The following is a 56853-nucleotide window of genomic DNA, read 5'->3' on the forward strand; positions in this document are numbered from 1 at the left end:
CGGCAGCGCAACGCCCGGCTGCGCCGCCGCCCGCGCCGCCCCCGCCGCCGGTGAAGGAGCCGACGCCGCCCCCGCCGCCGCCGGCCGCCGAGATCGACCCGCTCGAGTCGCTCGAGGCTGAAATGGCGCGGCTTCTGGGCCGTCCGGAGAAGGAATAAGCAAAAAGGGCGTCGCCTTGTCAGCGACGCCCTTTTTCATTGCTTCAACGAAAACCGCAGATCAGTCGTCCCGATAGACCTTTTCCCGCCGCTCGTGGCGCTCCTGAGCCTCGATCGACAGCGTCGCAATCGGCCGGGCGTCGAGGCGCTTGAGCGAGATTGGCTCGCCCGTCTCCTCGCAATAGCCGTAGGTGCCGTCCTCGAGACGCATCAGCGCCGCGTCGATCTTGGCGATCAGCTTGCGCTGCCGGTCACGGGCCCTAAGCTCGATGGCGCGGTCCGTCTCCGACGACGCGCGATCGGCGAGGTCGGGATGGTTTTCGTTTTCATTCTGCAGGGCGGCCAGCGTTTCGCGGCTTTCATGCAGAATGTCCTCCTTCCACGACAGCAGCTTGCGACGGAAGTATTCGCGCTGCCTATCGTTCATGAAGGGTTCGTCTTCGGACGGTTTGTAAGTCTCTTCCAAATCCACCGTCATTGCCGCGAATCCCCCGTAAGGCCATAGGCGGAGCCTATATAGACGCGCCGGTTGACACTTACAATCGCTGACGCCCGTGTTGCCATTTTCACCCGCATACCGTGCAGAATCATAACCTTGCAAATGGGTCGGAAAAGGCGCGCCCGCGCGCTCAACCCATCGCCTTGCGCAGATTTTCGTCGATCTTGTCGAGGAAGCCGGTGGTCGAAAGCCACTTCTGGTTGCAGCCGACGAGCAGCGCCAGGTCCTTGGTCATGAAGCCGGCCTCGACTGTCGCCACGCAGACCTCCTCGAGCGTGCGGGCGAAGCGGGCGAGTTCCTCGTTGCCGTCGAGTTTGGCGCGATGGGCGAGGCCCCGCGTCCAGGCGAAGATCGAGGCGATGGAGTTCGTCGAGGTCTCGTGACCCTTCTGGTGCTCGCGGTAGTGCCGCGTCACCGTGCCGTGCGCGGCCTCCGCCTCCACCGTCTTGCCGTCGGGCGTCATCAGCACGCTGGTCATGAGCCCGAGCGAGCCGAAGCCCTGCGCGACCGTATCCGACTGCACGTCGCCATCGTAATTCTTGCAGGCCCAGATGTAACCGCCCGACCATTTCAGCGCCGAGGCGACCATGTCGTCGATCAGGCGATGCTCGTAATGCAGGCCCAGCGCCTCGAACTGCGGCTTGAATTCCGCGTCGTAGATCTCCTGGAAGAGATCCTTGAAGCGGCCGTCATAGGCCTTGAGAATCGTGTTCTTGGTCGAGAGATAGACGGGGAATTTGCGCACCAGCCCATAGTTGAAGGTGGCGCGCGCGAATTCGCGGATCGACTCGTCGAGGTTGTACATGGCCATGGCGACGCCGGCGCCGGGGAAGGAGAACACCTCCTTCTCGATCACCTGCCCGTCCACGCCCTCGAACTTGATCGTCAGGCGGCCCTTGCCGGGAACCTTGAAATCCGTCGCGCGATACTGGTCGCCGTAAGCGTGGCGGCCGACCACGATCGGCTGCGTCCAGCCCGGCACGAGCCTCGGCACATTCTTGCAGATGATCGGCTCGCGGAAGATCACGCCACCCAGAATGTTGCGGATCGTGCCGTTCGGCGACTTCCACATCTCCTTGAGGCTGAATTCCTTAACGCGCGCTTCGTCGGGGGTGATGGTGGCGCATTTCACGCCGACGCCATGCTGCTTGATGGCGTTGGCGGCGTCGACCGTCACCTGATCATTGGTGGCGTCGCGATTCTGGATCGAGAGATCGTAGTAAAGCAGATCGATGTCGAGATAGGGCCGGATCAGCTTGTCCTTGATGAAAGCCCAGATAATCCGGGTCATTTCGTCGCCGTCGAGTTCGACGACCGGATTCGCCACTTTGATCTTCTGCATGAAACCCTCATCCCGTTCGGCGCCCGCTTATAACGCCGCGCCTATGCAAGGCAAAGCGGGCGCCATCATGGCCCGTCAAATCAAGGGATCTGAAACCGCGTCAGAATTGATCCCGAACGACGACCAGTCGACATATGGCGGCCGTCCTTCCCCTGAGCTTCATGAACAGTTGTACACATAACAAGAAGTGCTTTTGTTTTCATGAGATGTTGCGCGAGCGGACGGCAGCAGAGCTTTTGTTGACTATTGGAATATTGCAAGGAACGCTCAAGATTCACGGTCTAGCTTGCGCAACTGGAACCATGGCGAAGCTCTTTTCGCGCTGTGTGGATATTCGGAGCAATGCATAAACCTGGATTTTATGCTCTCGCACGCGCGTCGCGTGTCCGGAAGCGATTGCGAAATTTTCGCGCCAACGAGCGCGGCTCCATTGCGATGATCTTCGGGCTAGCGCTCATCCCGATGTTCATGATGATGGGCGCCGCCGTCGATTACACGCAGGCGGTGACGGTCAGATCGCGGCTGAATCATCTCGCCGACCGGGCGGCGCTTGCCGCCGTCAAGGCCGCCGCCCAGAAGGAATCGGACTGCGTCGCCAATCCTGCCGGCAACAATGTCTCGAATTTTCAGGGTTGCGGGCAGAAAGACATCATCAAGGCCGGCGTCGCGGCCGGCGTCCAGTATATGAACGGCGATCCGCTCATGCGCGGGGCCGACCGAAAACCGACGATCGAACTCTCTAGCAGTGAGGGTTCATGGTCGGCGACGGTCAATTATTCGGCCGACATTCCCACGAATATCGCGCGACTGATGGGCGTGCAGACGATCCCCGTCAACGGGAAAGTTACGTCCAATATCGCGCTCGGCACGCATATGTATCTGAACTTCCATCTGCTGCTGGATCGTTCGATGTCGATGGGCATAGGCGCGACCTCGGACGACATTTCGCGACTTCAGGCACTGACCGGCTGCGCCTTCGCGTGTCATTCGGAAGGCTACGAGGCGCAATATTACGACCAGCCCAAGGCGCAGGGCATCCGCTTCCGCATCGACGATCTCCGCGACGCCACTGGCGCGCTCGTCGCACAGGCAAAGATGGTGGCGAGCGCCAATGCGCGCGAGCATATTCAGATGGGCGTCTACGCTTTCAACCATCATGTCTCGCCGCTCGTCGAGATGACGTCGGATCTCACGAATGTGGCGAACGCCGTGAAAAATCTCGATCTCCCCACCCACGACGACGGCACGCAGGCGGCCGACGCGGTGACCTGGCTGGTCGCCAACAAGATCAAGGGCAACGGCACGGGGCTCACCAGCGCCGCGCCGCTCGAAATCGTGTTCCTCGTCACCGACGGCGTGGAGGACGGCATCTACACGGGCTGGAACAAGATGGTCGGCCCGACCGGCCTGCCGCTGCCCTGGTGGCCGTCATGGATGACCAAGGCGCCGACGAGCGCCTTCCCCGTCACCGCATGTGACGCGCTGAAGAGCAAGGGCGCCATCGTCGCCGTTGTCTATACGACTTACGTGCCGTTCCCCGGCACGGTTCAATACGACAGGTTGATAGGCCCCTTTGCGCCGAATATTTCCCCCAATCTGCAAGGTTGCGCGTCGCAGGGCTATTTCTTCACGGCGTCCGAGCCGGGCGACATCACGAGAGGCATGCAGAGCCTGTTCAACAGGGCGCTGCAGGAGCTCGCGCTGAAACTGACGCATTGATGCAGGAGATGCGGCGGCGCATCGAAGAGCCGTCGTTTACGGCGTATTATGCGCGAGACGACTAACGTCGCGCGACCCCTGCCGCGCGGAAATTCTTTTATGCTGACCTCGCTACTTTATCTTGTGATTTATTCGCTGCCGTCGATCGCCGGCTGGTGGCTCTGCTTCAAGGCGCCATTGGGCCGACGCAAGATCCGCCTTTCCGCTTCGATTCCCGCGCCGCCGCAGGCCGTGTGGCTGCGTCTCGATCCGCGCAATTCCGATGCGGAGTGGAATCCGCAATACGACATCCGTGACGTGACGATACTCTCGCAGGAGCCGCTGACCATCGCGAAGACGCTGCGTCCGCGCCATAGCGACAAGCCTTTCCGGCGCATCGTCGACGCATGCGCCCTCGAGGAGTCGAAAGGCCGTATGGAGATCGTGGAGCTCTCGAAAGACGGTAGGCCAACGCCCGCCGAAGAAGCGCCGCACATATGTTACGAAGTGACCGGGGACGGCGCCGGATCGCTGGTCACGCTCACTTACGAGAGCAGGATGACAGGCTATCTGAATTACGAGCTGTCGCGGCTGAGCCTCACGCGCTATCTCGCGGCGCTGCGAGACGTCGCCGTCGGCCACGGCTCGGCGAAGACGCCCTGTCTGCGATTTTCCGGCTGGCGTATGGCGTGGCTGGGATTTCTCGGCGCCGTTGCGCTGATCGCAATGATGCTCGCGCCAGCCGTCTACATGGCTTTGAGCGGATTGCCGGCAAACTTTTTCGCTTTCGCCGGAGGCGCTTCCATCAATGGCGCCGCGGCCGCCGTCATTTGCCTGGTCGTTTTTCTGCTCATCACCTATCTCGCCGCCATTTTCGTTCTTGCGACGCTGGTTCACGAGCTCGGGCACGCGCTGGCGATGGTCGCTTTCGGCCATCGCGGCGTCACCGTCAGCCTCATTCCGTTCGGCGGCGGCGTCGCGCTGACGGGGCGCAATCACGCCAGCGCATTCGAGGCCGGAGCCGTCGCCCTCGCGGGCCCCCTTCTCGCCGCCGCCTTGGCGCTTCTGGCGCTGCCGGACGCGGAGACGGCGACGAAAGCGCTTGGCTATCTCGTCGGTTCCGCGAACACCCATTCCTCGGAGACACTCAGCCTGCTGACATGTTTTTCGGCTGTGACCGGCGTGCTTTTCGCGTTTCTGACGCTGCTGCTGAACGTCCCGAATATCCTGCCCTGGACGGGCTCGGATGGCGCGAAGGCGCTCGCGGCGACCTTCAGCAGCCGCAAGCTGCGGCTCGTCGCCGCCGGCGGCCTGACCGCGCTGCTCGCGCTGACTTTCGCGAGGTTCGAGGATCTTTTGCCTTTCGGCGTGCTTCTGGCGGTTCTGAGCTGGTGGAACCGCAAGCGCGCGAGTAGCGAGACGACCCGCGCGCCCAGCGGCGGCGAGCGCCTCCTCATCGCTGGGGTAATGGCGCTCACAATCGCGCTTTACGCCCATGAGGCGGCGATGCTCAGGCGCATCGAATGGCCCCAGAAACCAGGCGCCGAGACGCCGTTTCCAGCGAACGGGACCTGACCCCTTCCCCCCGGCGCGCGTTCTGAATAGTTTGCCGCCTCTCTCGTGAAAGGGGCGCAAGTGGTCGGAGCCGGGACGGATCGAAGCAAGATAGCCTATTCAGGCGGGCCGGCCATCATACTGGTGCGGCCGCAGCTCGCCGTGAATATCGGCATGTGCGCGCGGGCGATGGCGAATTTCGGTCTCTCCGACCTGCGGCTCGTGAGCCCGCGTGAGGGATGGCCGAGAACCGGCGCCTATCGCAAGGGCGCCTACGCCGCCGCCGCCGGCGCGACGCATCTGCTCGAAGGCGCGAAGCTCTATGACAGCGTGCGCGAGGCGATAGAGGATCTGTCCTTCGTCTACGCCGCGACGGCGCGCGGACGCGGGCAGATGAAGCCCGTGCATACGCCCGCGCAGGCGCTGCCGACGACCGCCGCGCGCCATGCGGCGGGCGAAAGGCATGGGGTGCTGTTCGGCCCCGAGCGCACCGGGCTCGACAATGACGACGTGGCGCTCGCCGACGCGATTCTGACCTTCCCCGTCAATCCCGCCTATGCCTCGCTCAATCTCGCGCAGGCGGTGCTGCTCACAGGTTACGAATGGTTTCGCGCCGCCCATGGCGACGTCATCCCCTTCGAGATCGAGGAGCGCTCGCCGCCGGCGACGCGGGAGATGACGCTCGCCTTCTTCGATTTTCTGGAAAACGAACTGGACAAGCGCGGCTTCTTCCGCCCTCTGACGAAAAAGCCGGTGATGTCGCGCAATCTGCGCAACATGTTTCACCGCATGAGCCTCACCGAGCAGGACGTCCGCACGCTCTGGGGCGTCGTGGTGCGGCTGGTGGAAGGCCCCCGCCGCGACCCGAAGAAGGCGTCGCGCAAGAAGGCGGCGGAAGGAACGAATGAAGCCGCCGGGACGCAGGAGCCGGAGAACGCCGACTCTCAGTGAAACGAGCGTTTTGCCTCCTGCTTCGCGGGCGGCGGCGGGGCGAGCGGGCTGGCCTGATGGTGCAGCAGCCGCCATTTTTCGTCGATCAGCCGAAACCAGTTGGTTGCGAGCAGTAGCCCGCCCCCCACTTCCTCGACACAGAAAACGCGGCCGTCCCCGCCTTCGATCAGCGTCTTCTCCTCGCGCGCCGTCACCGCCTCCTGCGACGGGTTGCGGAAAATGTCGCGGTAGGAGGCGATCACCGGCGCACGCCCGATGAGCGCCGGCCAGCCGGGATGCACGCAGGTGACGCCATCGGACGCCCACAACGCCTCCATGGCGCCGAGATCACGCGCGGCGAAGGCTTGATAATAAACAGCATTGGCGGCGAGGAGAGCGTTTTCGTCCATGCGCCGAGAGTGTCCGATTTGCGCCGGCATGGCAAATGCAGCCCCTTGATCGCTATCGGAAAGGACGCCGGAGATGGATGCGTTGACGTGGTTCGGACTGTTCGCTGTCAGCGCGATGCTCGTCACCTATGCACTCGAGGCGCGCAGCCACTGGTTCGTGCTCGCCTTCGCGGCGTCCTGCGCGATGGGCTCGGTCTATGGCTTTCTGCAGGGCGCCTGGCCCTTCGGCGTCGTCGAGGCGATCTGGTCGCTCGTCGCGCTGAACCGCTGGCGAAAGCCTGGTTGAGGCGCGTCAACGGGCGAAAGGGCGTGGCGCGGGGGCCGGTCGCGGATGACAGCGACCTCTGCGGGCCGCCCGGTCTGCTATTTCAGGTCCGGCGTTCAGGAGACAAGGCTGCCGAGCAAGCCGGGGGCGTGAGCGCCGCTTGATTCAATTCCGGGAAGCTTCCTGAAAAAACGCCCAAAAAAAGATAGTCCGCCAGCGAATAGATACGCTGGCGGACTCTATTTCGATGACGCGCGTGACCTGATAGCCGTTAAGGGCAGCCTTACGCCTTTCGGCGTAAGCCGCCTCATGTCACGACCCAAGTCGCATCACCGTCGAAACCGGACCACTCTGTGGGACCGATCACGCGCTGATCGTAAAGATCAGAGGCGCGTCAGGGTCACAGCGGCGATGACGACCATAGCCAACATAGCTGCGGGGACAAGCCAACCCATGATTCTCTCCCTCTTGTTACGCCTTTTTATTGGCGTCCTTTTTACGGCGTAGCCGCACGAGATAGCTTCACGAAGGGCTCCCCCTTTGTCAAGCCCCAACCATCTCATTGAAACGCTCCCTGCTCTTGGGGTCAGGCGAGCGAGGCGCTCCTGACCGCCGCCCTACAGGAGTTCCAGACCTCAAAAAACCGGGAAAATCCGGATCGATTTTCAGGCGCGCGGACGACGCTAGGCCGGCGACGGTAAGCCTCCGACGGAGTCGAGCCGCACGTCCCCCTACCTATGGCGCAATCCCCTTATGCGCCCGTCAGCCCCGGCGGCGAGGGCTTCGCGCGCTTGTAACCGACCGCGAAGTGCATATGCTTGCCGCGCATTTCGACAAGAAAATTCAGATGGCGAAGATCGCAGCAGCAGCGGCCAGCCTCTTGTTTTTCTTCCAGACTTTCGCATTCGACGCGAATGCGGCCGATCTGCGCATGATCGCCAAAGGCGCCAAGCAAGGGATCATTCGCGGCGATTCGTCGGCGCAAACGCCGGAGCGAATCCCTGTGCTGGCCGTCGAGCACGGGATCAGCGTTCTGCGCGACGCCTCGGGAGGGGCGACGGGAAAAGCCATTCGTAAACCCCTCATTGTCACCGTCCCGATGGGCGCCAGTTTTCCCCAGCTTTACGACGCCGCGGTTAACGGCGAGGTCCTGACAGAGGTGACGATCGAGGCGGATGCGTCGGGCGAAGGAAGGCCGGCATGGACCCTTGCGCTGAAAAATGCGCTGATCATCGAGGCCGCGCTCGATGCAAGGACCGGAATCGAGTTGGAGAAAAAAATTTTGCGTCTGACGATGACCTATCAGGACATCGGCTGGAGCCTCCAGCCTGGCTCCGAGGGCGTTGTTTCTCCGATGGTTCCGCATTGAATGAAAATCATTCGTCGCCATCTTAGCTCCGATCGTGATATTGAGCCGTCGCGCCGGCCTTGAACCGGGCGCATCAGAGGCCAGACATGTTCATCCAGACCGAAACCACTCCCAACCCCGCCACGCTGAAATTCCTCCCCGGCCAGGACGTGCTCGGCCAGGGCGCAATGGAGTTTCGCTCGCCCGACGCCGCCGCCAACGCGCCGCTGGCGCAGGCGCTTCTCGCAATCGACGGGGTTCAGGCCGTGATGTACGGCTCCGACTTCGTGTCCGTGACGAAGGACGGCGCCGACTGGGCGCATCTGAAGCCCGCGATTCTCGGCACGATCATGGAGCATTTCGCCTCCGGCGCGCCGCTGCTGACCGAGGGCGCCGCCGGGGCGCAGCAGCATGAGGACGGCGAGTTCTACGACCCCTCCGACGCGGAAACCGTAGCCACGATCAAGGAGTTGATCGAGACGCGCGTGCGTCCGGCAGTGGCCGGCGACGGCGGAGACATCGTCTTCCGGGGCTTCCGGGACGGCGTTGTCTATCTCACCATGAAGGGCGCCTGCTCGGGCTGCCCGTCCTCCACCGCGACGCTGCGCAACGGCATCGAAAACCTGCTGCGCCACTTCCTGCCGCAAATTAAGGCGGTGCAGTCGGCGTGAGCGGAACCCCCTGCTACACATAAGTTTTGGCTTCAATCTGAGGATTCGCCGGCGCCTTTGTTGATCGAGACCGGAAAACGGTCATAATCCGGGAATCATGCGAATCCTTGCGATTGACACAGCCCTTCCCGCCGTCTCGGCCTGCGTGCTCGACCACGACGCGGAAGAGCCCATTGCCTCCGAGCGCCTCGAGATGGAGCGCGGACACGCCGAGGCGCTTTTGCCGCTCATCGAGCGGGTCATGAGCAAGGTCGAGGGCGGCTTCGCCTCGATCGACCGCGTCGCAGTCGCGGTGGGTCCCGGCTCCTTTACCGGAATTCGGATCGGGCTGGCCGCCGGTCAGGCCATCGCGCTCGCCTGCAAGGCGGAGATCGTCGGCGTCTCCACGCTCGCGGCGCTCGCCGCCCCGCTTATTCTCGAATCTTTCGAGGGCGTTGTCGCCGCCGCGATAGACGCCCGCCACGGCAAGGTCTATGTCGCGGCCTTCGGGCCGGACGGCCGCGCGCTTCTGACGCCCCGCCGCGCGGGGGCGCATGAGGCGCTGCGCGCGCTCGGCGACGGTCCGCTGCTCCTGATCGGCTCGGGCGCCGAACTGCTGGCCAAGGAAGCCCGCGCCCGCGGCGTCGCGGTCAAGATTGTCGGCGAACAGGCCTCTCCGGACATTTCCTACGTAGCCCGCCTCGGCCTCGCTGCGCAGCCGGAAACAGCCCCGGCCCGGCCGCTCTATCTCAAGGAGCCGGACGTCACGGTCGACAACAAGCAGCAGGACGCGCAGCCCGTCGGCGCGGCGACCGACGTCCCGCCGGCTGTGGAGACCGCAATGGCGCCCGACGTCGTGTCCGACGCGCCCTCTCCGGCGCAAGCGTGAGCCGGACAGATGAGTCTGCTGTCCAGCTTTTTTGGCAAGGCCACTTTCGTCATTGAGCCGATTGGCGCCGAGCGCGCGGAGGAATGCGAGCGCCTGCACGGCGCCTCCTTCGCGTTCGGCTGGTCGAAGATCGATTTCGAGAGTTATCTTACGGATTCACACGTCATAGCGGACGGCGCGGTGACGGAGGGCCGGCGGTCGACATTGGGCGGGTTCATCCTCTCGCGCCTCCTGCCACCCGACGCGGAAATACTGACTTTCGCGGTCGATCCCGCCCGGCGCGGCGTCGGTCTCGGCCGGATGCTCCTGGACAAGCACCTCGAAAATCTCGAACGCGGCGGCGCGCGACTGGTGTTCCTTGAGGTGGCCGACGACAACGAGGCGGCCCTGAAGATCTACTCGCGCGCGGGCTTCAAGGAGATCGGGCGGCGTGAGAACTACTACCAGCGCGCCAATGGCGAACGCCGCGCGGCGATCAATCTACGTCTGGAGATGTAGGCCGGCCGAATATTGGATTCGGCGCAGCCGCTGAAAGCCCCTATAATACGTTCGCTGGACTCGGCGATGCGCGAGTCGCGGCTGGGGCTTCAGGGAGCAAAAGAGATTTCCACACCGGTTTCGAACGCGGTCGAGACGATCGAGGACGTGACCGCCAAAGGCGGCAAGGTTCTGGTCAAGTCCTATGGCTGCCAGATGAACGTCTATGACGCGACCCGCATGGCGGACCTGCTCGGGCGCGAGGGCTATGCCGAGACGGCGAACGAGGAAGACGCCGACCTCGTCATTCTCAACACCTGCCACATCCGCGAAAAGGCCGCCGAGAAGATCTATTCCGAACTCGGAAAACTCGCCTTGACCAAGCGCGAACGCGACGCGCAGGGCCGCGAGATGAAAATCGTCGTCGCCGGCTGCGTCGCCCAGGCGGAGGGCGAGGAGGTTCTCAAGCGCCAGCGCGCCGTCGATCTCGTCGTCGGACCTCAGAGCTACCACCGCCTGCCGGACCTGTTGCGGCAGGCAAAGGACGGCCGCCGCGTCACCGACACGGAATTTGCTGTCGAGGACAAATTCCACGCCCTGCCCGACCCGAGCCGCGCCCAGATCCGCGCCCGGGGCGTTTCCGCCTTCGTCACCGTGCAGGAAGGCTGCGACAAGTTCTGCTCCTTCTGCGTCGTGCCTTACACCCGCGGCGCCGAAGTCTCGCGGCCCGTCGCCGATATCGTCGCCGAGACCCGACGGCTTATCGACGCCGGGGTAAGAGAGATCACGCTCATCGGGCAGAACGTGAACGCCTATCGCGGCGCGGACGACAAGGGGCGGGAATGGGGCCTCGCGCGGCTTCTGTCTCACCTTGCCGACATGGATGGGGTCGAGCGTCTTCGCTACACGACCAGTCATCCTGTCGACATGGCGCAGGATTTGATTGACGCGCATGAGTCGATCGGAAAGCTCATGCCCTATGTCCATCTCCCCGTGCAGTCCGGCTCGGACCGCATCCTGAAAACCATGAACCGCCGCCATACGGGCGCCGACTACCTCGACATCATCACGCGGCTGCGCAAGGCGCGGCCGGATGTGGCGATGTCCTCCGATTTCATCGTCGGTTTCCCCGGCGAGACGGACGCGGATTTCGAGGAGACGATGGCGCTGGTGCGAGAGGTCGGCTTCGCTTCGAGCTTTTCCTTCAAATATTCGCCCCGCCCGGGCACGCCCGGCGCCGAGCGCGACGACCAGATCGACGAGGAGGCGAAGCGCGAGCGCCTCGCCGCGCTTCAGGCGTTGCTCGAAGAACAGCGCCAGGCATTCAACACCGCGACCGTCGGCCGTGAAATCGACGTGCTTTTTGAAAAGCCCGGCCGTCACGAGGGTCAAATCGCTGGCAAGAGTCCCTATATGCAGGCTGTGCATGTCGAGGGGGATCCCGAAATGATCGGGAAAGTGGCGCGCGTCGCGATTGTCGCGGCAGGCTCCAATTCTCTGGCGGGACGGCTTTTGGGCGAGGAGGCGAAGGCTTGACGACGATCGACGATCTGCAGATCGTTCCGCGCGACGACGCGGCAGAGCCCGATGCGGAAATCACGCTCGCCTTCGAAAACAACAAATATGCTTCGCTCGTCTTCGGCCTCTACGATCAGAATCTCGCGAAAATCGAACGACGCCTGCGCGTCGCCTCCTTCGCCAATGGCAATCACGTCACGCTGAAGGGAAAATCCGAAGCCTGCGAACACGCGCGCCGCGTGCTCGAGGCGCTTTACGACCGTATCTCCAAGGGACAGGCGGTCAGTCTCGGCGACGTCGACGGGGCGATCGAGGAGACCGCGCGTCAGCGCAGCCTCTTCCCCGAATCGGAGCCGAGCCGCGGCGCCTTCGAACAGATCCTCACCCGCAAGCGCGGCCTCGTTCGCGCCCGCAACGCCGCGCAGGATCAATATCTGCGCGCGCTGAAGCGTTATGAGCTCGTATTCGCCGAAGGCCCGGCCGGCACCGGCAAGACCTGGCTGGCCGTGGGCCATGCGGTGCAGCTGATGGAGCAAGGCGCCGTCGAGCGACTGATCCTCTCCCGACCGGCGGTCGAAGCCGGCGAGCGTCTGGGCTTCCTGCCGGGCGACATGCGCGAGAAGGTCGATCCCTATCTGCGTCCGATCTACGACGCGCTGCACGACTTCATGGATTCGCGAATGGTCGAGCGCGGCATGCAGACCGGCATCATCGAAGTTGCGCCGCTCGCCTTCATGCGCGGCCGCACGCTGACGCGCGCCTGCATCCTGCTCGACGAGGCGCAGAACGCCACCTCCATGCAGATGAAGATGTTCCTCACGCGCCTCGGCGAAGGCTCGCGCATGATCGTCACGGGCGATCCCTCGCAGACCGACCTTCCGCCCGGCCAGGTTTCGGGGCTTTCGGAAGCCGTCGGGCTGCTGTCGGAAATCGACAGCGTCGGCCGCGTGAAATTCTCGGAAGGCGACGTCGTGCGCCACGATCTCGTGCGCCAGATCGTCGGCGCCTATGATCGCGCCGCGCGCGCCAGGAAGAAGCCGCGCGACGACGCATGAGCGTGGACATCGACATTCTGATCTCGACCCCCGCGTGGGAAAGCTTCGAGGGGCTGGAGGCGCTGGCGCAGGATTGCGTGCGCGCAAGTCTTGCCGAAAGCGGCGCGAAACTGGCGCCGGGCTGCGAGTTGAGCGTCAATTTCTGCGACGACGCGGAAATCCGGGAGCTGAACGCCGAGTGGCGCGGCAAGGACAAGCCGACGAACGTGCTCTCCTTTCCCACCCCCGGGACGCTCGCGAACCGGCCCCTGCTCGGCGACATCGTCATCGCCTACGAAACCGTGGCGCGCGAGGCGGGGGAGCAAGCCAAGACCTTGCGGGACCACACCGCGCATATGGTGATCCATGGATTTCTGCATCTGATCGGCTATGATCACGAGACGTCCGCCGAAGCTGAGACGATGGAGGCGCTGGAACGTCGCATTGCGGCCGGGTTGGGCCTGCGCGACCCCTATGCGCCCGGTGACGACGAAGAGGCGGGGCAACTGAACAAGTCTGATGTCGACACGATCTGATAACGCCGAGGAGCCTTTAAGACGCACGCACGAGGGGTCGCGCGGTTCGTTTTTCGACCGCCTGCGCGCTGCGCTGGGACTGGCGCCGGCCTCCGTGCGCGAGGACATCGAGGACGCGCTGGAGGAATCCGCCGGCGACGTGACGCCACATGAGCGCGCGCTTCTCAAGAATGTGCTGAGCCTGCACGATCTGCGCGTCGAGGACGCCATGATCCCGCGCGCCGACATTATCGCTGTGCCGATGGACGCGCCGCTGCGGGAGGCGCTGAAAGTGTTCCGCGAGGCCGGCCATTCCCGCCTGCCCGTCTACGCCGACACTCTCGACGACCCGCGCGGCATGGTCCACATCCGCGACTTCGTCAATCATCTCGCCTCCTGCGCGGAGCTTCGCGCGGCGCAATCCGGCGGCACTCCGGCGGAGGGGAAGAAAGTCGACTTCGACACGCCGCTCTCGGCGGCGAGCCTTCTCAAGCCCGTGCTCTTCGTGCCGCGCTCCATGCCGGCGCTCGATCTGCTGATCCGCATGCAGGCGACGCGCACCCATCTCGCGCTGGTGATCGACGAATATGGCGGCACCGACGGGCTCGTCACCATCGAAGACATCATGGAAATGATCGTCGGCGACATCGAGGACGAGCACGACGTCAGCGACGAGCCGGCCATAGAGGCGCTGGAAAACGGCGACTACCTCGTCGACGCGCGCGCCGATCTCGACGAAGTCACGGTCCGCCTCGGCGTCGACTTCCGGCTGGAGGATACGCCGACCGAGGTGACGACGATCGGCGGTCTCGTCGCCTGGCTCGCCGGCCGCGTGCCCATGCGCGGCGAAATCATCGCGACGCCCGTCGAGGCCTATGAGTTCGAGATCGTCGACGCCGATCCGCGCCGGGTCCAGAAGCTGCGGGTGCGCGCGCGCCGCCATCCCTGAGACGTGGGCGCAACCGTCTTGGGCTTTGCCTTGCCGGGAAACCGATTAAAGTCGGTTCCGCTGATTCGCGGGGGGCGAACGGGCTTATGACGCAAACTGCCGCACTGACCGGCGCGCTGACGGGACTGCGCTCGTTTCCGCAACGCATTATCCTCGCCGACGGCTGGGTCCGGCGCGGCGTCGCGTTCGGTTGCGGCGCGCTCGGCGCGCTGGCGCTCCCTCCCTTCGATTTCGCGCCGGCCATGGCGGCGCCCCTCACCGCCGCCGTCTGGCTCATCGACGGCTCCGCCGCACGCGGCGCGCGCTTCGGCCTCGCGCCCCTGATCTCGGCGGCGAGCGCGGGCTGGTGGCTGGGCTTTGGCTATTTTCTCGCGGGGCTATGGTGGCTCGGCGCGGCCATGCTGGTCGAGGCGGACCAGTTCGCCTGGGCGTTGCCGCTCGCGGTGCTCGGCCTGCCCGCGGCGCTGGCGCTTTTTCCCGCGCTGGGCTTCGCGATTTCACGCCTCTTGTGGTCCTCGGGCAGTCTGCGGGTCTTTGCGCTCGCGGCGGGGCTCGGCGCCTCCGAATGGCTGCGCGGCCAAGTTCTCACCGGATTTCCGTGGAACGACTTCGGCATGGCGCTCGCCGGCGCCGGCCCGCTGGCGCAAACGGCTTCGCTCATCGGCCTGCATGGGCTCGATCTTGCCGCTATCGTGATCTTCGCCGCGCCGGCGACGATCGTCGATCGGCCGACCGGTCAGCGCAATTTCGCCAATGGCGCGGCGCGGGTCGCCGCCGTCCTGCTCATCGCCATGTTGGCCTTTGGCGTATTCCGGCTGGCGAGAAACGAAACCAAATTCGTCGAAGGCGTGAAACTGCGGCTGATGCAGCCCAATCTGCCGCAGGACGCCAAGTTCCGCCCTGAGAACGGCGCGGAAATCCTGCGCCATTATCTGGCTCTATCGGACCGCGCAACCGGCCCGGGACGGACGGGCGTCGCGGACGTCACCCATCTGATCTGGCCCGAATCCGCCTTCCCCTACGTCCTCTCGCGCGAGCCCCAGGCCCTCTCGGCGATTGCCCGCGCCATGCAGGGAAAAACGCTCATCACCGGAGCAGCGCGAGTCGAAGGCGACGGCGGCGGAAGACGCGGCAAGATTTTCAATTCAATCGAGGTGCTGCAGGGGGATCGAATCGTCTCTTTCTACGACAAGACCCATCTTGTCCCCTTCGGCGAATATCTGCCGCTCGAAGGGCTGCTGCGGCCACTGGGCGTGAGCCATCTCGTTCCCGGAATATGGGATCAGGGCCAGGGGCCGCGCGGCCTTTCCGCGCCCGGCCTGCCGGCGATCGCCCCGCTCATCTGCTATGAAGCGATCTTCCCCGGCGAGGCTGCGGCGCGCGACAGGGGCGGCGATCGCCCGCAACTGCTGTTGAATCTGACGAATGACGGCTGGTTCGGTAAAACGACCGGCCCCTACCAGCATTTCGGTCAGGCGCGGCTGCGCGCGATCGAGGAAGGACTGCCCTTGATCCGCGTCGCCAACACCGGCATTTCCGCCATCGTCGACGCCTACGGACGGACGCTCGAGTCCTTGCCGCTCGGCGAGGAAGGTGTAATCGACGGCCGATTGCCGAAACCGGCGCCGGAGACCTTTTTCGCGCGTCACGGCAGTCTGGTCTTCTCCATAATGTGGGGACTTCTTGTGGTCGTCGCCGGAATTGGACGCTGGCGCGACTGACGATCCGCGCGATTACGCAAGTAAGCGACAGGAAGAAGCATCAATTGCGACCGTGGAACCACCCCGAAGCCAATGGTTTCTCCGGCCTTCGGGACAGGACGGCGGCTCCGCTCAAGGGTCGGCGGATTAACTATTGCCCTCATTTCAAGCAACTTTTTTTTGGGTGGGATTTCATATACCTAACCAGAACCTTTGTTTGCATTTGATTGGATTTGAGCTAGAACGTGACAGGAGGTCGTTAACGTGAAAAAGACGCCAGATCCGATCGACCGTCACGTCGGTAGCCGTGTGCGGATGCAGCGTATCTTGATGAAGATGAGCCAGGAAAAGCTCGGCGAAGCTTTGGGGCTCACCTTTCAACAGGTCCAGAAATACGAAAAGGGCGTGAATCGGATCGGCGCAAGCCGCCTTCAGCAGATTTCCAAGACGTTGAACGTGCCGCCGTCTTTCTTCTTCGAAGGCGCGCCGACCCTGAACGGGGCCGTCGACGGCGCAGGCGGCTTCGCGGAAGAATCGTCGTCGCAATATGTCGTCGATTTCCTCTCCACAGCGGAAGGCATGCATCTCAACCGCGCCTTTGCGCGGATAAAAGACCCGAAGGTGCGCAAGCGCGTCCTCGACCTCGTGACGACGCTTGCGGACCAGGAGGACGCCGCCGTAGAGGGCTGATCGCTGTCGCCGCCGCAGCGTGACAAGTCTCAGTTCTCTATAACGAACATTTTGGTTCGTCTCGCTTGACGAAACGAACGCCTGCTGGCAGATGACGCGCGCGAGCGTCGCAGAAGTGGTCGCCCGCGCCCCTCACCTGCGGCCATTGGGAGATTCCGAAGTGACCCGGAAGAATTATCTTTTCACGAGCGAGTCCGTTTCCGAAGGCCATCCCGACAAGGTTTGCGACCGCATTTCCGACGAGATCGTCGACGAGTTCTTCCGCGAGGGACCGAAGGCCGGAATCGACCCCTATGCGATTCGCGTCGCAGCCGAGACGCTCTCGACCACGAACCGCGTCGTGATCGCCGGCGAAGTGCGCGGCCCGCACATCCCCTTCGAGCGAATCATCGAGATCGCCCGGGGCGCCATTCGCTCCATCGGCTATGAGCAGCGCGGGTTCCACTGGAACACCGCCAACATCGAAGTCCTGCTCCATGAGCAGTCCGTCGACATCGCGCAGGGCGTCGACGCCGCCGGCAACAAGGACGAAGGCGCGGGCGACCAGGGCATCATGTTCGGCTACGCCGTGCGCGAGACGCCCGACCTGATGCCGGCGCCTCTCTATTACTCGCACAAGATCCTCGAACTGCTGGCCCACGCCCGTCACTCCGGCAAGGAGAAGGGCCTCGGCCCGGACGCGAAGAGCCAGGTGACGGTCCGCTATGTCGACGGCAAGCCCGTCGAGGCGACGCAGATCGTTCTCTCGCATCAGCACATCGATGAGAGCCTGTCGCCGGCGGACGTTCGCCGCATCGTCGAGCCCTATATCCGTCAGGCGCTGCCCGAAGGCTGGATCACCGACAAGACCGTCTGGCACGTCAATCCGACCGGCAAATTCTTCATCGGCGGTCCGGACGGCGACGCCGGCCTCACAGGCCGCAAGATCATCGTCGACACCTACGGCGGCGCGGCTCCGCATGGCGGCGGCGCCTTCTCGGGCAAGGATCCGACCAAGGTCGACCGCTCGGCCGCCTACGCCGCGCGCTATCTCGCCAAGAACGTCGTGGCCGCTGGTCTCGCCGACCGCTGCACGCTGCAGCTCGCCTACGCCATCGGCGTCGCCGAGCCGCTGTCGATCTATGTCGATCTGCACGGCACCGGGCAGGTGCCGGAGGACAAGCTCGAGGAAGTGCTCCCGCAGCTCATGCGCCTGTCGCCGCGCGGCATCCGCGAGCACCTCCAGCTCAACCGCCCGATCTACGCCCGCACCTCGGCCTATGGTCACTTCGGCCGCAAGCCGGAGACGGACGGCGGCTTCTCCTGGGAGAAGACCGACCTCGTCGACCAGCTGAAGTCGCACTTCGCCTGATCGGTTCTCCTGATCCAAAAATCGCATGGCCGGGCTCGTCCCGGCCATTTGCGTCTTTGTAAAGTCTGTCGTCTCGCAAATGACTGAAGAGGCCCACCCCACCCGTCGCCTCTATGGCCGCTCGAAAGGCAAGGCGCTGCGCCACCATCAGGCCGAGCTGATGGCGGAGCTTCTGCCGAAGCTCGCGCTCGACCTCGCGGCCCCGCCCCGCCCCGCTCCGGGCGGTGAGTTGCGGCTGGAAATCGGCTTCGGCGGCGGCGAGCACCTGATCGAGGCGGCGACGCGCGAGCCGGCCGTCGATTTCATCGGCTGCGAACCTTTCGTCAACGGCATGGCGAAGCTCCTCTCCCGCATCGAGGAGCGCGGCCTGACCAATATCCGCCTGCATCAGGGCGACGCGGCGGAGGTTCTCGACCTTCTGCCGGACGCGAGTCTCTCCCGCGTCTATCTTTTCTATCCCGATCCCTGGCCGAAGCGTCGCCACCGCAAGCGCCGTTTCGTTTCCCCGGAGAATCTCGAAAAACTGGCGCGGGTCCTGCAACCCGGCGCGCAATTGCGCTTCGCCACGGACATCGACGATTACGCGGCCTGGACGCTGGCGCGGCTGCGCGTTTGCGCCGCATTCCGCTGGCGGGCCCAAAAGGCGGAGGATTGGCTGACTCCCTGGGAGGGCTGGACGCAAACCAAATATGAGGCCAAAGCGATGGCGGCGGGCCGCCGGCCGGTCTATCTGACGTTCACCAGAACCGATTGAGGAAAACAGGAGCATGCGGATGGTCGAGGAGGCGAACACGGGCGCAGGGGCGGCGGCGCCGATCGAGACGACGACAGCGCGTTTCCGCGCCGATGTTCTCGACGCCTCGATGCGCAAGCTGGTGCTCGTCGATTTCTGGGCTCCCTGGTGCGGTCCGTGCAAGCAGCTCGCGCCCGTGATCGAGCGGCTCGTGGCGGCGACCGGCGACAAGGTTGCGCTCGTCAAGATGAACATCGACAATGACCCCGCCATCGCCGACCAGCTCGGGATCAAGTCCATCCCGGCTGTTGTCGCTTTCCAGCGCGGACGCCCCGTGGACGGCTTCGTCGGCGCCCTGCCGGAGAGCCAGATCAAGGGTTTCATGGAGCGTCTCGTCGGCCCCATCGAGGACGAGAGGGATGCGCTCGAGGCGGCGCAGGCGCTTCTTGCCGAAGGCGACGTCGCCGGCGCGCATGAGTTGCTGTCGGAGCTCGTCGGCCAGGAGCCGCCGAACCCCAAGGCCATCGCCCTCCTCGCGCGCCTCTATGTCGGCGCGGAGCAATTCGAGACGGCGCGCGCCTTGATCGAGCGCCTGCCCGAGTCGGCCCGCCGCGACCCCGACGTGGCGGCGGCGACCGCCGCGATCGAGAACGCCGCGCGCGCTCAGGATCTTGGCGAAATCGACGAGCTGAAGACGCGCATCAATTTCGACCCCAATGATCTGCAGGCCTATTTCGATCTTGCGCTCGCGCTCAACGCCAAGGATCGGCGCGAAGAAGCCGCACATGCGCTTCTTGAAATCATCCGCCGCGACCGTAGTTGGAACGATGACGGGGCGCGAAAGCAGCTCGTCCAGTTTTTCGAGGCATGGGGACCGATGGACAAGGCGGCCGTGAGCGCGCGCCGCAAACTTTCCACGCTCCTTTACTCCTAGGAGGGCGCTCGTCGCGCGTCGCCATGGGCCTGAATCACCCATATACGGATCTCCGGGAGTTGCCGGAGATCATTCCGGTTTTTCCGCTTGCCGGAGCCCTGCTTCTGCCGCGCGGAGAGCTGCCGCTGAACATATTCGAGCCGCGCTATTTCGCGATGGTGGACGCCGCGATCGCCGGCGAGCGCGTTATCGGGATGATCCAGCCGCAATCGGAAAATCACGGGATCGCCCATGCGCCGGAACTTTTCCATGTCGGCTGCGCGGGCCGCATAACGCGCTTTGCGGAGACGGGCGACGGACGCTATCTCATCACGCTCACCGGCCTTGCGCGTTTTCGCATCGCCGATGAGATTTCCGCCGGGACGCCCTATCGGCAATTCCGCGTCAGCTATGAAGGATTCCAGGCCGACCTGCTGCCCGGCGCCGGCGAAAACGCCGTCGACCGCGAAAGCATGGTGTCGATGTTGCGCAACTTCGCGGAATGTTCGAAACTCGAAGTCGACTGGGCGAGCATCGACGCCGCGCCGACGGAGACTCTGGTCAATGCGCTGGCCATGATGTGTCCCTTCGGCGCGAATGAAAAGCAGGCGCTGATCGAGGCAATAGACCTGAAAACGCGCGCCGAGACGCTCATCGCGCTCGCAAAGCTCGATCTCGCGCAGCGCGGCGGCGACACGCCGCAATGGCATTGACGACAAATTGACGACAACAGGGCAAGAGACATGAATGACACGATTGACGCCGGCGTTGAAAATCAGGAAGACGGCGCCCCGGAGGCGACGAAGATCGATCCGCGCCTGCTCGAAATTCTCGTCTGCCCGCTGACCAAGACGACTCTCGAATATGACCGCACGAAGCAGGAATTGATCTCCCGCTCGGCGCGGCTCGCCTATCCGATCCGCGACGGCATTCCGATCATGCTGCCGGAGGAAGCGCGTCAGATCGATTGACGCTGTCACCCGCCTTGGACGCACCCGCAAGCGACCTGCTCGCGCTCCTCGATCTCGAAAAGATCGGGGACGACCTTTTTCGCGGCTATAGCCCGGCGACGGCCGGCAAGCAGGTCTATGGCGGTCAGGCGGTGGCGCAGGCGCTCGTCGCGGCGACGCGCACGGTTCCCGAAGACCGGCCCGCTCATTCGCTGCATGGCTATTTCGTCCTCGCCGGCGACCCGCGCACGCCGATCGACTATGCGGTGGAGCGGGTGCGCGACGGCCGCAGCTTCACCACGCGGGGCTGCATAGCGACACAACGCGGGCAGACGATTTTCTCCCTCGAAGCGTCGTTCCAGATGCGGGAAGAGGGATTTTCGCATGGCTCGGCCATGCCCCGCACGCCCGATCCCGAGACGCTCGACGGCATAGACGCGCTGGTCGAGCGATTCCACGCCTTCCTGCCGAAGCCCGCGGAGAACTGGCTGAAGCGCGCGAGCGCGCTCGACATGCGCATCGTCTCGCCTGAGAACATGCTGTCTGCCGACGCGAGCCGGGACGGCCAGATGATCTGGTTTCGCATCCGCGGCCCCCTGCCTGACGATCAGGCGACGCATAGCGCGCTCCTCGCCTATCTTTCGGACATGACGCTGCTCAATACGGCGCTGCTCGTCCATGGCCGCACGATCTTCGATCCCGCGGTGCAGGTCGCGAGCCTCGACCACGCATTGTGGATTCATCGCGCCTTCCGCGTCGACGACTGGCTGCTTTACGCGCAGGAAAGTCCGATGGCTGCGCATGCCCGGGCGCTGACGCGGGGGCAGATTTTCACCCGCGACGGAAGGCTCGTGGCGTCGGTGGCGCAGGAAGGATTGATCCGCCTGCGCACCAAACAATAGGCGCCTGCTTATTGAATAGGCGCCAGAACGCGTCCTTGCACAATTGCCTGTATTGCGAGCAACTCCGGCACGAGCCCTGCGCAGCCCCAGAAATCTGCGCCTTTTTCGATTTTCGGGCCGCCCGACGTCTTCGCGCGCAAATCCGCGACACCTCCGCCTTGTCCTGACAAACTCAAGGATTCCGGGCCTTTCTGCCGGCTGGCACGGCATTTGAAGGTAATGGCGCGGGCACGCCAGTGCTCTCTGAAACGACCGCGTCGCTGCGACGTCCCGTTCCGTGGAGCGGCCGACGCTCGTCAATGAGGTCGAAACAACAGGATTGGCAGATGAAAATCGTGACAGCGATCATCAAGCCGTTCAAGCTCGATGAGGTTCGCGACGCGCTGACCAACATCGGCGTGCACGGACTCACCGTGACGGAAGTCAAGGGCTACGGACGGCAGAAGGGTCATACGGAAATCTATCGCGGCGCCGAATACGCCATCAGCTTCTTGCCGAAACTGAAGATCGAGGTCGCCGTCGCCGCGTCGATGGTCGACAAGGTCATAGAGGCGATCACCGCCACCGCGCGCACCGGACAAATCGGCGACGGAAAGATTTTCGTCAGCCCGCTCGAACGCGCCATCCGCATCCGCACCGGCGAATCCGACGCCGACGCGCTTTGATCGCCTCCTCCCCGAACCTTCAGGAGCTTTCCCACATGAAATGTCCTTCGTCTCGGAGCGCGTATGCGGCTTCGGTCATCGCGGGAGCGGCGGTCGCGGCGGGCCCGGCCTTCGCCGGCAACGACCCGACCCCGAACCCCGGCGACATCGCCTGGATGCTGACCTCGTCGCTGCTCGTGCTGATGATGTCCATCCCGGGTCTCGCGCTGTTCTATGGCGGCCTGGTTCGCACCAAGAACATGCTGTCGATCCTCACGCAGGTGTTCGCCATCGTCTGCCTCGTCGGGGTGATCTGGACGGTCTATGGCTATTCCCTCGCCTTCGGCGACGGCGGCTCGCTGAGCAATTACATCGGCGGCTTCAACAAACTGTTCCTGAAGGGGGTTACGGCCTCCTCCAACGCCGCGACCTTCACGCCCGGCCATGTGATTCCGGAATATGTCTATTTCGTCTTCCAGATGACCTTCGCCATGATCACGCCGGCGCTGATCGTCGGCGCCTTCGCGGAACGCATGAAATTCTCCGCAGTGCTGCTGTTCGTGTTTCTCTGGGTGACGATCATCTACTTCCCCATCGCGCATTGGGTTTGGGGCGCGGCTGATCCGAACGCGCTGGTCGACGCCGCGACGCAGCTCGCCGCCGCGACTGACGAAGCTGCGAAAGCGGCGGCGCAGGCAAAGATCGACGAGATCAACGGCGCCGTGGGCTGGCTTGCGGGCAAGGGCGCGCTGGACTTCGCGGGCGGCACTGTCGTGCACATCAACGCCGGCATCGCGGGCCTCGTTGGCGCCATCATGGTCGGCAAGCGCATCGGCTACGGCAGGGAAGTGCTGGCGCCGCATTCGCTGACAATGTCGATGATCGGCGCCTCCCTCCTGTGGGTCGGCTGGTTCGGTTTCAACGCGGGCTCCAACCTCGAGGCCAATGGCGCGACGGCGCTCGCCTTCGTCAACACCATGGTCGCGACGGCCGGCGCGGGGCTCTCGTGGATGCTGGTCGAATGGCTGGTGAAGGGCAAACCCTCGCTCCTCGGCCTCATCACCGGCGCCGTCGCGGGGCTCGTCGCGGTGACGCCCGCGGCGGGCTTCGCGGGCCCGGTCGGTTCGCTGATCCTCGGCCTCGCCGTCTCGCCGATCTGTCTCTTCTTCGTGGACGTCGTGAAGAAGATGATCGGCTATGACGACGCGCTCGACGTCTTCGGCGTGCATTGCATCGGCGGCATCACCGGTGCGCTGGCGACCGGCCTGCTGGTGAATCCCGACTTTGGCGGCGTCGGCATCACCGACTACACCAATCTCGAAACCTTCGCCGGAACCTACGACATGATGGCGCAGATGAAGGCGCAGGCGATAGCGGTCATCGCTACCCTGCTCTTCTCGGGCGTCGGCTCGGCGATCCTTTACAAGATCGTGGACGTCCTCATCGGCCTGCGTCCGGCGCCCGATCAGGAACGCGAGGGCCTGGACATCACCGACCACGGCGAACGCGCTTACAACTACTGACGCTGCCTCCAAGACCACGAAGCGAAACGGCGCCCACGGGCGCCGTTTCTTTTTTGGGGCGCCTTGCTGCTTGCGACGCCTCTTCCAGCAAAGCTCGCGTTGTTTTAGGCTCGCTGCGATAAAGGACCGCCTTTCAGGAAAGCATTTCGCAATGACCGACGACGCGAAGCCCAATTTGACGCCGGCGAATGAGAACCCCTGGTATTTGCTGGCGACGCTTTATGGGGAGCAGGAGGAAGTCCGATGCTCAAATTGGCGCCCGCTGACCTGCCCCTGAGAAACTCGACCAGATGCGATTAGAGTCCGGCCATATCGGGACGGACGAGATGAAGAAGAAGCGGTTCACGGAAGAGCAGATCATCGGGATTTTGCGGGAGCACGAGGCGGGCGCGAAGGCGGCGGATCTGGCTCGCAAATATGCTGTGTCGGAGACGACGCTTTACAACTGGAAGGCCAAATATGGCGGCATGGACGTCTCCGAGGCCAAGCGGTTGAAAGCGCTCGAAGAAGAGAATGCGCGGCTGAAGAAGCTTCTGGCCGATCAGATGCTGGAAGCCGCGGCGCTGAAGGAGCTTTTGTCAAAAAAATGGTAGGGCCCGCCGCCAAGCGCGCAGCCGTTGTGCATCTGCGAGCCGCCATGGCTCTGTCGGAGCGTCGGGCCTGCCAGATTGTCGCCGTCGATCGCGCGACCGTCCGCTACATCTCGAAGCGGCCGACCGACAAGCCGTTACGGGAGCGGCTGCGGGAACTCGCCAACGAGCGCCGGCGCTTCGGCTATCGGCGGCTGTTCGTGCTGCTGCGGCAGGAGGGCGAGACGTCGGGCAAGAACCGCATCTACCGGCTCTATCGCGAGGAAGGGCTGACGGTGAGAAAGCGGCGCGCCCGCCGAAGGGCTGTCGGCGCGCGGGCGCCCATTCCTGTCGAGGCGCGGCCGAATGCGCGTTGGTCTTTGGACTTCGTGCATGACCAGTTCGCCTGCGGACGCCGGTTCCGCATCCTGAACATCGTCGACGACGTGACGCGTGAATGCCTCGCGGCGATCCCCGACACATCCATCTCGGGCCAACGCGTGGCGCGGGAACTGTCGGCGCTGATCGCATGGCGCGGCAGGCCCGGCATGATCGTTTCGGACAACGGCACGGAGTTCACCTCGAACGCCGTGCTGTCGTGGTCGAGCGAGAACAGGATCGAGTGGCGCTATATCGCGCCGGGCAAGCCGATGCAGAACGGCTTCTGCGAGAGCTTCAACGGGCGCATGCGCGACGAACTGCTGAACGAGACGCTGTTCTTCGGGCTCGACCATGCCCGGGAGAAGATCAGCGCCTGGGCCCAGGACTACAATCACCGCCGCCCGCATTCGGCCCTCGGCTATGCGACGCCCGCCGCCTTCGCGGCCAATCTCACCGCAACAGGCGATCGGCTGCGCAACCCGGACCAACTCCGCCGATCGCCTGTTGCTCCATTCGCGCCCTCGGGCGTATCAACCGGAAGGACTCAACCCGCCGCTGGATGAAAGTTCAGGGGCAGGTCACCGCGAACAGCCATCGCAGAAGCCAATCGGGAAGCATGGAATCGATGGATGGCTACATCCATTCACGGCGAAGAATTGGAAAAGCTAACATCACATACTCACGTAAAGGACAACCCTAAACCCTTTACAGGCGATGAAATCGATAAATTTCGTGGAGATTTCGCAAAACGCGCTGGGCGACAAGATATCCAACTTCCGATGCCATATAAAGACCCTATTAATTTCTTCAATTGTCGTTTTGATAGACCAATTTTATTTTCTCGGTTCATTTTCCCGGTGACCGTACATTTTTTTGGATCTAAATTTGCAGGGCCCGCGTATTTTGATTCTGCATTATTCCTTCTCCACGTCATGTTCGACCATGTTCGCTTCGGCGCGTACGCATCATTTAGTAGGACAGCGTTTAGCCAGGGCGCCGGTTTCGATAATGCACACTTTGCCCGCGATGCATTTTTTGGAAATTCAAAATTTGATGGCGACGCATTTTTCCAGGGTGTGCAATTTTGTGGCAATGCTTCATTCGTTAAGACCGCGTTCCTGAATAAGGCATCGTTCGATCACGCTGATTACTTAAAAGGTGCGCAGTTTAACGAGGCAATTTTCTCTTCCGAGACGGTCTTTGAGAATACGAGTTTTGGTTCCGATGCCGACTTCCAAAACGCCGAGTTTCTGAGCGCAACCAAATTTGGCGGCGCAAATTTTAAGGGAAGGGTAAAATTCAACGGGACTGCCTTCAAACTTGACACGAGCTTCATTCGCTCAAAGTTTCAACAGTCTGTCCCTGATTTCCGCGACGCTAAATTGCGCGAGGCGACAGAATTGCATGGCGCTAAGTGGCCATCGCCTCCAAAAAATCATGAAGACGCCCAGCAACAAATCTATGCCTACGAACGCCTCAAAGCCGAGATGGAGCGGCTCAAAAAGCACGAGGATGAGCAATTCTTCTTCGCCAAGGAACTGCGTGCGCGGCGAGCCTTGTTATGGTTTCGTATGCGCGACAAAAAGCGACGCTTCGGCGAGCGAGTCAACGACGGCGTCGCTTGGTTTATGAACAGCGCATATGATTCTCTCGGCAGTTACGGCCTCAGCGTTGTCAGACCAATTTTTTGGCTCGTTTCGCTTTTCTCCGTCGGCTTCGTCATTCTGGCGTCTACCAACTCACTCGATGACGGCCCGATGGAGCCTTCGGACGCGGCGGCGTTAAGTGTAACTAACCTTATTTCCTTGCTTCCCTACAAGCCGGACAAGCTCATCACCGATCACCTCACCCCCGCCGCCAAGATCATCGGCAACATCCAATCCGTCCTCGGCCTCATCCTGCTCTTTCTGCTCGGCCTCGCTCTGCGCAATCGCTTCAGGATGAAGTGATCCGACGGGGCTCCCATACCTCCCCTTGCGGGGAGGTCAGCGGCCGAAGGCCGTCGGGTGGGGGCAAGCCCAAGCCGCGCTGATCGCTTCGCGCCCCCCTGCGAAGACGAGGCTTCTCGCCGACGCCTCGCGTATTGCGGCCGTCATCGAAGCGGGTCAACATGCGCGCATGGTGACTTTTCTCAGGCTTCTCGCCCTCCTCCTTCTTCTTATCGCCGCCCTCCCCGCCGCGGCCGCCCCGCGCGTCGTAAATGTCACGTTGCTCGTCTTCAGCGACATCTACGAAATCGCCGAGAAGAACGGGCGCGGCGGGTTTGCGCGGGTGGCGGGCGCGCTCGCCGCCGAGCGCGCGAGGGCGAAGAACGTCATCGTCGCCCATGCCGGCGACACGCTCTCGCCCTCTCTTATGTCGAGCCTCGACAAGGGCGCGCATATCGTCGACCTGCTGAACCGCATGAAGCTCGACGTGTTCACGCCCGGCAATCACGAATTCGATTTCGGCGAAGCGGTGTTTCGCACCCGCATGGCGGAGGCGACTTTTCCGATTGTGGCCTCGAACCTGCGCGATGGATTCGGCAAGCAATTGCTTGGTTTCGCCGACAACAGGATTTTCGACATGGGCGGCGTCAAGATCGGCGTCTTCGGCCTCACCGACGAAGAGTCCGCCAAGCGCTCCAACACCGGCGCTCTGCGCTTCGCGCCAATCATCGACACGGCGCGCATGGAAGCGGAGCGGTTGCGCGACGAAGGCGCCGATATCATTGTCGCCGTCACCCATTCCGACTGGAAGGACGACCTGCGGCTTGCAAAACTCGGCGTGATCGACATCGTTCTTTCCGGCCACGACCACAACCTTCTCGTCGCCTATGACGGGCGTTCGGCGATTGCGGAGACCCAGGCCGATGGCGTCAATATCGTCGCCGTCGATCTTGCGATCCGGGTAGACGACGGCGAAAAGCGCAAGGTCGCCTGGACGCCGAAGTTCCGCATCATCGACACCGCCGACGTGACGCCCGACGCCGCCGTCGCGGCGCGCGTCGCGCAATATCAGTCGAAAATCAGCAAGGAGCTCGATGCGGTCATCGGCGAGACCCGGACGCCGCTCGACAGCCGCAAGGCGAGCGTGCGCGGGCATGAGACGGCAATCGGCAATTTGATCACCGACGCCATGCGCGCCGCGACGGGCGCCGATGTCGCGCTGCTCAACGGCGGCGCCATTCGCGGCAATCGCACTTACGACGCCGGCGAGAAGCTCACGCGCAAGGATGTGATGACCGAACTGCCCTTCGACGACACGCTGGTCACGCTCGAATTGAGCGGCGCCGATTTGCGCGCCGCGCTGGAAAATGCGGTCTGGATGCTCGGTCGCGACGACGGCCGCTTCGGCCAGATCTCCGGTGCGCGCATCGTTGCGAAGAGCGGCGCCGTTCCGGGATCGCGGCTCGTCTCGGTCGAGATCGGCGGCAAGCCGCTCGACGACGCGCGGGTCTACAAGGTGGCTGTCACGAATTTCCTCGCGCGCGGCAAGGATGGCTATGACATGCTGACGCGCGGCAAGCCGCTGGTGAATGATCTCGAGGGGCCGCAGCTCGCGACGGTCGTGATCGACGCGATACGAAAGGCCGGCGCCGTCGCGCCCGCCGTCGACCGCCGCATCACGCTACAATGAGGGCGAGATCAGGCGGTTGAAGCCTGCTGCGCGAGACGCTCGTTCAGCCCCTCGGCGGCGCGCGAGAGATTGGCGCGCGCCGCCGCAAGCCACAGGGCGCGCGTCTCGGGACGCCGGTAGAGCATGTCGCCCTGCGCGAGAAATCGCTCCAGCATCTGCTGACGGCCGAGAAGAAACATCTTCTCCGGCGCCCAGCTGTATTCGAAGCGGATATCCTCGAAATTCGCCTCGAAGGTCGGCCACGGTGCGGCGAGCGAGGAAAGATCGAGGTCGAGGAACAGATCGAGGTCCCGCGCAAAGCCCGCGTAGTGCATATGCGCAGCGCGCGCATCCATGTGACTCGCGGTCGCCATCACCATGTCGTGCACGGCTTCGGTATCCGCCGCCGGGAATTTCGAATGCCGCTCGAACAGCGCCGCGCTCGCGCGCACATTCTCGGCGTCGGCGCGCGGACGGCCGTCGGGGTCGCGCGTTATGAATACCGAATCGTGCCAGAAGATCGCCGTGGCGATGAGATCCGGGCGCACCGCGAGATCGGTGAGCTGATCGAGCTTGTCGATGAGGTCGGCGATATGAGCCCAGTTATGATAGGCGCGCTGCGGCTCTCGATAGGCGGCGTCGATCGTCGCGAAAGCCTCAGCGTCGTGGCGCGAAGCGATGAGGCCCCAGTATTTCTCGACGATCTTTTCGGTCATGCGCGGGCGGCGGTCCTGAGGTGAGAAGAAGCTGGCGCACGATTTGCGGCGCAAGACGGCGACATGATGGCGTCACTTACTTTCCAAATTCCATACGGGAGACCACGCCTCTTGCAACCCTGCGCGCGCCAGCATGGAATATCGTTGTTCCAGGGCCACATAGAGCGCAGGCCAGGGGCTGGGAAGCGTCTGCGCCAGTGTGGAGGCTCGCGCTGCGGCTTCAGCAAATCGCCCGGATTCACAATCGTCGCGCATGGCGTCATGCGATGTGCGCCAGCGCACATACAGCTCCGACTCAGCTGTGTCGGGACCGCCGGCAAGCGCGAAGACATGGGTCGGCTCGGTCTTGCCGACGACGACGATGCGGCCCAGATCGAGCCAGGCCATGTCCGGCGCCGCGTCGCGGATCGCGGCGGAGGCGATGACGTCGGTCCCGAAAGCCTTGCTGGCGCCTTCCAGACGCGATGTAAGGTTCACCGTGTCGCCGAGAATCGAATAGTCGAAGCGGCGAATCGAGCCCATGTTGCCGACGCTGCAGGGGCCGAGATGCAGGCCGACCCCGAAGGCGGCGACGCGGTGCGGGCGCCCGTCCGCCCGCGCGGCCTGCGCGCGAGCTTCATTCAGATTCGCCAGCGCCTCGCGCATCATCAGCGCCGCGCGAACGGCCTTGCGCGGATGATCGACGATGTCGAGCGGCGCGTTCCAGAAGGCGAGAATGGCGTCGCCCATATATTTGTCGACCGTGCCCTCGCATTCGAGGATCGCGTCGGTCATCGGCGTCAGGTAATCGTTCATGAACTGCGTGAGCTCGCGCGCGCTCATGCCTTCGGAAATGCCGGAAAAATTGCGCAGGTCCGAGAAAAGCACGGTTAGTTCGCGCGTTTCGCCGCCGAGAACCAGACGCTCGGGATGCTCCGCGATGCGGTCCACGACCGCCGGCGCGACAAACTTGCCGAAAGCGCGCCGCACCTGCCGGCGGGCGAGAGTCTCCGCGCGCCACAAAGTCACGGCGCCGATCAGATAGCCGCCGATCACGACGAGGCTCGGATAGGCGGGGTCGAGCAGCAGTCCCTGCCGCTCGAATAAATAGAAGGCGCCGCCGAAAAGTCCCGCGACGGCGAGCGGCGCGAAAGGCGCCGAGACAAGGGGCGGCGCGATGAACAGCAGGCCCATCGTCAGCAGGAAAGCGACGGCGGCGGCGACGAATTCGAGCCCCGGCGCCCAGTCCGGCCGCGACAACAGCGCGCCCGTCGTCAGCGACTCGACGATCTGCGCGTGCACGTCGACGCCGGGCGCGACCGCCTCCAGCGGCGTTGCGCGCACATCGCCCAGCCCCACCGCCAGCGCGCCGACGAAGACGATCCGTCCCTCGATCTCGCTGCGCGGGACGCGCCGCTCCAGCACCGCTTTGGCGGAAATGTCTCGGGCCGGATTGCTGGGCGAATAGCGCGGCCGCACGTCCGCGGCTGGCCCGGTCGCGATCTGGAAGGCGCCGATCTTGATCGCGTTGACGCCCGTTTCCTTGCCATAGGCGGTCTCGCCGCTGGCGTTGGATGAACGGATGACGATCGTCTGCTCGCCTTGCGCGACGCGAAGCGCCTCCACCGCCAGCGACGGCGCGATGGAATCGCCCACGCGCGTCAGCAGCGGCACGCGGCGCACGACCTGATCGCGGTCGGCGAGCCAGTTGGTCGCGCCAAGGCCCTGCGCGGCTTTCGCCAGTTGGGGCAGCGGCGTGACGACGCCCGTAAAGGAGACGAGGAACGGCGCAGGATCGTCGCCTGCGGTCACGAAGCCGGCCTTCGGCTCGAATTGCTTGGCGCCGCCGACGTCCGCGAGCGTAACGCCGAGTACGGCAGGCGCCTTGCCGAGCGCGGCCGCAAGGAGCGCGTCGCCCTCCGGCGTCTTGGCGAGGAGCTTCGAGACTTCCGCGCGCAGTTTCGGGTCGGGCAGCGCATCCGCGATCCGGCGGGCGCTCAGGCGATCCGGCTCGGCAAAGATGAAATCGAAGGCGATGGCCGCGGCGCCCATCTCGCGCAGCCGATCGACAAGCTCGGCGATGCGCGTCCGGGACCAGGGCCACTGACCATACGCCTTGAGGCTTTCCTCATCGACGCCGACGACGCGGGCCGGCGTCTCGGGATCATAGACGCGCGGCGAAAGGCGCTGGAAGGAGTCGAAGACCAGATTGCGCAGATCGTCCAGCGCGCGAGGCTGCAGGAAACCCCATGGCAGGGTGACGGCGGCCGCGACGACGAGCGCGACGAGATAGACCTGCCGCCGTTTCAGCATCCGCGGCTCCATTCACGCGGGGGCGCAGTCTCGAAAGCGCCGCCGCGTCGCTCGCGGGACGGTTTCCCTATCGTCCCGCCCCCGGTCAGGGATAACCGCCCCAACCATCGTAAGGCGGATCGCCGCCCTCATGGTGTTCTTCGACCACCGGCGGCGCTGGCTGGTTGACGGCGTTCGCCTGGCTCTGGACCAGAGCCCCGCCCGCCCAGAACGGGTTGAGCGCGTCGAGCCCCGGCGGCGGATTTATGCTCGGCGGACGATCGTTGCCGAGGGAGAGATTCGCCTCCTCATTATTCGGAATGGTCTTCGCCCCGCCGTGCTGCCCGCCCCGGCTCGCCATCTGCGCGGTCATGGCCGCAATGGTCTCCGGCGGCACGCGGAACGGCTCCGACACAGGGCCGCCGCTCGGCGCACAGACGCCATAGCCCGAACGCATCAATGTCTGCGTATTGCCGCCGCCGGTGACGTCGATCTTGCCATATTGATGCACGACCAGCGTGCCGCATTCGCCGCCGACCCGCACCATCGCGGCGCCGCCGCGCACGCCGATCGAGGCCGTAGGCGTCTTCACGCTGGCGCCGGACCCGTGGCTGACGCCGCCGCCGACGAAGCGCATCACGCCTTTCGCCATCGACACGCCCTGACTGCCGCCGCCGACGTGATAAACGAAATCATCGATCACCACGGAGCTGTTGCGCCCCACCGTCATTGTCGACGTGTCGTTGAAGACGATCTGCGCGCTGCCGTCGGCCGAGGTGTCGATGCGCTCGCGCTTCTCGACGCCGAGGCCGACCGAGAGCGGATGCTTGCCGGAGCCGGGCGGCGTGCCATGCGCGGAGACATTTACCGCGCCGACATTGCCGACTTTTTCCGCTGCTGCCGGGAAGGCGGCGAGGCCGATGATCGAGGCGAGCGCGAAAGCGGAGATTTTCGTCATGATCTGTCTCCGTTATCAGAATTTCGCGGTCGGTCCGAAGGACACGGACACGTTCTGCGTCTTGAAATTCGGAATGTTCGAGTCGTTGCGCGCAAATTCGAGATTGCCGGCGAAGCCGAATGTGTCGGTCACCGGCGCGTCGAGCATCATGCCGTAAATCCACGCAGCGTCGCGCCGCGCGACGAAGGGATTGACCAGCGGATTGGCCATGTCGAAAGCAAGATGGGTGAAACGCGCATAGGGCGCGATCGTCCAGCGCCGCGCGATCATCGGATGCGGCGGGTCTACCTCAAGACGCAGCATAGCCTGCACGTCCACCTGATCGGAACTCTGCGCCGCATATCCCGCATTGGCGCGCGAATAGGCGACGCGGCCGTCGAGCCGCACATTCTCCCAGATGCGGTATGTGCCGCCGACATAGCCGGTGACGACGTCGCCCGTCGCCAGAGTCGAGAGCGTGCTGTAAGGCGGCGGACCGAATATCCCGCGACCGGGATCGACCCACAGGGAACGCCATTCGAAGCCCGGATCGACCGACGCGTCCGGACTGAATTCCGCACGGAAGCTCAGACCGGCGCCGCCCGTGTTGAGATAATTGTTCGACCCCAGCATCGACACCGCGCCCGTCAGATAGGGACGGATCGAGAAGGCGTGGACAAAGTCCTGCGGCACGAAGAAACGCGGGCCGATCGAACCGCCGAACAAGGCGACGCTGTATTGCGGCAGACGGAACTGCTCGGTCGCATAGGCCGTTACGCGCGTCTCCAGCCGGTCGCCGCGCTGATTCTCGAAATCATAGTCATGCGCCGCCTGCACGAGCTGGAAGGCGTTGAGATCGCCCTTGCGCGCGCCCGGCGAGGCGAGCCCGACGCCGCCCACCTGGAACAGATTGTTCGCCGGAAAATAATTGGCGTTGGATTGCGCCCGCAGGCCAAAATGCATGCGCACGCTGAGGCGGCTGGTCTCGGTGCGTTTCTCGATGTCGGGCAGTTGCGCCTCGATCTGCGCGGCCTGCGAGGGATCGAGACCGCCGGCCGCGAGCGCCGTGCGCAAATGCTGGGCCGACAGCCCGTAGGCGCCGAGCCGCGCATAAAGAAAACCAAGCTCCTTTTCAGCGCGCGACAGATTCGGATTGAACATCAGCAAGCGCTCGAGCGCGCCGACCGCGGCTTCATAGTCGCGTAATTCGGTCGAGATCGTCACATAACGATAGGTTGACTCGTAATCGGTGGGATTGCGCTGGATATGAGCGGCGAGCCGCTCCTGCTCGACCCGGGCGTCCTGCGCCTGCGCCGGGGACCCGAGCGCGACAGCGACGCAGATCGCGCCCAAAAAAGTCGTTACGGTCTTCGAGACGGAAATCAATGCACGCCCCCACTTGAAATGACGCTAAGACTCAACACCTGATAGCCGGTCGGCGACGAAGCTGACTCATGTTTACCGAAGTCGCAAGTTGCGAGGCTGTCCCCGACACGGGGGGCGCGTTTCTGATAAATAATTGAAATATAATTGTAAACACGGAAAACAATACCCGAAGTGTCGCGATGTTCCGACCCGCCGGCCGCCACGGGCGGCCAAACAAATTTCGAGTGTGACGGCTAAACCACAGATTCTGACGAGAGATTTTCGCCGGATCGCATTCGCCAGGCAAGAATTTTCCCGGAGATCTGGCCTTGCCCCTTGCCGCCGGCCGGCCCTTCGGCTTCTCGTACGCCCGCAACCGGCCACGCCAGCCGGAACCGCACTGGCCGGCCGCGCCGACGCATCGGCGGCGTTTTTGCGCTGCTGACGGGTTCGCTTGCAAGCAGTCGACGCAGGACGATCAGCAGGTCCGCCGCGCGCGCCGCCTCGCCTGCGTCCAGCGCATCGCGAATATCCGCGACAATGCGCAGCTGAGCTGAAGCGGGCTCGTAAACGCGGCGATACATCGCCAGAATCCGCTCATGTTCAGCGCCGGGGCTAACGCCCAGCATGATCTCATGGGCGCGGAGCCCGGCGACCTGCGTGCAACGCGCGATTGGCGTCAGTTGAGGGATCATCTGCCTCTCCTCGATCTTCTATCGCTCGTTTTGGGCTTTGCCTCTTCTTCGAGCGATTGCGACCGTAGGGGTCCCCTGCCCTTTTTTGTGTGCGCGAACGCACACTCCGTCAATCGGCGTCGTTCATCGCGTCCTGCACGCGCTTTTCCAGCACGGAGGGACGAAGCAGCACGAGGCCGCCACGGATTTTTTCCGCAAGCCCCTCGTCGATCATGGCGGTGAGTTCACGGCTCACCTGCTCGCGACGGCAGCCGATGCGCGCCGCGAGATCGTGCTGGAACGGCGGCGGCGAGACGATGGACTGGCCGTCATGCCCCTTGCGCGGCGCCGACATGCGCAAGAGCTCCGCATAAAGGCGATGACGCAGATCGAGCACGGAGCGCTCGAAGAGCCGCGTGTTGAGTTCGCGCACGCGCGATGTGAGGATGCGCAACAGGCGATCGCAAATCTCCGGCTCGTGCAGCACGATTTCGCGGAACACGGCCGGCGGCACGAGCAGAAGCTCGGCGTTGGTTAGCGCCGTGACGTTCGCCGAACGCTTGGCGCCGTCGATCGCGGCCATTTCGCCGAAGAATTTTCCGGGACCGAAATCGCCGAAGATCATCTCCTTGCCGGCGGCGGTGCGGATCAGGACGCGCACGTCGCCGCTGACGATGAAATAGACGTCCGTGGAGTGATCGTCGAAATCGAGAACGAGTTCCTCTTCCGAATATCGCTTGCGCACGCACTGACGCGCGAAAGTCTCGGCCCGCGTCGGATCGAGGCCGGCAAAAAACGGTATCCCGTCGAAAACGGACACGGAGGCGCGCTCCCAAGTAGAAATAGACGAAGGATTTTGTCGTCAAACTCTCTGGACGTCGAGTGGCGGAGGGTCAAGTCTTCGCGTTCGGGTGAAGAGATTCTTTCGTGAAAGCTCATAAGCGCGGCGCAAGCGTGACAATGCGCTGCGCCGCTGGCGCTATCCCGCAAGCCGGGCGAAGATCAACCATGAACGAAATGCGGCTCGCGACTTTCAACCTTGAAAATCTCGACTGGGCGCCCGGTCGGCCAGAGGCATTCGCGCGGCGGCGCGCGGCGCTGCTGCCGCTGCTTGACGATATAGACGCCGACATTCTCTGCCTTCAGGAGATCGACGCGCAGAAAACCTCCAAGCACGGTCCACGCGCCTATCTCGCGCTCGACCGACTGTTCGACGGCACGCGATACGCTGGTTTCCACCGTTTCACGAGCCTGCGGCCGGGCGCCGACACGCCCGCCGACGTGCACAACCTCGCTATCCTCAGCCGCTGGCCGATCCGTATACGGCGCCAGATCCACCATGAAATCGTCCCGCCATGGCCATGGCCGCCGCCCCGCGACGGCGACGTTACGCCCCCGCCGATCGCCATCGGCTGGGACCGGCCGATGCTCTATGCCGCGGTCGAGCTTCCCGACGGTCGATTGTTGCATGTCGTCAATCTGCACCTGCGCGCGCCGCGCCCCGTTCCCGTGCCCACCGCGCGGGGCGAGGGCTCCAGCCGCGCGTTGATCGAAGGCCAGTTCGTCGCCGCGCTGAAGCGCGAGGGTCAGGCGCTGGAAGCGCGGCTTTTCGCGGAGACGATCTTCGACGCCGAACCGGATGCGCTTCTCGCCATTTGCGGCGACTTCAACGCCGACGAGCATGACGCGCCGACGCGCCTGCTGCGCGGAGGCCGGGACGAGGGCGAAGACGCGCCGCGCGCGCTTCTGGCGCTGGAGGAGCGCGTCGCCCCCGCGAGCCGCTATACGGTGATCCACGCCGGGCGGCCGACGCTCATCGACCATATTCTCGCCTCCCACGCGCTGGCGGCGATGTGGCGGTCGACGGCGATCCTGAACGCCGGTTTGCAGGACGAGTTCTATGCAAAGGACCCGATCGACGGCTCGTTGCATGCGCCGGTCATGGCGATGTTCGAAATTTCCGGATAGAGCCGCGGCGCAGCGCGACATTGCGCAGGCGGCGCCAGGTTGTAGACTTGATTTGTAAAAGCGAGGCGACTCTAATGAAAACAATTGCGAAGCTGGTTTTAGGCCTTGCCGTCCTTGCATTTTCGTCGGCCGCGCCGACGAAAGCCGCGCAGGCGGAAGCGGTCAACGAACAGGAAGCCTATGAGATCGGCAAGGAGGCCTACATCTACCTTTATCCCCTCGTGACGATGGATGTGACGCGCAAGGTCATGACCAATATCGAGGCGGGAAAGAAGCCCGGCGCCGGCCCGATGAACGAATTCTCCCATGTTCGGGAATATCCGCCCGCGGATTTCAGGGACGTGGTGCGCCCGAACTTCGACACGCTCTATTCGATCGCCTGGCTCGACCTGACCAGGGAGCCGATCATCATGTCGGCGCCCGACACCAGGGGACGTTATTACCTTCTGCCGCTTCTGGACATGTGGAGCGATGTCTTCGCGGCGCCGGGCAAGCGCACGAGCGGCACGGCGGCCGCCAGTTTCGCCATCACGCCGCAGAACTGGCACGGCAAACTGCCAAAGGGCGTCGAAAGGATCGACGCGCCCACGCCCTATGTCTGGGTCATCGGCCGCATGCAGACCAATGGCCCGAAGGATTATGACGCCGTTCATGCAATTCAGGACGGATACAGGCTTACGCCGCTGTCGCGCTGGGGCAAGGCGGCGAAGCCCGCCGCCGCGAAGATCGATCCGGACGTGGATATGAAGACCCCGCCCCTCGATCAGGTCAACAACATGCCGGCCAGCAAATTCTTCTCCTATGCCGCCGAGCTGTTGAAGGTTAATCCACCGCATGTGACGGACTGGTCGCAGATTGCGCGGCTGAAACGCATCGGGATCGAGCCCGGCAAGAGCTTCGACGTCGAAAAGAGCGATCCCGCCGTGAAGCGCGCGCTCGAAAAAGCCCGCGCCGACAGTCTCGCCGAAATGGCGGCCAAGGTTACGACGCTGGCGCGCGTCGTCAACGGGTGGCAGATGAACACCGACACGATGGGCGTCTACGGCGATTATTATCTCAAGCGCGCCATCATCGCGCAGCAAGGGCTCGGCGCGAACCAGCCAGAGGACGCAATCTACCCATTCAATCTCGCCGACGGCGGCGGCAAGCCGCTCAAGGGCGAGAACAATTATGTGCTGCGCTTCGCAAAGAGTGAATTGCCGCCTGTCGGCGCTTTCTGGTCGCTCACCATGTATGACGATCAGGGCTTCCAGATCGCCAATCCGCTGAACCGTTTTGCGATCGGCGATCGCGACCCGTTGAAATATAACCCGGACGGCTCGCTCGATATTTATGTCCAGCACGCCAGTCCCGGCCCGGACAAGGAAACGAACTGGCTGCCCGCGCCGGCAAGCGGCGGCGCGAACATCACCATGCGCCTTTATGCGCCGAAGCCCGAGGCGCTCGACGGCCGCTGGGCGCCGCCGGCGGTGAAGCGGATCGATTGAGCGGGCGCGTCAAACCCGCTCGCCGTCCATCCCGATACGATGCATGAGGTAGCACAGGCAGTCGAGCCGCACCGCGCGCGGATCGACTGTCAGCATCGCGGGGATGGCCGCGCGGGAAAGGCGGATTTCGCCGCCCGTGTAATCGAAATACTCCTCCGGCTGCGCGTCGACGCTGTCGCCGGGAAGTATCTCCAGCCGCGCGCCCGGCGCCTGCACGGAGCCGAATGACGCACCAGGCGCCAGCTCGCTGAAATTCATGTGATCGATGTCGGAACGGAAAATGAAATCCGCGGGCGAACCGTCGAACGAAAAGCTCGCGTTCGCAGGCGGCTTCACGATGGCGTAGGTGCGCAGCAGGTCGACGTCGTGCGGCGCCGGCGCATGATCGGGAAGCTGGGAGATCGACAGCGCGGCCTCGACGAGTTCGATCGCATGTTCCGTCGCGGAGCCCGCGCCGGCCTTGCCGCATTCGACGGTGATCGCAGGGCAAAGCTCTGCGAAAGCCCCGGCCTGCGTGCCCACCGGCTGCTGGAAATGAACGACGGTGCGCGAAAAGAGCTGCGCCAGCGCGATGAATTTCGGTTCGAGCCTCCGCACGCAACTGTAGTGCGGATTGAAGCCAGTGTTGTTGTGGATGTCGATGCTGGCGAAAAGATTGCGCCTTGCCGCGTAGTCATAGACCCAGCGCGCCATATGCGCGAGCGGATCGTCGGGCGTGAGCGTGCCGGGCCAGACGCGGTTGTAGTCGCGCTCATCCGGCAGCGTGCGTACATGCGCGGCGGCAGCGCGAATATTGCCGATAAACAGCAACAGGGAACGATTCAACCCACGCGCGGCGTGGCGTCGCAACACCGCCTGCACGGCGCCGAGCCCGCTGTCCTCGTTGCCGTGCAGCAGCGTCGAAACGAACAGCGGATGCGGATCGCGTCCCGGCAGATCGAAAAGGGTCGGTCCGGGCAACAGATCGATCAACCTGTCCGCGGGGAAATCGAGAAAACCCTCGGGCAGCCGATCCATCACGGCGCAGGGCGCGTCAGTCACATACATTTTCACAAGTCCCATTCATGCACTGGCGCGCCGCTGCGCTGGCCTTCACAATAGGCGGCCATCATCGCATAGAGGTCGCCGTCGTTCGCTGCGAGCGCCCTGCGCTGCCACACGGCGCCGGTCTGGCGCGCGCGCACGCGAGCCTCGATCACATCGAGGAAGCCGCGCGAGTCGATCACGCCGAAATCGGCGAGGCCCTCGCGCGCGGCGGGTATGAGCCGCTCCAGCAGCAGCCTGTCGGCGCCGATCTCGCCGACGCCGGGCCATATCAGCGTAGCGTCCAGTCCATGGCGCGCGGCGGTGTAGAAATTGCGCCTGGCGTCGGCGAAAGGGAGCCCGGCCGTTCCCTCGTCCGTCATCGCCAGCGCGCGCGAAAGGCCAAGATAGAGCGCGGCGTTCGCCATCATGTCGACGAAGGTCGGCCCCGCCGGCAGGATGCGATGCTCGATGCGCAGATGCGGAGCGCCATCCTCGTCGAAACCGATCAGCGGACGGTTCCAGCGCCAGATGACGCCATTGTGCAGGCGCAGATGACGCAGCGCCTCGGGCGCGTCGTCGAACGCGATTGGCAGCAACGCCTCGTAGTCGCGCGCATTCTCCTCGAACACTTCGAGCAGCGAGCGCGTCGCATAGCCCGAGCCCATGGAGACTCGCGCCGGCCCCGGCACATCGACCGCCTGCTCGAAAAGCGGAATGCGGGTCTCCTCCCACAACGCCTTGCCGAAGAGGAATGGCGCGTTGCCGCAGGCGGCGAGAATTGGGCCGGAGGCGGCGATGGAGGCGTTGTAATAGCGATGCGCGAGATCTGCGGGGGATTTGAGATGCACCTGAAAAGAGGTTGTCGCCGCCTCCAGCATGACGTCGCGATGTTGCGAGACGAGATGTTCGCGGCCCAATATATCTACGCGCAGAGGGCGGCCGCCGCGCCGGCGCAGCACCTCCGTATTGAGGGCGTAATAGCGGTTGAGCGGCGACATGTTCGCGAGCGTGAGATCCTCGTCTCGGATCGTCGGCAGCGTACCGATGAGAACGAGATTGGCGTCCAACCGATGGGCGACGTCATTGCAGCGCGCCCAGACGTCGGTGAGGGCGTCATAGGCGCGCGCGAGCGCGTCGCCTTCGAGGATCAGCGGCTCGCAATTGAGTTCGAGATTGAAGCGCGAAAGCTCCGGCACGACGAGCGGACTGTTCAGCGCCTCGAGAAGCTCCTGATTGATCGAGGCAGGAAAGTAATTGTGATCGACGATCCAGGTCTCGATCTCGAAGCCGATCATGTGACCGGCGCGCGAGAATTTGTCGCCTGCGAAAAGGCGCCGGGCGATATGGGTTTCCTGCGCAAGGCGATCGGCGAAGCGCGCCTTGTCATCGCGCGTGAAGCCGGTTGTCTCGATTTCCTCGCCCATGCGCTTCCCGTCACGCCGACCGTTGATCTGCCGGGCTTTTATCCTGTCGCGGGGAAACGGAAAAGGCGGCGCGGCGAAGGGTCGCGTTGGCGCTGTCGTATCGTCCTTCGCAAGCAGGGGTCGCGCGCAGCCTTTTTCGGGGACAGAACGCCGCCATTCCACTAAATTGCCGCGCGACTCGTCCCCGGAGCCCGACATTGTCCGACATTGCCTACGTAAATGGCGCCTTCACGCCGCTCGTCGAGGCGCGCATCTCCATTCTCGACCGCGGCTTCCTCTTCGGCGACGGGGTCTACGAGGTCGCGGCCGTGATCGACGGCAAGCTTGTCGACAATGAAGCGCATATTGCGCGGCTAGAGCGTTCGCTGAGGGAGTTGCGGCTCGATAGTCCGGTTCCGATCAGCCGTATCGTCGAAATCGAAAGAGAGCTTGTCGCGCGCAATGGCGTCGCCGAGGGCATGGTCTATCTGCAGGTGACGCGCGGCGCGGCGGATCGCGATTTCGCCTTTCCGGAAGGCGTAACGCCGACGCTCGTCGCCTTCGCACAGAAGAAGAACATACTCGCCTCCCCCGCCGCGCGGACGGGCGTGAAGGTCGTCACCGTGCCGGAGATGCGCTGGGCGCGGCGCGACATAAAGAGCGTCGCGCTGCTCGCGCAGGTGCTCGCCAAGCAGGCGGCGGTAGAGGCCGGCTGTCAGGAAGCCTGGATGGTCGACGCCGACGGCTTCGTGACCGAGGGCTCGTCTTCGACGGCCTTCATCATCACAAAGGCCGGCGTCATCGTCACGCGCCCCAATTCACGGGAGATCCTGCCCGGTTGCACGCGCCGCTCCGTGCTGGCGCTGGCCGAACAGGATGGTCTGACGATCGAGAAACGGGGCTTTACGGTCGCGGAGGCTTTCGAGGCGGCGGAGGCTTTTCTCACCAGCGCGTCCAATCTCGTATTGCCGATCGTCTCGATCGACGGCCGCTCCATCGGCACCGGCGTTCCGGGCGATCACGCCACGCGGTTGCGCGCGATCTACCTCGACTTCGCGCGCGCAACTGCTGTTTAGTCACCGCTGCATCTGCACATGGTCGAAATCTGAGCTTCGCTCTTCCTGAATCGCGAGCGCGAGAATGAGGCTGAAGACGGCCGCGGCCAGGCACCAGAGCGAATACCAGGCAGGCCGGTTTTCGACGAGCGCAAAGACGAACGTGCCGAACACCGCCAGTCCGAACAGCGCAACGCCGCGCCGCTCGCAGCAGACGAGCGGAACCACCGTCAGGACGACGTATAGAAAATCCGCGATCAGCGGCGGCCTTTCGAAAAGCGGGTCGTAGGCGAGCGAATGCCTGACGACCGTCAGGTCGATGCCGTCGGAGCCGGCAAGCTTCAGGATCAGATAGACCGCAAGGATCACGCCCGTCCCGCCCATCAGCCGCCAGAGGCGCTGGCGCTCGGGGTCGGCCTCGGCATAGGCCGCCGCGAAGGGCGTGAGCACGGGCCACACCGTGAAAGCGATGAGCGTGTAGACGTAACGAAACGGCTGGCCGCGCTCCGGATCATGGAGCGTGAGCCAGACTGCGCCCTCCGTGAACTGGTGCACACTGAAAACCAGAGGGAACGCGGCGAAGACAAGCATGCGCCGGTCATGACGCAACGCCTTGGAAACCATGCCGAAACCGGCCAGTCCCAGACCAAGCCCCGCGGTGACGCTTGCCTCTAGCGAGTAGCACATGGCTCGACCCAACCCTGTGACCACTGACAGTAAGGTTGAACGAACACGATTTTATCGCAGTGTTTGCATTCGTCGAGATGCGCGATACGCAAAAAAAAAGCCCCGCTCGACAGAGTCGAGCGGGGAAGTTTCTGGGTGGGAGGTTCCCCCACGCGGGAGGGAGTGCAACCGCGTGAAGCTCTGTTACGCAGATCTGGCTGCGAAAAGTGGCGGCCGGCGTCGAAGCAAGGGGGAGCGACGCCGGCCAGGGAGCGCGCGCCGGGCGAATGCGCGCGCCCCAAATCAGCGTCGGAGCAAAGCCTCCACTCCTTCCGCGCCAAGGAGTTCGCGGAAGCGGCCGAGGATCTGCAACACCACGCCGAATATGGCGAGCGACATCCATCCGAAGAACACGAAGCCCCAATGCAGCGGGCCGGCGAAGCCTTCATCCATCGACCAGGAGGTGTGGCCCCATTCATTGAAACCGACATTGGGGATGGTCATGAACACGCCGACGACGAGCACCAGGAAAGCAAGCGAAAAGCCCTTCGCGAAAAAGGGAAGGCGTGTCCTTGCATAGAAGAACGCGCCTATCCCGATGATCGCGAACAGCGGATATGAAATATAAAAGGTGATGATATTGCTTGGGGTGAAATCGGTGTCGCGCACGGCGGTCATGTGCCAGACCGCCGTCTGCTCGGAGAAGAAGCTCAGGCCCCAGAACAGCGCCAGAGCGAAAACAACCAGCCATTGGACGAGAAAGAACAGCCGGCGCGTTTCGGCGGCCGGCGTCAGCAGCGTGAAGTCCCGATCCCGCGTGCGCCAGAGATAGGCGACGAGGGCGATGACGCTGAAGAAACCCAGCACGACGGCGAACTGAAGCAGATTGATCCAGAAAGTCTGGAATTCGGGCGAGAAGGAGTCGAGCCCCGCGGTCCATCCGAAGCGCTGCTCATAAGCGCGCAAAATCGCGACGAGCAGCGTCAGGGCGGCTATGCCGATCAATACAGGTCTTTTGTCGAGGATCGGTTCGACGCGTTGTACGGCGCCGGCGCGATCTGCGTCAGTCATGCTCATTATTATTGTCTCCAAAATCTGGGTGCGGTCGAAGGGCAACGTCCTTCGTGGCTCTGCGGGGGCGCGTCGAGCGCCCGGCGGCGAAGGCGTCGCCGCGTGAGAGAGGATCAAAAGCGAAAGCAGTGTCGCTTCAGCCGCGTCGCGCTAACGCGGCCCTTTCCGCAGAGATCGAACGCCTGGGGAATACATCAGGCCGGTCCGTGACGGACCAGTAGCCTCAGCGTCGATGCCGGAAAGGGATCAGGCCGCGAGGGCCGGCGGCGCCCGTGGAGACTGTGGCGCTACTTTGGGCTCCACGCGCAACAGGGGCGTGGAGACGATCGGAGCGGGCGCAGCGGCCACGCCGGGGAAGTCCAGAACGAGCGCAAACACCGCCCTGACGACAGGCGCATCGAGCGCGCCGCCATGCATTATACAGCACAGGCCGTGATGCTGGGTCTTCGCGGGCGTCTGGGGCTGTCCGTCGTCGCTCGACGTCTTTTGCGTCGCGCAGGTCACGCCGAACGTCGCGCCCTGCCCTCCCTCTGTCGCCGCGACGGCGAAGCCCGCGAAGGCGATTTGCAGCAGCAGCAGGCAGGCGACGAGCGTCGCAACGCTTCGCGCAAACACTCCCTGTTCCTGCCCGAATGGACGCACGGCCGCTATCTCCCGGTTCCAGATACAGGCTATTTGCGGCGTAGAAAGGGGTCAAGCGGCGTTGAAGCATAATTGCGCATGTGCGTCGAAACGTCGCGCGACGCTCCGTCCCGTCAAATGCGGCGATTCAGCTCCGATCGGAACATTTGCGAACACGCGGCGTTTCATTGGCAGATAGCTTGCCTTGGGAGGATACCATGGGCGACCTGTTATACTATGCGATCGTCTTCCTCGTTGTAGCGCTTGTGGCCGCATTCTTCGGATTCGGCGGCGTCGCCGGTTTTGCAATGGAAGGCGCCCGGCTTCTCTTCTGGGTAGCGTTGTTCCTTTTCGTCGTTTCCGCTGTCGTCGGAATAATCCGAAGGGCCTGACGCTCTAATGCTTTTCCCCCGACTAAGGCCGGTTGCCCTATGTGCTAACCGGCCTCTTTATCTGTCGGCACATTCTGGAGCGCGGCCAACCATGCATCTGCGCTCGAGTCGCTTGGCGCGCGCCAGTCGCCGCGTGGCGAGAGCGAACCGCCGGAACTGACTTTCGGCCCATTTGGGAGCGCCGATCGCTTGAACTGGCTCGTCGCAAAAAAGCGCCGCACGAAAACTGTGAGCCAATGCTTGATCTCGGCGAGATCATAGGCGCAGCGATCCGATTGCGCGATCACGGACGGCCAAACTCCGCTCTCAGCGTCGCGCCATGCGCGCCACGCCAGGAACGCAACTTTTGCCGGACCGAAGCCAAAGCGCGTGATGTAATAAAGATTGAAATCCTGTAGCGCGTAGGGGCCGACGAAGGCTTCCGTGCGTTGCGCGGTTTCGCCGGGAATGAGCTCAGGCGAAATCTCGGTCGCAAGAACATCTTCCAGCACGGCGACCGTCTCGGCGCCGAAGCGCGCATCGCGCGCGCACCAGCGAATGAGATGCTGGATGAGCGTTTTCGGCACGGATGCATTGACGTTGTAATGCGACATCTGATCGCCGACGCCATAGGTGCACCAGCCGAGCGCGAGTTCCGAAAGATCGCCTGTGCCGATGACGATGGCGTCGTGCTGATTGGCGAGACGGAAGAGCAGCGACGTGCGCGCGCCCGCCTGCACATTCTCATATGTCGCGTCATAGATCTCTTCGCCGCGCGCGACAGGATGGCCGATATCGGAGAGCATCTGCGTGCAGGCGGCGGAGACGTCGATCTCCTGCGCGGAGACGCCGAGCGCCTGCATGAGGCGCCACGCGTTGCTTTTCGTGCGATCCGTCGTGGCGAAGGCCGGCAAAGTATAGCCAAGTATATTCTCGCGCGGCAGGCCGAGCCTGCCCATCGCGGTCACGGCGACGAGAAGCGCATGGGTGGAGTCGAGGCCGCCCGAAACCCCGATGACGACCTTCTGCATTCTCGTCGCGCGCAGGCGCTGCTCCAGTCCATGCGACTGGATGTTGAAGGCCTCGAAACACAATTCCGCGAGCCGCGTCTCGTCGTTCGGCACGAAAGGAAAGCGCGGGACGTCACGCATGAATCCGAGATCGCGATCGCGCGGCGCGGCGAGTTCGAATTCGACGCGGCGAAACTGCGTCGCGCCCGCTTCGACGTCGGCGCAATCGCCGAAAGTGACCTGCCGGGCGCGTTCCGCAACGAGCCGGCCCAGGTCGATGTCCGCGAGAACGAGTTGCGGCTCATCGGAAAAGCGCGGAGCCTTGGCGAGCAACTGGCCATTCTCGTGGATCATCGCCTCGCCGTCCCAGGCGAGATCGGTCGTCGACTCGCCCTGCCCCGCCGCCGAATAGAGATAGGCGGAAAGGCAACGCGCTGAATGAGCGGCGCAGAGGATCTGCCGATGATCGGATTTGCCGACGATGGCGTTGGACGCGGAAAGATTCAGCAGCACTGTGGCGCCGGCGAGCGCCGCGCGCGACGAGGGGGGAATCGGAACCCAGACGTCCTCGCAGACCTCCATATGGACGACGAGATTGTCGAAGTCGCCCGCCTCCAGCAGAACGTCAGAGCCAAACGGCGCAATCTGCCCCGCGACCGAAATCTCCTCGCCCGCGACGAAGGCGCCGGAGGCGAAATGGCGCCGCTCATAGAATTCGCGATAGTTCGGCAGATAGATTTTCGGCGTCACCGCCAGCACGCGGCCGCGCAATATGGCTATGGCGCAATTATAAAGCCGTCCGCGATGGCGCAGCGGGGCGCCGACGACGATCAGCGGATGCAGCGCGCGCGAGACCTCAATGAGTTCACGCAGCGCGGCTTCGACAGCGGCGAGCAGCGCGTCCTGCTGCAAAAGATCGTCGATGGCGTAGGCCGAAAGTCCGAGTTCAGGGAACAGGATGAGCGAAGCGCCGCGCTGGTCCGCCTCCCGCGCCATTTCTATCGTGCGCGCAACATTGAAGGCGGGATCGGCGACGCGCACGCGCGGACAAGCCACCGCCGCGCGTATGAAACCATGGGTGTGAATCGAGAAAAAGGGGTGGGTCATCGAGGTCCGCATCAATGGCCGGGCCTTGCGCCGGACCGAATAGCGCCGTTCTGCGCCGCGATAATGCAGAATGTAACGCGCAAAGTCACATTTGTTTTTTCGGTGAACGCGCGTGAGAACTCAGTCTTTTTTTGGCTCCGGTTGCTTAATTTCATCATCCGGCTTGAGTATATGCCGGGTGTCGAACACGACAGTCAGTCCCTGTTCTCCGTCACGATACATGACAACCGTAACGGAAAAATTGGGCCCCGCGGGCTCATTGGCGACGATCGGCCGCGCGGGACCCGCGCGCCAGTCCGTCAGACGAAAAAGCGTGTAGCCGCGGGCGACGGTCTCCTTCGCCGCGAGGACGAGCAGGTTCCTGATCACCGACTCGTCGGCAGGCCCCTCCGCCTCTATCAGGTTGAGGCGCACCATGTTGGGCCCGAGAGACTCGACTTTCGTCGAAAGACAGGCTGCGAGCGCAACGCTCGCGGCCAAGACGGCCATTGCCGAAGCCAATCGCTTGAAACGAATTATGACGTCACTCCCGGAACACGAACGCGCCGCGCATCCTGCGCAAATGAGTTCTCGCCGCCTCGATCGCGAGACCGTAGCCGATCAGTCGGCGAGGTCAATGATCCGGCCGGTGGCGGTCGGCGCACGGGCCGGGAAGCGGCAAACCCATGAAAAAGGGCGGGGTCTCCCCCGCCCTTCAAAACTGCGCGATGTCCGCGGCTCAACCCCAGTGCGCCAGGATCGCCAGCATCAGCAACGCGACGATGTTGGTGATCTTGATGGCCGGGTTCACGGCCGGGCCCGCGGTGTCCTTGTAGGGGTCGCCGACGGTGTCGCCCGTGACGGAGGCCTTGTGCGCCTCGGAGCCCTTCATGTGCTTCACGCCGTCCTTGTCGACGAAGCCGTCCTCGAAGGACTTCTTGGCGTTGTCCCAGGCGCCGCCGCCGGAGGTCATCGAGATCGCGACGAAGATGCCGTTGACGATCACGCCGAGCAGCAACGCGCCGACGGCCGCCAAAGCGTTGGCCTTGCCGCCGCCCAGGATCAGCACGGCGATGAACATCACGATCGGCGCAGCGACCGGCAGCAGGGACGGAACGATCATTTCCTTGATCGCCGCCTGCGTCAGCATGTCGACCGCGCGGCCGTAATCAGGACGGGCGGAGCCGTCCATGATGCCCGGCTTCTCCTTGAACTGACGACGCACTTCCTCGACGACGGAACCCGCCGCGCGGCCGACCGCCGTCATGGCGATGCCGCCGAAGAGGTAGGGGATCAGGCCGCCGAAGATCAGGCCGGCGACCACGAAGGGATTCGACAGGCTGAAGTCGATGTTCTCGAGGCCCTTGAAAAAGGACACGCCCGTTTCAGCGAAGTGCTTGATGTCGTTCGTGTAGGCCGCAAACAGCACCAGCGCGCCGAGGCCGGCGGAGCCGATGGCGTAGCCCTTGGTCACGGCCTTGGTCGTGTTGCCGACGGCGTCGAGCGCGTCGGTCGACTGGCGCACTTCCTTCGGCAGGCCGGACATTTCGGCGATGCCGCCGGCGTTGTCGGTCACGGGGCCGAACGCGTCGAGCGCGACGATCATGCCGGCGAGGCCGAGCATCGTCGTGACGGCGATCGCCGTGCCATAGAGGCCGCCGAAGTTATAGGTGAGGATGATGCCGAGTACGATCACCAGAGCCGGCGCCGCCGTCGCTTCGAGCGACACTGCGAGACCCTGAATGACGTTCGTGCCATGGCCCGTCACCGAGGCCTGCGCAATCGACACCACCGGGCGCTTGCCCGTGCCGGTGTAATATTCGGTGATGTAGACTATGGCGCCCGTCACGATCAGGCCGATGAGGCCGCAGAAGAACAGGCCGATGCCGTGGATCGCCTCGCCATTCACCTTGCCGACTTCGCCGAAGCCGACGGTAAAGAGCGTCGCGAGGAAGAGGCCGGCGACCGACAGAACGCCCGCCGCGATCAGGCCCTTGTAGAGGGCGTCCATGATCGAGTCGTTCTTGAGGCCGATCTTCTCGAAATAAGGCGCGGCGATCTTGCCCCACTGCGTGTCGTCTTCGCCGAGCTTCACGAAATAGGTGCCGGCGATGGAGGTGAGGATCGAGAGGCCGCCAATCGCCAGCGGATAGAGCACCGCGCTCGCGAGGCCCGACTGGCCCGCAAAGAAGATCGACGCCAGCACCATGGTCGCGACGACCGTCACGGCGTAGGTCTCGAAGAGGTCGGCCGCCATGCCCGCGCAGTCGCCGACATTGTCGCCGACGTTGTCGGCGATTGTGGCCGGGTTGCGCGGATCATCCTCCGGAATGCCCGCCTCGACCTTGCCGACGAGGTCGGCGCCGACGTCGGCGCCCTTGGTGAAGATGCCGCCGCCGAGACGCGCGAAGATCGAGATCAGCGAAGCGCCGAAGCCCAGGGCGACCAGCGCGTCGACCACGACGCGGTCGGACGGCGTATAGCCCGCGAACCAGGTGAGAATAGCGTAGTAAACCGCGACGCCGAGGAGCGCCAGACCCGCGACGAGCAGGCCCGTGACCGCGCCGGCCTTGAAGGCGATGTCCAGTCCGCCCGCGAGCGACTTGGTCGCCGCCTGCGCCGTGCGCACATTGGCGCGGACCGACACGTTCATGCCGATATATCCGGCCGCGCCGGAGAGCGCGGCGCCGATGGCGAAGCCGAAAGCCACCGCCCAGCCAAGCAGGATGACGAGAAGCACGAAGATCACGCCGCCGACCATGCCGATGGTCTTGTACTGGCGATTGAGATAGGCCTGCGCGCCTTCAGCGACCGCGCCGGAAATTTCCTGCATCCGCTGCGAGCCTGGATCGGCCGCGAGCAGCTCCTGTGATGTCTTCACGCCGTAAACGACGGACATCAGTCCGAAGACGATGGTGAGAAAAAGGACCATATTGGCTTCGCCTTTTCGTTCTTCAGCCGGGGGACGGCCGAAACTGATCGCGCCACGTGAGGATGTTGCGCAACGGAAAAAGGAAACGCGACCGCGCCGAACGAATCGGCCGGGCGCCCGCGAATTTTCCGGGCGCTTCTTGCCAGAAACCGGGCTTCGCGGCAATGGCGGGCGGGATTTCACCCGTCAGAAATGGCTGAAAGACAATTTTCCGAAAATTACAGGTTTCTTATGGGCATCGCGCAGGATCGGGGGCGCTGTTCCGGCCGTGATCGCGCCTATGCGGGCCACCCCCTCGGGCGGGCTGAAGTCAGGGGCGGCGGTGAAGAGGATTTCATAATCATCCCCGCCAGTTATTGCAGACTCGAACAGCCCGGGCGCAAGCTCGATCGCCTCCCGCGCCGCGTCGGAGAGCGGGATCAACGGCAGATCGACCAGAGCGCTGACGCCGGACGCCCGGCACAGTTTGGCGAGATCGCCCGCGAGACCGTCGGAGACATCCATGGCGGCGCTGGCGTGTTCGCGCAGGAGCGGCGCCAGATCGAGGCGGGGCCGCGGCAGCAGATAGCGGTCCAGCAGGAAGTCGCGCGCATCAGGCGAGAGCCTCGCCGCAAGCGCCGGATCGCGCCGCAGGGCAAGGCCGAGCGCGGCGTCGCCCGTCGTCCCCGAGACGTAGATCCCGTCGCCGGCCCGCGCGCCAGTTCGGGGGACGAAACGCGGCGTCCGGCCGAGGGCGGTGATGGAGATTGTCAGCGGCCCTGGCGTCGACGCCGTGTCGCCACCGAGAAGCGGCGCGGCGTAAGTCCGCGCATCGTCCGCAAGACCTGCGGCGAAAGCCGAAAGCCATTCGTTCGTCCACTCTCCGGGGAGCGCGATCGACAGCAGGAAGCCCGCCGGCGCCGCGCCCTTGGCGGCGAGATCGGAGAGATTGACGCGAAGCGCCTTCCTCGCGACCGCGTCCGGCGGATCGTCGGCGAAGAAATGCACCCCCGCGACGAGCATGTCCGTCGTCACGACGAGCGGCTCGGCCGAGGCCGCGAGCAGAGCCGCATCATCCTTCAGGCCCAGCCCCGCGGGCCCCGCGATGGGCGCGAAGATGCGAGCGATGAGTTCGTCTTCGCTGTAGCGGTCAGCCATCGCCTCGCCCTCGCGCATCCAGACGCTCGCGCCTCGGCATGAGGGCGAGGAGGCTTAATCAACCCGAGGAGCCGCCGCTGACGGCGCCCCGAAGGACCAGTAAGCCCTTATCCCAGTTCCTCCGCCCGCTCCTCGCGCGCAATCTTGTCGAGCACCGCGTTCACCATGCCGGACTCCGTCGGCCCGAAAAAGGCGCCGGCGACGTCGACATATTCCTTGATGACCACGCGCGCCGGCACGTCCTTGCGCGCTCGCAGCTCATAGGCGCCCGCGCGCAACGCGGCGCGCATCACCGCCTCGACGCGCGACAGCGGCCAGCCGCCGGAAAGCACGCGGTCAATCTGCCGGTCGATCGCGACCTGGTCGGTCAGCACGCCCTGCAGCACGTCGCGAAAGAAGGTCACTTCCGCGGGCTTGTATTGCACGCCCTCGATCTCGCGCCCGATCCAATGCGACTCGAATTCGGCGAAGATTTCGTTGAGGCCCTTGCCGGCGACCTCCATCTGATAAAGCGCCTGCACGATGGCGAGGCGCGCGGCGGAGCGCTGGTCGAGACTCATGCGAGGCTCCGCTTCAGACGCACCAGCGCAAGCGCGGCATGCGCCGCGTCGGCGCCCTTGTCGCCCTGTTTCGGATCGGCGCGCACAATCGCCTGTTCGTCATTTTCCACGGTCAGTATTCCATTGCCAAGCGGCAGGCGCCGCGACACCGAAAGATCGGTCAGGGCGCGCGAACTTTCATTCGCCACGATTTCGAAATGATAGGTCTCGCCCCGAATGACGCAGCCCAGCGCCACGAGACCGTCATAAGGCTGGCCCGACTTCTCCGCCGCGTCGATCGCGATGGCCGCGGCGGCGGCGATCTCCAGCGCGCCGGGAACCTCGATCACTGTCGCTGTCGCGCCGAGGCGTTCGATCGCCGCCAGCGCGCCCTCGCGCAGTTGCGCCACGATGTCGGCGTTGAACCTTGCCGCAACAACGAGAATGCGTGCGCCGGGAACAGGCGTCGCGTCAACGTCGTCGGGTGAAAAACCTGCCATAGTGCTCAGAACTCCGAAGGCCCCCACCGCAACCCTCCCTCGCGCAGCGGGGAAAGGAGTCAGACGCGGCGCTCTGCTGACGCAGCGCCAAAGCAGATCAAGAGCGTCCCCTCTCCCGCGCGGCGGGGAGCGACAGGGAGGGGGCAGACATCCTGCGGAAATCGCTGATTTCGTGCGTCGCCTTATGTCACACCGGCGGCGCCTTGTCAGCCATTAAGGGCGCTATTGTCCACTCAGCCGGGCGGCGTAGCGCGCCATCAGATCGACCTCGATATTCAACGCATCGCCGGCCTTGCGCGCGCCGAACGTCGTCACGGCGAGCGTATGCGGAATGAGCAGAATCGAGAAGCGGTCGCCCTCGACCTCGTTAACCGTCAGCGATGCGCCGTCGAGCGCGACGGATCCTTTCTGCGCGACGAAGCGCGAAAGCTCATGCGGCGTCTCGATCCAGTAACGGGCCATGCCGTCGAAATCGTCGCGCGACATGATCCGCGCAATCCCGTCGATGTGGCCGGTGACGATATGGCCGCCGAGTTCGTCGCCGATCCTCAGCGCGCGCTCGAGATTGATGCGCGTTCCGACGGCCCATATCCCGACGGTCGTACGCGCCAGCGTTTCGGCGGCCGCATCGACATCGAAGACAGTGCGGGCGCCCTCGCGCGCAACCGCGACCACGGTGAGACAGGTTCCCGCGCAGGCGATGGAGGCGCCGAGCGCGATTCCATCGGCGTCATAATTGCAGGCGATGCGCAGGCGGCGCAGTTCGCCGCGCGGCTCGACCGCGACGATTTCGCCAATGTCGGTGACGATGCCCGTGAACATCAATCCGCCCTCGCGTAACGGGTCATCTGATCGGCGCCCAGCATCCGGCTTTCGATGAGGCGATAGCGCGACACATTCTCCAGCGCCGTGCGCGCTTTCGGCGTCAGCGCTGGCTGGCCGGGGCGGCCGAGCGGCTTGACGCCCATGTGCAGAATGACCTCGTCCGCGAGCCCCGCAGTGAGCAGGCTCTCCGCCACACGCGGGCCGCCCTCGCTAAACACGCGCGTGATTCCGCGCTCCGCAAGCAGGCGCAAGGCGGCGAGCAGATCGAGCTTTCCCTCATACATCGGGACTTTCACAACCTCGGCGCCCGTCGCATCCATAAACCTGTGGACGTCGGCGTCCGGAACATCCAGGGCGGTGATGACGAGCAGCGGAGTCTCGCGCGACGTAGAGGCGACGCGCGACCGCGGCGACAAGGCGAGTTTTTCGTCGAGAACGACGCGCAACGGCGTGACGCCTTCGAGCCCCGGCAGGCGGACGGTCATCAGCGGATCGTCCTCGCGCGCTGTTCCCGCGCCGACCATTATCGCGTCGTGAAGCGCGCGATGAACATGCGTGAAGGCGTCGGCGATCGGCCCCGTGATGCGCAGTCGCGGATCATGCGCGGCGCCGGCGGCGTAACCGTCCGGGGTCTGCGCGAGTTTGAGAGTCACCATCGGGCGATGTTTGGTGACGCGCAGGATATGGCCGAGATGGTCGGCGCGGGCCGCCGCAGCCTCTGGCCCGATGAAGACGTCGATCCCGGCGTCGCGAAGAATCTGATGCCCCCTGCCCGCGACGCGCGGATCGGGGTCTTCCATTGCAGTGACGACGCGCGCGATTCCCGACGCGATGATCGCGTCGACGCATGGCGGCGTCGAGCCGTGATGCGAACAGGGCTCGAGCGTCACGTAAAGCGTGGCGCCGCGCGCCGCCTCACCCGCCGCCGCCAGCGCGATTGCTTCGGCATGCGGGCGTCCGCCCTTCGCCGTCCAGCCGCGCGCGATGATTATCCCGTCGCGCACGACCAGCGCGCCGACCGCCGGATTGGGCGCGGTGCGGCCCATGTTCCGCCGCCCAAGCGCCAGCGCCGCGGCCATGAAGGCCTCGTCAGTCGCCACATAGGGAATCGGCTCGTGAATGGTCATGCGTTTTCCGGGTCGTCGGCGCTTTCCGGTAGCGCCTCGCTTTCGCCGCCGCTCTCCAGTTCGTCGATGATCGCGTTGAAGTCGCGCGCTTCACGGAAATCCCGATAAACGGAGGCGAAGCGCACATAGGCCACCGCATCCAGCGAACGCAAGCCTTCAATAATCAATTCGCCGATGCGCTGGCTCTCGACCTCCGCCTCGCCGAGGCTTTCCAATTGGCGCACGACGCCGGAGATCATCTGTTCGACGCGCTCGGGCTCCACCGGCCGTTTGCGCAGCGCGATCTCGACCGAGCGCGTGAGCTTGTCGCGGTCGAAAGGCGCGCGTCTTCCGGATTTCTTGACGACGATGATTTCGCGCAATTGCACGCGCTCGAAGGTCGTGAAGCGGCCGCCGCAGGTGGGGCAAACGCGTCGCCGGCGGATGCAGGAGGAATCCTCGGCCGGACGAGAGTCCTTCACTTGCGTGTCGAAGGAGCCGCAATAGGGACAGCGCATCAAAACCCTCGGCGCTCACTCACCCTCCACCGGAGGGAAAGGGTCGAACGGCCAGCCTATCGGGATCGGGTGACGGCCCGAACGCTTGCCGGATTTGCCTAAAGCAGAAGGCGCAGGGACCGGGGCGCGTCCCAACATTCTGGAAGCGCCCCACCCCGCGCCTTCGGCGCGACCCTCCCCATTGCGGGGAGGGCAGAAAATAGTCCCGACTTACGGATAGATCGGGAACTTCGCGGTCAGCGCGTGAACCTTGTCCTTCACCGCCGCTTCGGTCGCCGCATTGCCCTCTTCGCCCTTCGACGACAGGCCGTCCAGCACCTCGACGATCAGCTTGCCGACCTCGGTGAACTCCGACTGACCGAAGCCGCGCGAGGTCGCCGCCGGCGTGCCGAGACGGATGCCGGAGGTGACGAAGGGCTTCTCCGGATCAAAGGGGATGCCGTTCTTGTTGCAGGTGATGTGGGCGCGGCCGAGCGCGGCTTCCGCCGCCTTGCCGGTGATCTTCTTCGGGCGAAGATCCACGAGCATGAGGTGGTTCTCGGTGCCGCCGGAGACGATCGCGAGACCGGCGTCGACGAGCGTCTTCGCCAGCGTCTGGGCGTTGTCCTTGACGCGCTGCTGATAGGCCTTGAACTCGGGCGTCAGCGCCTCGCCGAAGGCGACAGCCTTCGCCGCGATGACATGCATGAGCGGACCACCCTGCAGGCCGGGGAAGATCGCCGAATTGATCTTCTTGGCGATGTCTTCGTCGTTGGTCAGCACCATGCCGCCGCGCGGGCCGCGCAGCGTCTTGTGCGTCGTCGTAGTGACGACATGCGCGTGCGGGAACGGCGACGGGTGCAGGCCCGCGGCGACGAGGCCGGCGAAGTGGGCCATGTCGACCATGAAATAAGCGCCGACTTCATCGGCGATCTTGCGGAACGCCTCGAAGTCCCAGATGCGGGAATAGCCCGAACCGCCGGCGATGATGAGCTTCGGCTTATGCTCACGGGCAAGCGCGGCGACCTGCTCCATGTCGATGCGCTGGTCGTCCTTGCGGACGGTGTAGCTGACGGGCTTGAACCAGCGGCCCGACAGGTTCACGGGCGAGCCGTGGGTGAGATGGCCGCCGGCGGCGAGGTCGAGGCCCATGAATGTGTCGCCCGGCTGCAGCAACGCGAGAAACACGCCCTGGTTGGCCTGCGAGCCCGAATTCGGCTGCACATTCGCGAAACCGCAGTTGAAGAGCTTCTTGGCGCGGTCGATCGCGAGATTCTCGGCGATGTCGACATACTGGCAGCCGCCGTAATAGCGCTTGCCGGGATAGCCCTCGGCGTATTTGTTGGTCAGGACCGAGCCCTGAGCTTCCATCACCGCCTTGGAGACGATGTTCTCCGACGCGATCAGTTCGATCTCATGGCGCTGACGGCCGAGTTCGAGGTCGATCGCCTTGGCGAGCTCCGGGTCGGACTGCGCAAGGGAGGTGGTGAAAAATCCGGACTGGCTCATGGGTTTCCTCTAGCCTAAGGGCGCGAAAAATAAGCGAAAAAGACGGCTCCCCCGGTCCCTGTCGGCGAATCCGGCCTTCCTGACGCGCGTAGTTGAGGCGTTCGCCTTATCACGGCGCGGGCGGGACGGGAAGAGTGGCGGATTGAAGCGGGCGATTACGATCTCAACGCCTGTTCTGGATTGAACAGAATTTTTGCAACGAAAGCTGATTGGAAGCGCCGTAATGGGCAGAGAGACAGCCTAAAGATAAGAACTTTTGAGATATCGGCTATATCGAGACGATGCACGATGGCGAAAAGAAAGCGATGGACGCCGACGATCGCGCTCTCGGGCTATTATGAAATGTTACGCAGGGTAGGAATTATGGGACATCGCCGAAGGGATGATTTGTCGGGGCTAGTATTCGGAAGTCGTTGAACCTCCCGGGGCTTGTGGCGCGTTGGACGCGGCTTCCATCACTGCCTCCAACTCCCCCGCCCGCATTTCCCTGATCCGCTCCGCCACTCCCGCCGGCGCCCGCTCCGGCGCGCCCGCGTCGAACGGCGGCTGCGGATCATATTCCACCGCAAGCTGCAACATCTTCGCATGGTCCTCGCCGCGCAGGGTCGCCACGAGCGTCAGGCCGAAATCCAGCCCCGCGGTCGCGCCGCCGCCCGTGATGCGATTGCGGTCGATGACGACGCGTTCCTTCACCAGTTCCGCGCCGAAAAGCGGCAGCAGGTCGCGCACCATCCAGTAGCTTGTCGCCTTGTAGCCTTTGAGTAGCCCGGCCGCGCCGAGCACCAGCGAGCCCGTGCAGACGCTCGTGACATATTTCGCCCGGGAACCGCGGTCGGCGAGAAAATCGAGCACGGCGCGGTCCTGCATCGCCGGGATCGTGCCCTTGAGGCCGCCGGGGACGAAGAGTATGTCGAGGTCTCTCGGGCAGCTCTCGAAATCGTGCCGCGCGAAATAGGAGACGCCAAGGTCGCTGACGACGGGCGCCCGGTCTTTCCAGACGAGAAAGACATTAGCGTCCCCGAGGCGTTGCATGAAGGTCAGAGGCCCGACGAGGTCGACGTCGAACATCATCGGATAGATGAGCATTCCGACCTGCAGCATGTCATCCTCCGCTCGAGGCCGCGACCGAGGCGCCGTTTTTCGCCATCGGCGGCGCGCTCGCCGCGTCCGCCTGCATGTGCCGCGCTCCGACGATCATGCCGCCTTCTTCTGATAGTCCTTTACATCCGAGAATTTTATCGCCGGATTGCGCTCGGCGTCATAGTTGAGCTGGAACGCCGACGAGCTCATGAACACCGGCGCGCCGTCGAGATCGTCGGCGATGCTGGAGCCGTTCGAGTCGACAAAGCTCTTCAGCTTCGCGGGGTCGTCCGAGGTGATCCAGCGGCAGATCGTGAAGCGGGACTGCTCGTAGCGCGTCTGCAGCCCATATTCGGCTTCGAGCCGCGTCGCCAAAACGTCGAGCTGCAGCGCGCCGACGACGCCGACGATGGAGCCCGAGCCGTCATGCGGGGTGAAGACCTGCACGACGCCCTCCTCCGCCAATTGCTGCAGGGCTTCGCGCAATTTCTTGGCCTTCATCGCGTCCGAAATGAGAATGCGGCGCAGGATTTCCGGCGCGAAGCTCGGCACGCCGCGGAAGACAATGTCCTCGCCCTCGGTGAGCGTGTCGCCGATGCGCAATTGGCCGTGGTTCGGCAGGCCGACGACGTCGCCAGCAAAGGCTTCGTCCGCGATGGAGCGGTCGCGCGCGAAGAAAAACTGCGGCGCGTTGATCGGGATGTTCTTGCCCGTGCGGATCAGCTTCGCCTTCATGCCGCGCGTGAGCCTGCCCGAGCACACGCGCATGAAGGCGATGCGGTCGCGGTGGTTGGGGTCCATGTTCGCCTGAA

General features: G+C 64.1%; 56 protein-coding genes (1 of these 56 only partly in view). 30 read left to right on the top strand and 26 right to left on the bottom strand.

Annotated features, from left to right (window positions below; translation table 11 throughout):
• Positions 1-219: 219 nt before the first annotated feature.
• Together dksA and MET49242_RS07755 are read right to left on the bottom strand one after the other, a co-directional pair.
• Positions 220-636, bottom strand: coding sequence for an RNA polymerase-binding protein DksA (gene dksA, locus MET49242_RS07750; protein WP_036282023.1), 417 nt, complete (start codon positions 634-636; stop codon positions 220-222).
• A gap of 151 nt (positions 637-787) precedes the next feature.
• Positions 788-1999, bottom strand: coding sequence for an NADP-dependent isocitrate dehydrogenase (locus MET49242_RS07755; RefSeq protein ID WP_036282026.1), 1212 nt, complete (start codon positions 1997-1999; stop codon positions 788-790).
• Positions 2000-2395: 396 nt separating this feature from the next.
• Between MET49242_RS07755 and MET49242_RS07760 the strand changes: the two genes are divergently transcribed.
• The 3 genes from MET49242_RS07760 to MET49242_RS07770 all read left to right on the top strand — a co-directional run bounded on the left by MET49242_RS07760 (position 2396) and on the right by MET49242_RS07770 (position 6202).
• Positions 2396-3718, top strand: a complete 1323-nt coding sequence (locus tag MET49242_RS07760; protein ID WP_036282029.1) for a TadE/TadG family type IV pilus assembly protein — start codon at positions 2396-2398, stop codon at positions 3716-3718.
• 99 nt (positions 3719-3817) lie between these two features.
• On the top strand, positions 3818-5272 hold the full coding sequence (locus tag MET49242_RS07765) for a M50 family metallopeptidase (RefSeq protein WP_144259513.1): 1455 nt from the start codon (positions 3818-3820) through the stop codon (positions 5270-5272).
• 60 nt (positions 5273-5332) lie between these two features.
• A complete protein-coding gene (locus MET49242_RS07770) occupies positions 5333-6202 on the top strand; it encodes an RNA methyltransferase (RefSeq protein ID WP_036282035.1) in 870 nt (289 codons plus the stop codon).
• Here MET49242_RS07770 and MET49242_RS07775 read toward each other — a convergent pair.
• Positions 6196-6591 carry a nuclear transport factor 2 family protein gene (locus MET49242_RS07775; protein WP_036282038.1) on the bottom strand — a complete coding sequence of 132 codons (396 nt, stop codon included), beginning with the start codon at positions 6589-6591 and terminating at the stop codon, positions 6196-6198. The two genes, MET49242_RS07770 and MET49242_RS07775, sit on opposite strands and share 7 nt — an antisense overlap.
• 73 nt (positions 6592-6664) lie before the next feature.
• Here MET49242_RS07775 and MET49242_RS07780 point away from each other — a divergent pair, with 73 nt between their 5' ends.
• The 23 genes from MET49242_RS07780 (at position 6665) to MET49242_RS07890 (ending at position 28210) form a co-directional block, all read left to right on the top strand.
• Positions 6665-6877, top strand: a complete 213-nt coding sequence (locus MET49242_RS07780; RefSeq protein WP_036282040.1) for a hypothetical protein — start codon at positions 6665-6667, stop codon at positions 6875-6877.
• A gap of 826 nt (positions 6878-7703) precedes the next feature.
• Positions 7704-8225 (top strand): type VI secretion system tube protein Hcp, encoded by a 522-nt coding sequence (locus MET49242_RS07785; RefSeq protein WP_158497270.1) that lies wholly within the window; start codon positions 7704-7706, stop codon positions 8223-8225.
• Between the two features lie 86 nt (positions 8226-8311).
• Positions 8312-8875, top strand: a complete 564-nt coding sequence (locus MET49242_RS07790; RefSeq protein ID WP_036282046.1) for a NifU family protein — start codon at positions 8312-8314, stop codon at positions 8873-8875.
• Between the two features lie 97 nt (positions 8876-8972).
• Positions 8973-9743, top strand: a complete 771-nt coding sequence (tsaB, locus tag MET49242_RS07795) for a tRNA (adenosine(37)-N6)-threonylcarbamoyltransferase complex dimerization subunit type 1 TsaB (RefSeq protein WP_036282049.1) — start codon at positions 8973-8975, stop codon at positions 9741-9743.
• A 9-nt stretch (positions 9744-9752) separates the two neighbouring features.
• Positions 9753-10241 (top strand): GNAT family N-acetyltransferase, encoded by a 489-nt coding sequence (locus MET49242_RS07800; RefSeq protein ID WP_036282052.1) that lies wholly within the window; start codon positions 9753-9755, stop codon positions 10239-10241.
• Positions 10242-10307: 66 nt separating this feature from the next.
• Positions 10308-11756, top strand: coding sequence for a tRNA (N6-isopentenyl adenosine(37)-C2)-methylthiotransferase MiaB (gene miaB, locus MET49242_RS07805; protein ID WP_084679300.1), 1449 nt, complete (start codon positions 10308-10310; stop codon positions 11754-11756).
• Entirely contained in the window at positions 11753-12793 is a 1041-nt protein-coding gene (locus MET49242_RS07810) for a PhoH family protein (RefSeq protein WP_036282055.1), read from the top strand. The genes miaB and MET49242_RS07810 overlap by 4 nt, the downstream gene beginning before the upstream one ends.
• Positions 12790-13308 carry an rRNA maturation RNase YbeY gene (gene ybeY / locus MET49242_RS07815; protein ID WP_192815586.1) on the top strand — a complete coding sequence of 173 codons (519 nt, stop codon included), beginning with the start codon at positions 12790-12792 and terminating at the stop codon, positions 13306-13308. The genes MET49242_RS07810 and ybeY overlap by 4 nt, the downstream gene beginning before the upstream one ends.
• On the top strand, positions 13292-14236 hold the full coding sequence (locus tag MET49242_RS07820) for a hemolysin family protein (protein WP_036282058.1): 945 nt from the start codon (positions 13292-13294) through the stop codon (positions 14234-14236). Before ybeY ends, MET49242_RS07820 begins: the two co-directional genes overlap by 17 nt.
• 86 nt (positions 14237-14322) lie before the next feature.
• Positions 14323-15957 (top strand): apolipoprotein N-acyltransferase, encoded by a 1635-nt coding sequence (lnt, locus tag MET49242_RS07825; RefSeq protein ID WP_036282061.1) that lies wholly within the window; start codon positions 14323-14325, stop codon positions 15955-15957.
• A gap of 243 nt (positions 15958-16200) precedes the next feature.
• Positions 16201-16626: a helix-turn-helix domain-containing protein gene (locus MET49242_RS07830; protein ID WP_036282064.1), complete on the top strand. Its 426-nt coding sequence runs from the start codon at positions 16201-16203 to the stop codon at positions 16624-16626.
• A gap of 160 nt (positions 16627-16786) precedes the next feature.
• A complete protein-coding gene (gene metK, locus MET49242_RS07835; RefSeq protein WP_036287322.1) occupies positions 16787-17977 on the top strand; it encodes a methionine adenosyltransferase in 1191 nt (396 codons plus the stop codon).
• Positions 17978-18056: 79 nt separating this feature from the next.
• Positions 18057-18731 (top strand): tRNA (guanosine(46)-N7)-methyltransferase TrmB, encoded by a 675-nt coding sequence (gene trmB / locus MET49242_RS07840; protein ID WP_036287326.1) that lies wholly within the window; start codon positions 18057-18059, stop codon positions 18729-18731.
• Between the two features lie 19 nt (positions 18732-18750).
• Positions 18751-19644 (top strand): thioredoxin, encoded by an 894-nt coding sequence (trxA, locus tag MET49242_RS07845; RefSeq protein ID WP_036282067.1) that lies wholly within the window; start codon positions 18751-18753, stop codon positions 19642-19644.
• Positions 19645-19667: 23 nt separating this feature from the next.
• The gene (locus tag MET49242_RS07850; protein ID WP_036282070.1) at positions 19668-20336 is read left to right on the top strand and encodes an LON peptidase substrate-binding domain-containing protein; all 669 of its coding nucleotides are present in this window, start codon (positions 19668-19670) and stop codon (positions 20334-20336) included.
• A gap of 30 nt (positions 20337-20366) precedes the next feature.
• Positions 20367-20594: a Trm112 family protein gene (locus MET49242_RS07855; protein WP_036282073.1), complete on the top strand. Its 228-nt coding sequence runs from the start codon at positions 20367-20369 to the stop codon at positions 20592-20594.
• A 14-nt stretch (positions 20595-20608) separates the two neighbouring features.
• Positions 20609-21475: an acyl-CoA thioesterase II gene (locus MET49242_RS07860; RefSeq protein ID WP_036282077.1), complete on the top strand. Its 867-nt coding sequence runs from the start codon at positions 20609-20611 to the stop codon at positions 21473-21475.
• A gap of 326 nt (positions 21476-21801) precedes the next feature.
• A complete protein-coding gene (locus MET49242_RS07865; protein ID WP_036282080.1) occupies positions 21802-22140 on the top strand; it encodes a P-II family nitrogen regulator in 339 nt (112 codons plus the stop codon).
• 35 nt (positions 22141-22175) lie between these two features.
• Positions 22176-23642 carry an ammonium transporter gene (locus MET49242_RS07870; RefSeq protein WP_036282083.1) on the top strand — a complete coding sequence of 489 codons (1467 nt, stop codon included), beginning with the start codon at positions 22176-22178 and terminating at the stop codon, positions 23640-23642.
• Positions 23643-23793: 151 nt separating this feature from the next.
• Entirely contained in the window at positions 23794-23919 is a 126-nt protein-coding gene (locus MET49242_RS26355) for a hypothetical protein (protein ID WP_256378577.1), read from the top strand.
• A gap of 49 nt (positions 23920-23968) precedes the next feature.
• A protein-coding gene (locus MET49242_RS07880; protein WP_371212522.1) for an IS3 family transposase occupies positions 23969-25155 on the top strand; the annotation gives its coding sequence in 2 pieces (ribosomal slippage) (positions 23969-24221 and positions 24221-25155; 1188 coding nt in all).
• A gap of 66 nt (positions 25156-25221) precedes the next feature.
• Entirely contained in the window at positions 25222-26541 is a 1320-nt protein-coding gene (locus tag MET49242_RS07885; protein ID WP_144259514.1) for a pentapeptide repeat-containing protein, read from the top strand.
• 169 nt (positions 26542-26710) lie between these two features.
• The gene (locus tag MET49242_RS07890) at positions 26711-28210 is read left to right on the top strand and encodes a bifunctional UDP-sugar hydrolase/5'-nucleotidase (protein WP_036282093.1); all 1500 of its coding nucleotides are present in this window, start codon (positions 26711-26713) and stop codon (positions 28208-28210) included.
• An 8-nt stretch (positions 28211-28218) separates the two neighbouring features.
• Here the strand turns inward: MET49242_RS07890 and MET49242_RS07895 are convergent, their stop codons facing one another.
• The 6 genes from MET49242_RS07895 to MET49242_RS07920 all read right to left on the bottom strand — a co-directional run bounded on the left by MET49242_RS07895 (position 28219) and on the right by MET49242_RS07920 (position 34972).
• Positions 28219-28905 carry a hypothetical protein gene (locus MET49242_RS07895; RefSeq protein ID WP_036282096.1) on the bottom strand — a complete coding sequence of 229 codons (687 nt, stop codon included), beginning with the start codon at positions 28903-28905 and terminating at the stop codon, positions 28219-28221.
• Positions 28906-28977: 72 nt separating this feature from the next.
• Entirely contained in the window at positions 28978-31197 is a 2220-nt protein-coding gene (locus MET49242_RS07900; protein WP_036287329.1) for a CHASE2 domain-containing protein, read from the bottom strand.
• Between the two features lie 85 nt (positions 31198-31282).
• Positions 31283-32134 (bottom strand): FecR domain-containing protein, encoded by an 852-nt coding sequence (locus MET49242_RS07905; protein ID WP_084678931.1) that lies wholly within the window; start codon positions 32132-32134, stop codon positions 31283-31285.
• A gap of 15 nt (positions 32135-32149) precedes the next feature.
• On the bottom strand, positions 32150-33499 hold the full coding sequence (locus tag MET49242_RS07910) for a tetratricopeptide repeat protein (protein ID WP_244430757.1): 1350 nt from the start codon (positions 33497-33499) through the stop codon (positions 32150-32152).
• Positions 33500-33732: 233 nt separating this feature from the next.
• Positions 33733-34173: a polysaccharide deacetylase gene (locus tag MET49242_RS07915; RefSeq protein WP_144259515.1), complete on the bottom strand. Its 441-nt coding sequence runs from the start codon at positions 34171-34173 to the stop codon at positions 33733-33735.
• A gap of 109 nt (positions 34174-34282) precedes the next feature.
• Positions 34283-34972 (bottom strand): Crp/Fnr family transcriptional regulator, encoded by a 690-nt coding sequence (locus MET49242_RS07920; RefSeq protein ID WP_036282098.1) that lies wholly within the window; start codon positions 34970-34972, stop codon positions 34283-34285.
• Between the two features lie 188 nt (positions 34973-35160).
• Here MET49242_RS07920 and MET49242_RS07925 point away from each other — a divergent pair, with 188 nt between their 5' ends.
• Positions 35161-36120, top strand: a complete 960-nt coding sequence (locus tag MET49242_RS07925; protein ID WP_036282101.1) for an endonuclease/exonuclease/phosphatase family protein — start codon at positions 35161-35163, stop codon at positions 36118-36120.
• A gap of 74 nt (positions 36121-36194) precedes the next feature.
• A complete protein-coding gene (locus MET49242_RS07930) occupies positions 36195-37607 on the top strand; it encodes a DUF1254 domain-containing protein (protein WP_036282104.1) in 1413 nt (470 codons plus the stop codon).
• Between the two features lie 9 nt (positions 37608-37616).
• On the opposite strand, the gene MET49242_RS07935 is transcribed toward MET49242_RS07930, so the two are convergent.
• Together MET49242_RS07935 and MET49242_RS07940 are read right to left on the bottom strand one after the other, a co-directional pair.
• Positions 37617-38654, bottom strand: coding sequence for a M14 family metallopeptidase (locus MET49242_RS07935; RefSeq protein WP_084679301.1), 1038 nt, complete (start codon positions 38652-38654; stop codon positions 37617-37619).
• A 2-nt stretch (positions 38655-38656) separates the two neighbouring features.
• Positions 38657-40057 (bottom strand): hypothetical protein, encoded by a 1401-nt coding sequence (locus MET49242_RS07940; RefSeq protein WP_036287345.1) that lies wholly within the window; start codon positions 40055-40057, stop codon positions 38657-38659.
• 197 nt (positions 40058-40254) lie between these two features.
• On the opposite strand from MET49242_RS07940, the gene MET49242_RS07945 reads away from it, so the two are divergent.
• The gene (locus MET49242_RS07945) at positions 40255-41112 is read left to right on the top strand and encodes a D-amino-acid transaminase (RefSeq protein ID WP_036282107.1); all 858 of its coding nucleotides are present in this window, start codon (positions 40255-40257) and stop codon (positions 41110-41112) included.
• Here MET49242_RS07945 and MET49242_RS07950 read toward each other — a convergent pair whose 3' ends face one another.
• The 3 genes from MET49242_RS07950 to MET49242_RS07960 form a co-directional block, all read right to left on the bottom strand.
• Positions 41113-41778 (bottom strand): DUF6629 family protein, encoded by a 666-nt coding sequence (locus tag MET49242_RS07950; protein WP_036282110.1) that lies wholly within the window; start codon positions 41776-41778, stop codon positions 41113-41115. It lies immediately after the preceding gene.
• A 282-nt stretch (positions 41779-42060) separates the two neighbouring features.
• Entirely contained in the window at positions 42061-42834 is a 774-nt protein-coding gene (locus MET49242_RS07955) for a methane monooxygenase/ammonia monooxygenase subunit C (protein WP_084678932.1), read from the bottom strand.
• Positions 42835-43074: 240 nt separating this feature from the next.
• Complete coding sequence (locus tag MET49242_RS07960) at positions 43075-43470, bottom strand: DUF2946 family protein (protein ID WP_144259516.1); 396 nt, start codon at positions 43468-43470, stop codon at positions 43075-43077.
• Between the two features lie 197 nt (positions 43471-43667).
• Here MET49242_RS07960 and MET49242_RS07965 point away from each other — a divergent pair, with 197 nt between their 5' ends.
• Positions 43668-43841, top strand: a complete 174-nt coding sequence (locus MET49242_RS07965) for a DUF1328 family protein (protein ID WP_036287350.1) — start codon at positions 43668-43670, stop codon at positions 43839-43841.
• Between the two features lie 44 nt (positions 43842-43885).
• Here the strand turns inward: MET49242_RS07965 and MET49242_RS07970 are convergent, their stop codons facing one another.
• The 12 genes from MET49242_RS07970 to MET49242_RS08025 all read right to left on the bottom strand — a co-directional run.
• Entirely contained in the window at positions 43886-45937 is a 2052-nt protein-coding gene (locus MET49242_RS07970; protein WP_036282117.1) for an NAD(+) synthase, read from the bottom strand.
• A gap of 120 nt (positions 45938-46057) precedes the next feature.
• Positions 46058-46426: a hypothetical protein gene (locus tag MET49242_RS07975; protein WP_036282121.1), complete on the bottom strand. Its 369-nt coding sequence runs from the start codon at positions 46424-46426 to the stop codon at positions 46058-46060.
• 229 nt (positions 46427-46655) lie between these two features.
• A complete protein-coding gene (locus tag MET49242_RS07980) occupies positions 46656-48848 on the bottom strand; it encodes a sodium-translocating pyrophosphatase (RefSeq protein WP_036287353.1) in 2193 nt (730 codons plus the stop codon).
• 186 nt (positions 48849-49034) lie between these two features.
• Positions 49035-49985 carry a thiamine-phosphate kinase gene (gene thiL, locus MET49242_RS07985; protein WP_036287356.1) on the bottom strand — a complete coding sequence of 317 codons (951 nt, stop codon included), beginning with the start codon at positions 49983-49985 and terminating at the stop codon, positions 49035-49037.
• A gap of 107 nt (positions 49986-50092) precedes the next feature.
• The gene (nusB, locus tag MET49242_RS07990; RefSeq protein ID WP_036282124.1) at positions 50093-50545 is read right to left on the bottom strand and encodes a transcription antitermination factor NusB; all 453 of its coding nucleotides are present in this window, start codon (positions 50543-50545) and stop codon (positions 50093-50095) included.
• Positions 50542-51024, bottom strand: coding sequence for a 6,7-dimethyl-8-ribityllumazine synthase (gene ribH / locus MET49242_RS07995; protein WP_036282127.1), 483 nt, complete (start codon positions 51022-51024; stop codon positions 50542-50544). The genes nusB and ribH overlap by 4 nt, the downstream gene beginning before the upstream one ends.
• A gap of 222 nt (positions 51025-51246) precedes the next feature.
• A complete protein-coding gene (locus MET49242_RS08000; protein ID WP_036282130.1) occupies positions 51247-51846 on the bottom strand; it encodes a riboflavin synthase in 600 nt (199 codons plus the stop codon).
• Complete coding sequence (gene ribD / locus MET49242_RS08005) at positions 51846-52976, bottom strand: bifunctional diaminohydroxyphosphoribosylaminopyrimidine deaminase/5-amino-6-(5-phosphoribosylamino)uracil reductase RibD (RefSeq protein ID WP_036282133.1); 1131 nt, start codon at positions 52974-52976, stop codon at positions 51846-51848. The genes MET49242_RS08000 and ribD overlap by 1 nt, the downstream gene beginning before the upstream one ends.
• The gene (gene nrdR / locus MET49242_RS08010; protein ID WP_036282136.1) at positions 52973-53473 is read right to left on the bottom strand and encodes a transcriptional regulator NrdR; all 501 of its coding nucleotides are present in this window, start codon (positions 53471-53473) and stop codon (positions 52973-52975) included. The genes ribD and nrdR overlap by 4 nt, the downstream gene beginning before the upstream one ends.
• Before the next feature lie 210 nt (positions 53474-53683).
• Positions 53684-54961, bottom strand: coding sequence for a serine hydroxymethyltransferase (glyA, locus tag MET49242_RS08015; protein WP_036282139.1), 1278 nt, complete (start codon positions 54959-54961; stop codon positions 53684-53686).
• Positions 54962-55357: 396 nt separating this feature from the next.
• Positions 55358-56062 (bottom strand): DJ-1/PfpI family protein, encoded by a 705-nt coding sequence (locus tag MET49242_RS08020; RefSeq protein WP_036282142.1) that lies wholly within the window; start codon positions 56060-56062, stop codon positions 55358-55360.
• A 93-nt stretch (positions 56063-56155) separates the two neighbouring features.
• A protein-coding gene (locus MET49242_RS08025) for a peptide chain release factor 3 (protein ID WP_036282145.1) crosses the window boundary here: on the bottom strand, positions 56156-56853 show its 3' portion. Its footprint extends 892 nt past the window's final position; 698 of the gene's 1590 nt are visible here — the last part of the coding sequence; its start codon lies beyond the right edge, outside the window; the stop codon is at positions 56156-56158.

The organism is Methylocystis sp. ATCC 49242 (genome assembly GCF_000188155.2).
GTDB lineage: Bacteria > Pseudomonadota > Alphaproteobacteria > Rhizobiales > Beijerinckiaceae > Methylocystis.

Excerpts from the sequence above, each read along its gene's own strand:
- dksA (WP_036282023.1), bottom strand. The coding sequence starts at position 636 with ATGACGGTGGATTTGGAAGAGACTTACAAACCGTCCGAAGACGAACCC.
- MET49242_RS07755 (WP_036282026.1), bottom strand. The coding sequence starts at position 1,999 with ATGCAGAAGATCAAAGTGGCGAATCCGGTCGTCGAACTCGACGGCGAC.
- MET49242_RS07765 (WP_144259513.1), top strand. The coding sequence starts at position 3,818 with ATGCTGACCTCGCTACTTTATCTTGTGATTTATTCGCTGCCGTCGATC.
- MET49242_RS07775 (WP_036282038.1), bottom strand. The coding sequence starts at position 6,591 with ATGGACGAAAACGCTCTCCTCGCCGCCAATGCTGTTTATTATCAAGCC.
- MET49242_RS07780 (WP_036282040.1), top strand. The coding sequence starts at position 6,665 with ATGGATGCGTTGACGTGGTTCGGACTGTTCGCTGTCAGCGCGATGCTC.
- MET49242_RS07785 (WP_158497270.1), top strand. The coding sequence starts at position 7,704 with ATGGCGAAGATCGCAGCAGCAGCGGCCAGCCTCTTGTTTTTCTTCCAG.
- MET49242_RS07790 (WP_036282046.1), top strand. The coding sequence starts at position 8,312 with ATGTTCATCCAGACCGAAACCACTCCCAACCCCGCCACGCTGAAATTC.
- tsaB (WP_036282049.1), top strand. The coding sequence starts at position 8,973 with ATGCGAATCCTTGCGATTGACACAGCCCTTCCCGCCGTCTCGGCCTGC.
- MET49242_RS07800 (WP_036282052.1), top strand. The coding sequence starts at position 9,753 with ATGAGTCTGCTGTCCAGCTTTTTTGGCAAGGCCACTTTCGTCATTGAG.
- miaB (WP_084679300.1), top strand. The coding sequence starts at position 10,308 with ATGCGCGAGTCGCGGCTGGGGCTTCAGGGAGCAAAAGAGATTTCCACA.
- ybeY (WP_192815586.1), top strand. The coding sequence starts at position 12,790 with ATGAGCGTGGACATCGACATTCTGATCTCGACCCCCGCGTGGGAAAGC.
- MET49242_RS07820 (WP_036282058.1), top strand. The coding sequence starts at position 13,292 with ATGTCGACACGATCTGATAACGCCGAGGAGCCTTTAAGACGCACGCAC.
- lnt (WP_036282061.1), top strand. The coding sequence starts at position 14,323 with ATGACGCAAACTGCCGCACTGACCGGCGCGCTGACGGGACTGCGCTCG.
- trmB (WP_036287326.1), top strand. The coding sequence starts at position 18,057 with ATGACTGAAGAGGCCCACCCCACCCGTCGCCTCTATGGCCGCTCGAAA.
- trxA (WP_036282067.1), top strand. The coding sequence starts at position 18,751 with ATGGTCGAGGAGGCGAACACGGGCGCAGGGGCGGCGGCGCCGATCGAG.
- MET49242_RS07850 (WP_036282070.1), top strand. The coding sequence starts at position 19,668 with ATGGGCCTGAATCACCCATATACGGATCTCCGGGAGTTGCCGGAGATC.
- MET49242_RS07855 (WP_036282073.1), top strand. The coding sequence starts at position 20,367 with ATGAATGACACGATTGACGCCGGCGTTGAAAATCAGGAAGACGGCGCC.
- MET49242_RS07865 (WP_036282080.1), top strand. The coding sequence starts at position 21,802 with ATGAAAATCGTGACAGCGATCATCAAGCCGTTCAAGCTCGATGAGGTT.
- MET49242_RS07870 (WP_036282083.1), top strand. The coding sequence starts at position 22,176 with ATGAAATGTCCTTCGTCTCGGAGCGCGTATGCGGCTTCGGTCATCGCG.
- MET49242_RS26355 (WP_256378577.1), top strand. The coding sequence starts at position 23,794 with ATGACCGACGACGCGAAGCCCAATTTGACGCCGGCGAATGAGAACCCC.
- MET49242_RS07885 (WP_144259514.1), top strand. The coding sequence starts at position 25,222 with ATGGCTACATCCATTCACGGCGAAGAATTGGAAAAGCTAACATCACAT.
- MET49242_RS07890 (WP_036282093.1), top strand. The coding sequence starts at position 26,711 with ATGGTGACTTTTCTCAGGCTTCTCGCCCTCCTCCTTCTTCTTATCGCC.
- MET49242_RS07895 (WP_036282096.1), bottom strand. The coding sequence starts at position 28,905 with ATGACCGAAAAGATCGTCGAGAAATACTGGGGCCTCATCGCTTCGCGC.
- MET49242_RS07900 (WP_036287329.1), bottom strand. The coding sequence starts at position 31,197 with ATGCTGAAACGGCGGCAGGTCTATCTCGTCGCGCTCGTCGTCGCGGCC.
- MET49242_RS07905 (WP_084678931.1), bottom strand. The coding sequence starts at position 32,134 with ATGACGAAAATCTCCGCTTTCGCGCTCGCCTCGATCATCGGCCTCGCC.
- MET49242_RS07915 (WP_144259515.1), bottom strand. The coding sequence starts at position 34,173 with ATGATCCCTCAACTGACGCCAATCGCGCGTTGCACGCAGGTCGCCGGG.
- MET49242_RS07925 (WP_036282101.1), top strand. The coding sequence starts at position 35,161 with ATGAACGAAATGCGGCTCGCGACTTTCAACCTTGAAAATCTCGACTGG.
- MET49242_RS07930 (WP_036282104.1), top strand. The coding sequence starts at position 36,195 with ATGAAAACAATTGCGAAGCTGGTTTTAGGCCTTGCCGTCCTTGCATTT.
- MET49242_RS07935 (WP_084679301.1), bottom strand. The coding sequence starts at position 38,654 with ATGTATGTGACTGACGCGCCCTGCGCCGTGATGGATCGGCTGCCCGAG.
- MET49242_RS07940 (WP_036287345.1), bottom strand. The coding sequence starts at position 40,057 with ATGGGCGAGGAAATCGAGACAACCGGCTTCACGCGCGATGACAAGGCG.
- MET49242_RS07950 (WP_036282110.1), bottom strand. The coding sequence starts at position 41,778 with ATGTGCTACTCGCTAGAGGCAAGCGTCACCGCGGGGCTTGGTCTGGGA.
- MET49242_RS07955 (WP_084678932.1), bottom strand. The coding sequence starts at position 42,834 with ATGAGCATGACTGACGCAGATCGCGCCGGCGCCGTACAACGCGTCGAA.
- MET49242_RS07965 (WP_036287350.1), top strand. The coding sequence starts at position 43,668 with ATGGGCGACCTGTTATACTATGCGATCGTCTTCCTCGTTGTAGCGCTT.
- MET49242_RS07970 (WP_036282117.1), bottom strand. The coding sequence starts at position 45,937 with ATGACCCACCCCTTTTTCTCGATTCACACCCATGGTTTCATACGCGCG.
- MET49242_RS07975 (WP_036282121.1), bottom strand. The coding sequence starts at position 46,426 with ATGGCCGTCTTGGCCGCGAGCGTTGCGCTCGCAGCCTGTCTTTCGACG.
- MET49242_RS07980 (WP_036287353.1), bottom strand. The coding sequence starts at position 48,848 with ATGGTCCTTTTTCTCACCATCGTCTTCGGACTGATGTCCGTCGTTTAC.
- thiL (WP_036287356.1), bottom strand. The coding sequence starts at position 49,985 with ATGGCTGACCGCTACAGCGAAGACGAACTCATCGCTCGCATCTTCGCG.
- nusB (WP_036282124.1), bottom strand. The coding sequence starts at position 50,545 with ATGAGTCTCGACCAGCGCTCCGCCGCGCGCCTCGCCATCGTGCAGGCG.
- ribH (WP_036282127.1), bottom strand. The coding sequence starts at position 51,024 with ATGGCAGGTTTTTCACCCGACGACGTTGACGCGACGCCTGTTCCCGGC.
- MET49242_RS08000 (WP_036282130.1), bottom strand. The coding sequence starts at position 51,846 with ATGTTCACGGGCATCGTCACCGACATTGGCGAAATCGTCGCGGTCGAG.
- ribD (WP_036282133.1), bottom strand. The coding sequence starts at position 52,976 with ATGACCATTCACGAGCCGATTCCCTATGTGGCGACTGACGAGGCCTTC.
- nrdR (WP_036282136.1), bottom strand. The coding sequence starts at position 53,473 with ATGCGCTGTCCCTATTGCGGCTCCTTCGACACGCAAGTGAAGGACTCT.
- glyA (WP_036282139.1), bottom strand. The coding sequence starts at position 54,961 with ATGAGCCAGTCCGGATTTTTCACCACCTCCCTTGCGCAGTCCGACCCG.
- MET49242_RS08020 (WP_036282142.1), bottom strand. The coding sequence starts at position 56,062 with ATGCTGCAGGTCGGAATGCTCATCTATCCGATGATGTTCGACGTCGAC.